The sequence below is a fragment of the Stagnimonas aquatica genome, from assembly GCF_003730135.1.
Lineage (GTDB): Bacteria > Pseudomonadota > Gammaproteobacteria > Nevskiales > Nevskiaceae > Stagnimonas > Stagnimonas aquatica.
In genome coordinates this window covers 54,959-112,629 of the sequence record NZ_RJVO01000007.1, presented here as the reverse complement: position 1 = coordinate 112,629, position 57,671 = coordinate 54,959, and the positions used below count along the sequence as shown (strand labels likewise).

General features: G+C 70.2%; 39 protein-coding genes and 2 tRNA genes (3 of these 41 only partly in view). 19 read left to right on the top strand and 22 right to left on the bottom strand.

Going from position 1 to position 57,671, the window contains the following annotated elements; all coding sequences use genetic code 11:
* Window positions 1-4: the final stretch of a transporter gene (locus tag ED208_RS14055; protein ID WP_158608570.1), read on the top strand. Its footprint begins 1,235 nt before the window's first position; 4 of the gene's 1,239 nt are visible here — the last part of the coding sequence; the start codon falls outside the window, past its left edge; its stop codon occupies window positions 2-4.
* Window positions 1-1,215 carry the 3' portion of a transporter gene (locus tag ED208_RS14050; RefSeq protein ID WP_123212554.1) on the top strand. It extends 18 nt beyond the left edge of the window, so only the last 1,215 of its 1,233 coding nucleotides appear in the window; the start codon falls outside the window, past its left edge; it ends in the stop codon at window positions 1,213-1,215. Before ED208_RS14055 ends, ED208_RS14050 begins: the two co-directional genes overlap by 22 nt.
* Window positions 1,212-2,657, top strand: coding sequence for a chitobiase/beta-hexosaminidase C-terminal domain-containing protein (locus tag ED208_RS14045; protein WP_123212553.1), 1,446 nt, complete (start codon window positions 1,212-1,214; stop codon window positions 2,655-2,657). Before ED208_RS14050 ends, ED208_RS14045 begins: the two co-directional genes overlap by 4 nt.
* Window positions 2,658-2,661: 4 nt before the next feature.
* Complete coding sequence (locus tag ED208_RS14040; protein ID WP_123212552.1) at window positions 2,662-3,399, top strand: 3-oxoacyl-ACP reductase; 738 nt, start codon at window positions 2,662-2,664, stop codon at window positions 3,397-3,399.
* Window positions 3,400-3,590: 191 nt separating this feature from the next.
* Window positions 3,591-4,811, top strand: coding sequence for an MFS transporter (locus ED208_RS14035; protein WP_158608569.1), 1,221 nt, complete (start codon window positions 3,591-3,593; stop codon window positions 4,809-4,811).
* A gap of 94 nt (window positions 4,812-4,905) precedes the next feature.
* Window positions 4,906-4,981: transfer RNA gene (locus tag ED208_RS14030), tRNA-Ala, on the top strand.
* A 99-nt stretch (window positions 4,982-5,080) separates the two neighbouring features.
* Window positions 5,081-5,156, top strand: a tRNA-Glu gene (locus ED208_RS14025).
* 238 nt (window positions 5,157-5,394) lie between these two features.
* Window positions 5,395-6,762 (top strand): TolC family outer membrane protein, encoded by a 1,368-nt coding sequence (locus ED208_RS14020; RefSeq protein ID WP_158608568.1) that lies wholly within the window; start codon window positions 5,395-5,397, stop codon window positions 6,760-6,762.
* A 22-nt stretch (window positions 6,763-6,784) separates the two neighbouring features.
* A complete protein-coding gene (locus ED208_RS14015) occupies window positions 6,785-9,106 on the top strand; it encodes an HlyD family efflux transporter periplasmic adaptor subunit (protein ID WP_123212549.1) in 2,322 nt (773 codons plus the stop codon).
* A gap of 222 nt (window positions 9,107-9,328) precedes the next feature.
* The gene (locus ED208_RS14010; RefSeq protein ID WP_123212548.1) at window positions 9,329-10,783 is read left to right on the top strand and encodes a hypothetical protein; all 1,455 of its coding nucleotides are present in this window, start codon (window positions 9,329-9,331) and stop codon (window positions 10,781-10,783) included.
* Window positions 10,780-11,706: a sulfotransferase gene (locus ED208_RS14005; protein ID WP_123212547.1), complete on the top strand. Its 927-nt coding sequence runs from the start codon at window positions 10,780-10,782 to the stop codon at window positions 11,704-11,706. Before ED208_RS14010 ends, ED208_RS14005 begins: the two co-directional genes overlap by 4 nt.
* Window positions 11,707-11,781: 75 nt before the next feature.
* Entirely contained in the window at window positions 11,782-13,470 is a 1,689-nt protein-coding gene (locus ED208_RS14000) for an alkaline phosphatase D family protein (RefSeq protein ID WP_123212546.1), read from the top strand.
* Between the two features lie 79 nt (window positions 13,471-13,549).
* Complete coding sequence (locus ED208_RS13995) at window positions 13,550-14,263, top strand: head GIN domain-containing protein (RefSeq protein ID WP_158608567.1); 714 nt, start codon at window positions 13,550-13,552, stop codon at window positions 14,261-14,263.
* Window positions 14,264-14,285: 22 nt separating this feature from the next.
* On the opposite strand, the gene ED208_RS13990 is transcribed toward ED208_RS13995, so the two are convergent.
* The 5 genes from ED208_RS13990 to ED208_RS13970 form a co-directional block, all read right to left on the bottom strand.
* Window positions 14,286-14,732, bottom strand: a complete 447-nt coding sequence (locus ED208_RS13990; protein ID WP_123212544.1) for a tellurite resistance TerB family protein — start codon at window positions 14,730-14,732, stop codon at window positions 14,286-14,288.
* A 248-nt stretch (window positions 14,733-14,980) separates the two neighbouring features.
* Window positions 14,981-15,739 (bottom strand): SDR family oxidoreductase, encoded by a 759-nt coding sequence (locus ED208_RS13985; protein ID WP_123212543.1) that lies wholly within the window; start codon window positions 15,737-15,739, stop codon window positions 14,981-14,983.
* A 33-nt stretch (window positions 15,740-15,772) separates the two neighbouring features.
* Complete coding sequence (locus tag ED208_RS13980) at window positions 15,773-16,669, bottom strand: CE1 family esterase (protein WP_158608566.1); 897 nt, start codon at window positions 16,667-16,669, stop codon at window positions 15,773-15,775.
* A gap of 13 nt (window positions 16,670-16,682) precedes the next feature.
* Window positions 16,683-18,998, bottom strand: a complete 2,316-nt coding sequence (locus ED208_RS13975) for a CaiB/BaiF CoA-transferase family protein (RefSeq protein WP_123212541.1) — start codon at window positions 18,996-18,998, stop codon at window positions 16,683-16,685.
* Between the two features lie 171 nt (window positions 18,999-19,169).
* Window positions 19,170-20,000, bottom strand: a complete 831-nt coding sequence (locus tag ED208_RS13970) for an alpha/beta fold hydrolase (RefSeq protein ID WP_123212540.1) — start codon at window positions 19,998-20,000, stop codon at window positions 19,170-19,172.
* A gap of 95 nt (window positions 20,001-20,095) precedes the next feature.
* Between ED208_RS13970 and ED208_RS13965 the strand changes: the two genes are divergently transcribed.
* Window positions 20,096-20,920: an SAM-dependent methyltransferase gene (locus ED208_RS13965; RefSeq protein WP_123212539.1), complete on the top strand. Its 825-nt coding sequence runs from the start codon at window positions 20,096-20,098 to the stop codon at window positions 20,918-20,920.
* A gap of 97 nt (window positions 20,921-21,017) precedes the next feature.
* Here the strand turns inward: ED208_RS13965 and ED208_RS13960 are convergent, their stop codons facing one another.
* From ED208_RS13960 to ED208_RS13935, 6 genes are all read right to left on the bottom strand, one after another.
* On the bottom strand, window positions 21,018-21,305 hold the full coding sequence (locus ED208_RS13960; protein ID WP_123212538.1) for an acyl carrier protein: 288 nt from the start codon (window positions 21,303-21,305) through the stop codon (window positions 21,018-21,020).
* Window positions 21,306-21,327: 22 nt separating this feature from the next.
* Complete coding sequence (locus tag ED208_RS17725) at window positions 21,328-22,110, bottom strand: CatB-related O-acetyltransferase (protein ID WP_123212537.1); 783 nt, start codon at window positions 22,108-22,110, stop codon at window positions 21,328-21,330.
* Between the two features lie 14 nt (window positions 22,111-22,124).
* Complete coding sequence (locus ED208_RS13950; protein WP_123212536.1) at window positions 22,125-23,726, bottom strand: alkaline phosphatase family protein; 1,602 nt, start codon at window positions 23,724-23,726, stop codon at window positions 22,125-22,127.
* Window positions 23,727-24,539: 813 nt separating this feature from the next.
* Window positions 24,540-29,408, bottom strand: coding sequence for a type I polyketide synthase (locus tag ED208_RS13945; protein ID WP_123212535.1), 4,869 nt, complete (start codon window positions 29,406-29,408; stop codon window positions 24,540-24,542).
* 82 nt (window positions 29,409-29,490) lie between these two features.
* A complete protein-coding gene (locus ED208_RS13940) occupies window positions 29,491-37,782 on the bottom strand; it encodes a type I polyketide synthase (RefSeq protein WP_123212534.1) in 8,292 nt (2,763 codons plus the stop codon).
* Between the two features lie 36 nt (window positions 37,783-37,818).
* Complete coding sequence (locus ED208_RS13935; protein ID WP_123212533.1) at window positions 37,819-38,634, bottom strand: sulfatase-like hydrolase/transferase; 816 nt, start codon at window positions 38,632-38,634, stop codon at window positions 37,819-37,821.
* 578 nt (window positions 38,635-39,212) lie between these two features.
* On the opposite strand from ED208_RS13935, the gene ED208_RS13930 reads away from it, so the two are divergent.
* Window positions 39,213-40,418 (top strand): acetylornithine/succinyldiaminopimelate transaminase, encoded by a 1,206-nt coding sequence (locus tag ED208_RS13930; protein WP_123212532.1) that lies wholly within the window; start codon window positions 39,213-39,215, stop codon window positions 40,416-40,418.
* Between the two features lie 833 nt (window positions 40,419-41,251).
* On the opposite strand, the gene ED208_RS13925 is transcribed toward ED208_RS13930, so the two are convergent.
* The 6 genes from ED208_RS13925 to ED208_RS13900 all read right to left on the bottom strand — a co-directional run bounded on the left by ED208_RS13925 (window position 41,252) and on the right by ED208_RS13900 (window position 46,087).
* Window positions 41,252-41,581 (bottom strand): YnfA family protein, encoded by a 330-nt coding sequence (locus ED208_RS13925; RefSeq protein ID WP_123212531.1) that lies wholly within the window; start codon window positions 41,579-41,581, stop codon window positions 41,252-41,254.
* Window positions 41,581-42,345 (bottom strand): general secretion pathway protein GspB, encoded by a 765-nt coding sequence (locus ED208_RS13920; protein ID WP_123212530.1) that lies wholly within the window; start codon window positions 42,343-42,345, stop codon window positions 41,581-41,583. Before ED208_RS13920 ends, ED208_RS13925 begins: the two co-directional genes overlap by 1 nt.
* Window positions 42,342-44,096, bottom strand: coding sequence for an ExeA family protein (locus ED208_RS13915; protein WP_123212529.1), 1,755 nt, complete (start codon window positions 44,094-44,096; stop codon window positions 42,342-42,344). Before ED208_RS13915 ends, ED208_RS13920 begins: the two co-directional genes overlap by 4 nt.
* A 54-nt stretch (window positions 44,097-44,150) precedes the next feature.
* Window positions 44,151-44,609 carry a GNAT family N-acetyltransferase gene (locus ED208_RS13910; protein WP_123212528.1) on the bottom strand — a complete coding sequence of 153 codons (459 nt, stop codon included), beginning with the start codon at window positions 44,607-44,609 and terminating at the stop codon, window positions 44,151-44,153.
* A 74-nt stretch (window positions 44,610-44,683) separates the two neighbouring features.
* Entirely contained in the window at window positions 44,684-45,334 is a 651-nt protein-coding gene (locus tag ED208_RS13905; protein WP_123212527.1) for an outer membrane beta-barrel protein, read from the bottom strand.
* 111 nt (window positions 45,335-45,445) lie between these two features.
* The gene (locus ED208_RS13900; protein WP_123212526.1) at window positions 45,446-46,087 is read right to left on the bottom strand and encodes a response regulator; all 642 of its coding nucleotides are present in this window, start codon (window positions 46,085-46,087) and stop codon (window positions 45,446-45,448) included.
* 143 nt (window positions 46,088-46,230) lie between these two features.
* On the opposite strand from ED208_RS13900, the gene ED208_RS13895 reads away from it, so the two are divergent.
* Complete coding sequence (locus tag ED208_RS13895) at window positions 46,231-46,941, top strand: sensor histidine kinase (RefSeq protein ID WP_123212525.1); 711 nt, start codon at window positions 46,231-46,233, stop codon at window positions 46,939-46,941.
* 68 nt (window positions 46,942-47,009) lie between these two features.
* On the top strand, window positions 47,010-48,083 hold the full coding sequence (locus ED208_RS13890) for a hypothetical protein (protein ID WP_158608565.1): 1,074 nt from the start codon (window positions 47,010-47,012) through the stop codon (window positions 48,081-48,083).
* A gap of 48 nt (window positions 48,084-48,131) precedes the next feature.
* Here ED208_RS13890 and astB read toward each other — a convergent pair whose 3' ends face one another.
* The 4 genes from astB to ED208_RS13870 are packed head-to-tail and all read right to left on the bottom strand — an operon-like array spanning window position 48,132 to window position 53,349.
* Window positions 48,132-49,484: an N-succinylarginine dihydrolase gene (gene astB / locus ED208_RS13885; RefSeq protein ID WP_123212636.1), complete on the bottom strand. Its 1,353-nt coding sequence runs from the start codon at window positions 49,482-49,484 to the stop codon at window positions 48,132-48,134.
* 45 nt (window positions 49,485-49,529) lie between these two features.
* The gene (locus tag ED208_RS13880) at window positions 49,530-50,240 is read right to left on the bottom strand and encodes a sensor histidine kinase (protein WP_123212523.1); all 711 of its coding nucleotides are present in this window, start codon (window positions 50,238-50,240) and stop codon (window positions 49,530-49,532) included.
* A 25-nt stretch (window positions 50,241-50,265) separates the two neighbouring features.
* The gene (locus tag ED208_RS13875; protein ID WP_123212522.1) at window positions 50,266-52,674 is read right to left on the bottom strand and encodes a serine/threonine-protein kinase; all 2,409 of its coding nucleotides are present in this window, start codon (window positions 52,672-52,674) and stop codon (window positions 50,266-50,268) included.
* A 27-nt stretch (window positions 52,675-52,701) separates the two neighbouring features.
* A complete protein-coding gene (locus ED208_RS13870; RefSeq protein ID WP_123212521.1) occupies window positions 52,702-53,349 on the bottom strand; it encodes a response regulator in 648 nt (215 codons plus the stop codon).
* Between the two features lie 169 nt (window positions 53,350-53,518).
* Here ED208_RS13870 and ED208_RS13865 point away from each other — a divergent pair, with 169 nt between their 5' ends.
* Window positions 53,519-54,517, top strand: a complete 999-nt coding sequence (locus tag ED208_RS13865; RefSeq protein ID WP_123212520.1) for a hypothetical protein — start codon at window positions 53,519-53,521, stop codon at window positions 54,515-54,517.
* Between the two features lie 22 nt (window positions 54,518-54,539).
* Window positions 54,540-56,525: a hypothetical protein gene (locus ED208_RS13860; protein WP_123212519.1), complete on the top strand. Its 1,986-nt coding sequence runs from the start codon at window positions 54,540-54,542 to the stop codon at window positions 56,523-56,525.
* Window positions 56,526-56,776: 251 nt separating this feature from the next.
* Here the strand turns inward: ED208_RS13860 and astD are convergent, their stop codons facing one another.
* A protein-coding gene (astD, locus tag ED208_RS13855; protein ID WP_123212518.1) for a succinylglutamate-semialdehyde dehydrogenase crosses the window boundary here: on the bottom strand, window positions 56,777-57,671 show its 3' portion. It continues 578 nt past the right edge of the window; only the last 895 of its 1,473 coding nucleotides appear in the window; its start codon lies beyond the right edge, outside the window; its stop codon occupies window positions 56,777-56,779.

Sequence of the window (57,671 nt, the reverse complement as noted above, 5' to 3'; positions counted from 1 at the left end):
CTGAGTCTGGCCCTGGGCCTGACGCTGGTCGCCTACCCGGCGCTGGCGCAGGCCGGCGTGCTGTTCACGCCGCACCTCGACGAGTATTCGGTCAAGCCCAACGGCACCTACACCGAGGGCACGCTGATCCTGAGCCAGATCAACGAGGTGTTCGACCGCGATGGCGGACGGGTGGAGCTGGGGCGGCCGTTCGTGCCGGCCGGCGCCAGTACCGACACCGCGCTGGCGCTGTTCAAGGTGCTGTGGGTGGGCAACGTGTTTCGCGACACTGGCGTCCCCTACCTCAAGGATCACGACCAGTTCTGCCGCCTGATCGGTGGTTTTGGCTACCAGCAGAACACCTCGCAGGTGGCCGAACGCGGCCGCCAGTTCGGCGCCCAGGCCGGCAGCAATGGCCTCTCCGATCTGTTCGCGCTGTGCGGGCTCTACACCAGCGAGCACCGCTACGGACCGCTGAAGTTCAACGGCCTGCTGTCGGCGACGCTGAAGGAGCCGATCGGCCAGTACGATCCCGACGCGATGCTCAACGTCGGCACCAATTACCGAACGATCACCCCGCAACTCGCCTTCAACGCCAACCTCTACGGCCGGCTGAGCATCGACGGCACGCTGGCCTACCAGATCAATGGCGACAACGACAAGCCGGCCTTCGGCGGCACCTCGCCGACCCGCATCGCCGACTGGATCAATGCCGAGGTCAACTTCACCTGGAAGTTCAGCGAGCGCTGGTATGCCGATCTCGGCTACTCCTGGCACAAGTCGGTGGGGCCCAATTACTACGACCAGGTGAGCATCAACTTCAAGGATCAGCCGCTGGCGCCGGAGACCCTGTGCGCCGCGCTGGGTATTGGCAGCACGCTCTGCAACTCGCCGCTGCTGGACTCCTTCTACCTGCAGCCGCGTAGCGGCCCCTACCAGGACAACGGCGTGCAGGCCAGTCTGGTCAGCGCCGGCATCTACTACGTCTACCGCACTTCGACGGTGCTGCAGGCGCGGGTGGTGCAGCCGATCTCCGGACGTGGCAGCCAGATCGACGTGGTCTACGACGTCTGCGCGGTGAGCAACTGCCCGGGCCCCGACCGCAACAACACCGGGGTCGGCGACAACGCCTTCGCCCAGGAAGTGGCGACCCTGTTCGGGGTCGGCGAGGCGGCGGCCACCTCGGCCTCGCCCTACCTCGAACTCCGCTTCGTCTACCTGTTCTGGGCGCCGTGAGCCGGTCCCGTTTCGTCGCCCTGCTGCTGTTGCCGCTGCTGGCGGCCTGCCTGCCGGCTCGCGAGACCCTGCTGCCGCGCCTGGGCATGACGGTGCCCGGCCTGCACGACTTCCCGGCCGACTTCCGGCCGCCGCTGTCGGCCGAGACCGGCCAGCCCATGCCGGGCTTCGGCAGCGACCAGGCCAGCGGCGTCTACCGCACGCCGGTGATCTTCGTGCACGGCAACACCGTCTCGGCCCGCTACTGGCTGCCGACCCGCGACTACTTCCTGCATCAGGGCTACAGCCGGGACGAGCTCTGGGCCTTCGGCTACGGCTGGGACAATGTCCGCTACTTCGACTCCAACGAGCTGTCGGTGCCGAGCCTGGAGCGCAGCGTCAACAGCGTCATCAACTACCTGTCGAAGAAGCGCGGCGTGCCGGTGCGGCAGGTCGACATCGTCGCCCATTCGCTGGGGGTGACGGTGGTGCGGCAATGGCTCAAGCAGACCAACAGCTACCACCGGGTGCGCAACTTCGTCGGCATCGCCGGCGCCAATCACGGCACCTGGACCGCCTCCAGCGACAGCCGTGGCCAGCAGCGGCTGACCGCCTGGGAGCTGGCGCCCGGCAGCCCCTGGCTGGCGCAGCTCAACCGTGGTGGCGAAACGCCGGGGCCGACGCGCTACTTCATGCTCTACGACGGCGGCGGCTGGGCCGACGTGTTCTATCCCAAGCCGAGTCAGGACAGCCCGGCCCTCGAGGGCGCGCGCAACCTCGCGTACAACCGCGAACACGGCGCCTGGTTCGACCACATGGACCTGCCGCGCCGGCCGGAAACCCTGCAACCGGTGCTGGCCTTCCTGTCCGAGGTCCACGAGCCGCTGCCGCGCGCCAGTCCGCCGCAGCTGCTGCGCGAGGGTGAGCAGCTGCGCAGCGACCAGCCGGATGCGCGGCTCTACTGTGCCGACGATGGCCTGGAGCCGGGCGCCGCCGTCGTGCCCGCGCAGGTCTGGCCGCTGAAGCCGGGCCGGGTGAGCAGTTGCTATGCCGCGCACGCCGGGTCTGGCCTCGCCAGTCCGCTGGCGCGCTACGCTGGCGCCGAGGGCTACCAGCCGGCCGGCGAGCTGAGCTTGAGCGCCAGTCCGGCTGGCGGCGTCTACGAGCAACCGCAGCAAGTGCGGCTGACCGCCAGCGACCCCGCCGCCTTCATCGTCTACACCACCAGCGGCACCTCGCCCGACAGCGGCTCGCCGCTGTATCGGCCGGAGCATCCGCTCTACGTCGCCGCGCCGTTGCGGCTGCAAGCCGTGGCGATCACGCCCGATGGCCGCCGCTCGCCGCCGCTGGTGCTCGACTACGACATCAGCCTGGAGAAGGTCGAGGCCGCGCATACCCTGGAGCGGCAGCTCGACCCTGAAGTGCCGGAGCCGTACGCGGGCCGGCGCAAGAAGGGGCGTTGAGGCGATGCGCTTACCGACGGCCGTGGTCAGCGGCGGCACTGGCGCCATCGGCGGAGAAATCTGCCGGCAGCTGCGGACCGCAGGTTTCGACGTGCTGGCCATCGGGCACCCCGCCGAAGCCGCGCGCCTGCCCGAGTTGCAGGCGCGGCTTGGGCCGGAGATCGCCATCCGTTTCTGCGACCTCGCCGACCCCGAGGCCTGTGCCGCGCTGCTGGCCGGTCTGCCGACGCCATTCGAGATTGTCGACGTGCTGGTGAACGCCGCCGGCATCACCCGCGATGCCCGCTTCGTGAAAATGAGCCTGAGACAATGGCGCGAGGTGATGGCCGCCAATCTCGACGCCGCCTTCCACTTAAGCCAGCCGCTGTTCACCGCCATGTGCGCGCGCGGCTACGGCCGTATCGTCAACATCTCCTCGGTGAACGGCCAGAAAGGCCAGTTCGGCCAGGCCAACTATTCGGCGGCGAAAGCGGCGCTGCACGGTTTCACCATGGCCCTGGCGCAGGAAGGGGCGGCACAGGGTGTGACCGTCAACACCGTCTCACCGGGCTATATCGAGACGCCGATGACCGCCGCCATCAAGCCCGAGGCGCTGGCCAAGATCCGCGCGCAGATCCCGCTCGGTCGACTGGGGCTGCCGGCGGAGATCGCAAGGGTGGTGTGCTTTCTCTGCGACGCCCAGTCGGCCTACATCACCGGCGCCAACATCCCGGTGAATGGCGGCTTGTATATGTCGGCGTGAAAGCCCGTGAATAAATCGACTGCGCTGTCCTGCTGCGCCCCTGGCCCAAGCCGGGGCGGTAACGCCAGCGCCGGCGCAAGTGCCATGCGGTGCTCGCAGTCCTCAGGCACGTCGGTGCGCTGCGGTTGCTGTGCGGCTGTTCCTTGCAGCAGGCCGTGCTCGCTGGGATTTCTTCACGGGCTTTGGGCTCAGTGAACCCGGCCACGCGCAAGGCGCAGCTGCTGGCGGTGCTGGCGGCGGCGCTGGGCTATTTCGTCGATCTCTACGACATCGTGCTGTTCGGCGTCGTTAGGGTCGCCTCGCTGCGTGAGCTGGGTCTGGACGGCGCGGCCAATACCGACTGGGGCATCGCCCTGCTCAACCTGCAGATGAGCGGCATGCTTATCGGCGGGGTGTTCTGGGGTTGGTTCGGCGACCGCTACGGCCGCCGGCAGGCGCTGATCGCCACCATCGCGCTGTACTCGCTGGCCAATATCGCCAATGCCTACGTCAGCAGTGTCGAGCAGTACGCGCTGCTGCGGCTGCTGGCCGGCATCGGCCTGGCCGGCGAGCTGGGCGCCGGCATCACCCTGATCTCCGAATCCCTGCCACGCCGGCTGCGTGGCTATGGCACCACGCTGATCTCCTTCCTGGGCCTGGTCGGCGCCCTGGCTGCCTCCTACGCCGGCCAGTGGCTGCCCTGGCGCACCGCCTACCTGCTGGGCGGCGGCGCCGGCCTGCTGGTGCTGCTGCTGCGCCTGCAGGTGCTCTCCGAGTCGCCGCTGTTCCTGCGCGAGCGGGGCCTGCCGGGCGTCCGGGGCGGCGAGGGTTTGCGGCGCCTGCTTGGGAGCCGCAGGTTGCGGCGGCGCTTCCTGGCGGTGACCTGGATCGGCGTGCCGATCTGGTACGCCTCGGCACTGTTCGTGAACTTCGCGCCGGAGTACGGCAAGGCCCTGGGCCACGCGCAGCCCTTGCTGGTCGGCGAGGCGCTGCGCTGGCAGGCGCTGGGTCTGGCCCTGGGCAGCGGCTGCTCCGGCCTGGTCAGCGAATGGCTGCGCTCGCGGCGGCGGGTGCTGGCGGTGGCGCTGCTGGCACTGCTGGCGCTGAGCCTGGGCCTGATGCGCAGCGACGGTCCCGAGCGGTACTGCCAGCTGCTGTTCCTGATCGGACTCGCCCAGGGCTACTGGACGGTCTTCGTGACCCTGGCAGCCGAGCAGTTCGGCACCAACCTGCGCGCCACGGTGACCACCATCGTGCCCAACCTGGTGCGCGCCGCCACGGTGCCGGTGACGCTGGGGGTGAAGCTGCTCTGGCCCTTGCTTGGCCTGGTCAGCGCCACGCTGGTAATCGGTGGCCTGGTTTTCGCTCTGGCGCTGCTGGCCTTGCGGCGGTTGCCGGAGAGCTATGGCCGCGACCTCGACTACCGGGATTAGTGCCGCGCCGGGTGGTCTTTGCGCTGTGGCAGGCAGCGTGAAAAATAGTGGTTGCGTTTCGGTATCGGCCGCGTATAATTCGCGGCCTCCGCAAGGGGCTATAGCTCAGCTGGGAGAGCGCTTGCATGGCATGCAAGAGGTCGTCGGTTCGATCCCGACTAGCTCCACCAAATTTTTTTGGTTTCCCGTTTTTTGGCTTCGCAAGGCTGCATTGAGCGACCATGAAACGGGCGAGATCAGTCCAGCACTGATGACATGCAGTACGCCTCGTTCCCATCGTCTAGAGGCCTAGGACACGTCCCTTTCACGGATGTAACCGGGGTTCGAATCCCCGTGGGAACGCCACTGCATACTGCCGCCGCCCGAAGCCCGCCAGTGCGGGCTTTTCTGTTTCTGGCGCCCGGCCCCGGCGGCACCGGCCTGCACGCCAAGACAAGACTCATCTCGCACTTGCGCGCGCAAGCGGCGACAATCGCAGGATTGCCGTTGTAGCGCCGCGCATGGACGGCGCGCACCGGCGCCGGAATACCAGGGAGCAGGTATGCGGAGGAGAAATGATTCAGGCCGGCACACAACGGCCCTGGTGGCCTGCGGGCTGCTGCTGTTGGCCGTGGTCGCCGCCCCCAGGGCTGGCGCGCAGGCGGCCGAGACCGTGGCCGGGCCGGCCAATCTGCTGCAGGTGATCAACGACGCGCTGCTCGCCAGCCCGCAACTGCAATCGGCGCGTGCCGAGTACGCGGCGGCCAAGCAGCTGCTGCCCGAGACCCGCGCGCGGCTGTATCCGCAGCTCTCGCTGTTCGGCACCGCCGACTGGGTGCGCGACTCGGTGGAAGGCGACTACTACGGTCTGGTCAACTTCGACCGCAGCGACACCTATCCGCGCTTTGCCTACGGCGCCACCCTGCGGCAGTCGCTGTACAGCGGCCCCTTGCGCAGCGCGCTCGACCAGTCCGAGCAGCGGGTGGCGCGCGCCAAGGCCGAGGCCGAGCGCAAGCAGGAAGCCCTGCTGCTCAACGTCGCCGACGCCTACTTCGCACTGCTGGCGGTGAAGGACCGCGAGCGCATCGCCGGCATCAAGCTGCGCACCCTGCGCCAGCAGGCCGAGCAGGTGGCCGGCCGCGCCGCCGCCGGTCTCGCGCTCGATGCCGAGCTGAAGACCGCCCAGGCCGGCGCCGAGCTGGCCTCGGCCGAGCAGCTGAGCGCGCAGACCCAGGTGGAAGCAGCCTTCGCGCTGCTGGAATCGCTGACCGGCAAGGCCTACCGGGAGCTGCTGCCGCTGGCCGCCAATGCCAGCCTCAAGCGGCCGCAACCCGACGAGATGTCGGTCTGGACCGAGCGCGCTGCGCAGCAGAACCTCGGCGTCGCCGTGCGTGTGCTGGAGCTGGAAATCGCCAAGCTCGAAGCCGAGCGCCTGCGCCGTGGCCGCTGGCCGCAGCTGGATCTGGTTGGCAGCGTCTACGAGATCGACAACGGCGGCGGCATCAGCGGCGAGCGCGACGAGAGCGACCAGCGCATCGGCCTGGCCGCGACCCTGCCGCTGTACACCGGTGGTCGCCTCAGCGCCGAGATCGAACGCGGCGTACAGCAGGTCAAACGCGCCGAGGCCGACCTCGCCAGTGCCCGCGCCCAGGCCGAGCGCGAGGCCAAGGTCGCCTGGCTCAATCTCAGCGCCGGTACGCAGCGCCTGCTGGCCCTGCAAAAGGCGGTCAGTGCCGCCCGCGCCGCCGAGGAGGCCAACCGCGCCGGCTTCGAGGTGGGCACCCGCACCAATGCCGAGGTGCTCGACGCCATCGAGCAGCTCGCCGAGGCGGAAACCAATCTCAGCGGCGCCCGCTACAAGTTCATCATCGACAGCCTGCACCTGAAGAGCGCCGCCGGCGCGCTTCTCAACGCCGATCTCGCCCAGGTCAACCGCCTGCTGCGTGCCGAGCCGGCTGCCGCCACGCCCTGAGCATCCCGCCGCCGACTCCGGTATGAGCGCTCATCCCCGCCGTCGCTTCGCGCCCGGCAGCCTGCGCCCGCAGCCACGGCGCCCGGGCTGGCTCGCGTTTGCGCCCGGTCGCGAGCAGGCGCCGCTGGCGCTGACGCCGCCAGAGCGCGAACTCGCCGAGCTGTTCGACGGCCAGCGCTCCGGCGCCGAGATACTCGACGCCGCCCGCGCGCGCGGGCTGGACATCGACGCCGAGAGCCTGGAGCGCTACGCCGCCGAACTGGCGATGGCTGGCCTGCTGGAGCCGGGCCGCGACGAGCCCCTGCCGTCGCCGCCGATCAGCGATGTGCGCGGCAGTGCCTACGGCAGCCAGGCGATCCCGCCCTCGACCATGCCCGGCTCGCTGGCCGGGCCGGGCCTGATGGGCAGCCTGCTGCGCCTGGTCACCGACCGCTCGACGCTGCGCTACAAGCCCTACCGGGCGGTGTCGGCGCAGCCCTGGACCCGCCTCGGCGCGCCGCTGATCGCGCCGCTGTCCAGCCCGCCGGCGTTGCTGGTCTCGGTCGTGCTGTTCCTGCTGCTGCTGTATGGACTGTGGCGGCACCGGCTGGCGGTACTATCCGACCTCGCCCACCTGAGCGGCCCCGGCATGCTGGCGCTGAACATGCTGCTGGGCTGGACTCTGGTGCACCTGGCGACGGTCTCGGCGCGCGCCGCCGCGATCAGCCGCTACGCCGGCCTGGAGCCGAAGCTGGGTCTGATCCGTGGCCTGTTCGGTCAGCCGATGCTCTATGTCGACAGCCGTGGCCCGGCCGAAGCCGGCGACCGCGCCACCCGCACCCGCATCGTCGGCGCCGGCCTGTCCGCGCCCATGGTGCTGGTGACGCTGGCGGCGCTGACCTGGTTCCTGAGCCGTGGCAGCGCCACCGCGCTCAGCCCCTACAGTCTGGGGATCGGCTTCATCGCTCTGTTCGGTCTGCTGCTGCGCGCCAATCCGCTGCTGCGGCTCGACGGCTACTTCCTGCTCGCGCAATGGCTGGGCATTCCCAATCTGCGCGAACAGGCCTTCACCGCCAGCAAGCAGCGGCGCGGCACCGGCTGGTCGCCGGCGCAGCGCAGCCTGCCCAAGCCGCTGCTCTACCTGTTCCGCTTTCTCGCCACCGGCAACCTGCTGCTGTTGCTGGGCCTGATGCTGATTCCGCTGCAAGCTCTGACCGCGCGCTACGGCGCGCTCGGTCTCGTTCCGTTGATGGTGGTCTTGGGGGTAATCGTGACGCAGTCCTTCCGCAATGCGCGCTCCGGCGCCAGCAACCTCAATCTCGGCCAGTTGCAGCCGCCGCCCTGGTGGCAGCGCTCACGGCGCTTCTGGGCGATCTGCATCGCCCTGCTGGTGCTGGCCTGCCTGCCGTACCGCTATCACCCCAGTGGCGACTTCCTGGTGCTGCCGGGCGACCGCGCCGATGTGCGCGCGCTCACCGCCGGCGATGTCCGCGAGGTGCTGGTGCAGGAGGGCGAGACGGTGAAGGCTGGCCAGGTGCTGGCCCGCATTGCCGCCGACGAGCCGCGCGCCCAGGTCGCCTCCAACGAAGCGCGGCTGGCGCAGTTGCGCGCCGATCTGTCGCTGGCGGGGAAGGGCGGCAAGCTGGAAGAGGTCGAGGTCGCCCGCAGCGCGCTCGATACCGCCAGCAAGCGCGCCGAGGTATCGGCCGCGCAGGCGCAGCGGGTGCAGGAGGCCTTCCGCCGCAAATCGGTGACCGCCCAGGAATACGACCGCGCGCGCGGCCAGGCCGATGTCGACCGCAAGGCGCTGGAGGAAGCGCGCCGGCGCCTGGAGCTGGTGAAGAGCCCGGCGGTCTCCGACCGCATCGCCGCCATCGAGGCGCAGATCCGTGACGTGCAGGCGCAACTGGTCTACCACCGCCAGCAGCTCGCCTACACCGAGGTGAAGGCACCGATTGCCGGCGTGGTGGTGTCCGGCTCGCTGCAATTCGCGCGCGGCCAGTTTCTCAACCGGGGCGACCTGCTGGCGGTGATCGAGGACAGCCAGCAGCGCCTGGCCGAGGTACGCATCTCCGAATCCGCCATCGGCGAGATCGCCCCGGGCAAAGAGGCAAGGGCGCGGGTCTGGGCGTTTCCGGCGTCGAGCTTCGTCGGCGAGGTGCGGCGCATCGCGCCGGCCGCCGAGGACGGCCCCTACGGCAAGGTAGTGCGGGTGCAGGTGGCGCTGGACGATCCCGAACGCCGCCTGCTGCCGGGCATGACCGGCAACGCCAAGCTGCAGGGCGACTGGCACCCGGCCATCGTGGTGTTCAGCCGCGCGCTGCTGCGCTTCCTGTTCGTCGAGCTGTGGTCGTGGATTCCGTAAGGGGGGCCGTCTGGTGTTGATGGCCGCGCGGGATCGCCATTCAGCGCTCTCCAGTTCCCTCCCCCCTGGTGGGGGAGGGCTAGGGAGAGGGGGTGCTTCTCTTCTTTGCAGGCTTGACTCGGATTGCGAGCCTAGGCGCTCCAGCCCACCGCCCCCTCTCCCGACGCTACGCGCCACCCTCCCCCGCGAGGGGGGAGGGGAAGAAGTTGTGGGCCTGCGCGCATGAGCGGCCTGCGCTTCGATGACTTCCGCCTCACCTGCCGCAACGGCTTCGGCGACGGCTGGAACCACTATGCCCACAGCATGGCGGTGTTCCGGGGCCGGGTGTACGTCGGCACCATGCGCGGCAGCTTCGCGGCGCTGAAGATCGGCGCCCCGGCGCCGGACCTCAAACCCTGGCCCATCGACAGTCCCGCCGACCTCTACAGCATCGACCGCCGCGCCGAGATCTGGGAGTACACGCCGGAAACCGAGACCTGGCTGCGGGTCTATCGCTCGCCGGAGGTGGTCGGCGTCAACGGCCGCGCCGGCATCCCCAGCTACATCGGCTATCGCGGCATGACCGTGTTCCAGGGCGCCAGCGATAGCGCGCCCTGCCTCTACGTCTCCACCTGGTCGCCGCATCTGGCGCACTCGCCGGACGTGCTGCGCAGCGAGGACGGCCGTCATTTCGCGCCGGTGGTGCGCCCGCCGTTCGGCCCGTCGGTGCGCGCCTGCCGCACCATCCAGCCCTTCGATGGCCGCGTGCACCTGAGCCCCACCGCCTCCGGCACCGCCAAGGGTTTCGTGCAGGACATCGGCTCCGAGGCGGTGATCTACGCCAGCGACGATCTCGCCCAAGGCGGCTGGACGCCGAGCAATCCCGAGGGCTTCGGCAACCCCGACAACGCCACCATCTTCGAGATGGCGGTCTACGACGGCCATCTCTACGGCGGCACGGTCAACGCCGCCACCGGCGGCGAGCTGTGGAAGACCCGTGGCGGTCAGCCGCCCTACACCTGGACCAAGGTCTTCGACCGTGGCGCCGGCCGTGGCCTGCACAACGAAGTGATCGGCGCCATGTGCGAGTTCAAGGGCGCGCTCTATGTCGGCTGCGGGATCATCAACGGCGGCTACCACCGTGCGCACCGCATCGGCCCGGCCGCCGCCGAGCTGCTGCGGGTCTGGCCGGACGACAGCTACGAGGTGATCGTCGGCGAGTCGCGGATCACCGAGCAGGGCGCGAAGGTGCCGCTGTCCGGCTACTCGGCCGGCTTCGACAACCTGTTCAACGGCTACATCTGGCGCATGGCCGTGCATGAGGACCACCTCTACGCCGGGACCATGTCCTGGGCCAGCCTCTTGCCCTATCTGCCGCTGCACCGCTGGCCGGCGACGGTGGCCGGATTGGTGCGCCACTGGGGTCTGGAGCGGCTCAGCGAGCGGGGCGGCTGCCAGCTCTGGCGCAGCGCCGACGGTGTGCACTGGCAGCCGGTGACGCGCGACGGCTTCGGCAACAAGTTCAACTGGGGCATCCGCACTTTCGGCTCGACGCCGCAGGGTCTGTTCGTCGGCACCGCCAATCCCTTCGGCCCCCGGGTGGCGGTGCAGCGCAACGGCGCCTGGGAATACCGCGACAACCCGCGCGGCGGCTGCGAGGTCTGGCTGGGCCAGAATCCGCCGGGAGCGGCGACATGAGCACGCCCGCGCCGCCGCCCCCACCCGCGCCTCTGTTCATCCTGGCCGCGCCGTTCTCCGGCGCGAGCTGGCTGGCCGGCGTGCTGGGCCGGCATCCGGGCCTGTACGCGCTGCCGCAGGTGTTTCCCGGCATGGCCGAGGAGGTCGGCGAACTGCTGGAGCTTTTCGCGCTCAGCCAGCTCAGTCATGGCGATGGCCTGCGCCGCAGCGTCGCTCAGCTTGCTTTCGGCGGCCAGGGCGCGGTGCAGATCGCCGCTGCCGACGCCTGGCTACAGGCGCGGCGCGGCTGGAGCACGACGGAGTTGATCGACTGGCTGGCTGCACAGGTGGCGCCGCGCCGCCTAGTCATCCCTGATGCGGAAATGCCGCTGCGTCCGCATGAGCTGCAGGGCTTTCGCGACCGCCTGCCGCAGGCGCGCTGGCTGCATCTGGTCCGTCATCCCTGGAGCCAGGGCTGCCTGCACGCCGCCTGGCTGCGCGAGCAGCTGTTCGTGCCGGTGGACTTCCGCGACCACGCGCAGACGCCACCGCTGCCCGAGCCGCAACTGCCCTGGCTGCGCAGCAACCAGAACCTGTTGCAGGCGGCTGCCGACTGGCCAGAGTCGCAGTGGCGGCGACTGCACAGCGAGGCTTTCGACACCGACTTCGCCGGCAGCCTGGGCGGACTCTGCGACTGGCTGGAACTGCCGCTGGCGCGCGCCGATCTCGAGGCCATGGCGCGGCCGGCCGAGTGGCTGTATGCGCAGACGCCGGAGGGCTCGGTACGCGGCGGGCTGGAGGCCGAGGTCTGGGCCGACTTTGCGCCCGAACTGGAGGCGCTGGCGGCGCAGCCCCGCCTCGATGCGCCGCTGCCCTGGCGGCGCGACCGCCAGGGCTTTGCGCCCGAGGTGCTCGCGCTGGCAAAACGCCTGGGCTATTGCTGAGTTCTCGCGGCGCTGGTGCGGAGTTTGCGCGAGGCACCCGCAGGAACTGCAACAGAGTTTCGTCAGACTTACCCGATGACCCAACAGCGCCGACGTGAATTGCTCAAGGCCGCCGCCGCTCTCGCCCTGGGCGGTGGTCTCTCCGCCTGTGGCGAGTCCAGTCCCGCCGAGACCGGCGTGGGCGGCGAGGGTGGGGCCGAACTGGAGGTGATCCCGCGCGCGCAACCGCAGGCGCTCAGTCTGCCGGCGCTGGGCAGCGGCGATGCGGCGGCGGTGTTTCCCGCCTCGCTGGCCAGCGGCGATCCCAGCTCCAGCGGCGCGGTGCTGTGGACGCGGCTGAATCCGCAGCAGTTGCAGCCCGGTGTCGATCTGCTCTGGCAGATCGCCGAGGACGAGGCCTTTACCCGGCCGGTGGTGGCGGGCAGCCATTCGCTCGCGGCACTCGATCCGCGCCACGACGGCTGCATCAAGCTCGACACCGACGGGCTGTTGCAGTCCAACCGTTACTACTACTACCGCTTCGCCTACGCCGGCACCTCCAGCCGGGTCGGGCGCCTGCGCACCCTGCCGCGCGAGGACGAGGCAGTGGAGCGCCTGAAGCTGCTGGTCACCTGCTGCCAGGACTACACCTTCGCCTACTTCCACGCCTTCGCCGAAATGGCCACCGTGGAGGCCGACTACCTGCTGCACCTGGGCGACTTCATCTACGAGAGCGCGATCGCGCCGCTGCGGCGGCTGCCACTGCCCTCCGGCGCCAGCTATGCCAGCAGCCGCGAGGATCTGCTCACCATCTACCGCGCCCATCGCAGCGACGCCGACCTGCGCGCGGCGCTGGAACGCCACACCCTGCTCGCGACCTTCGACGACCACGAGTTCGCCAACGATCTCTACTTCGACGGCAGCCGGCCGCGCGGCCCCGACCATCCGCTGGACGAAGACCCGGTGGCGATGAGCGCCTATGTCCGCGAGGCGCTCGATGTCTGGTACCGCTACCTGCCGGTGCGGGTGCGCTACCGGCCCAAGGCGGCGTTCCCGGAGGTGATGCAGATCGAACGCAGCTTCCGCTTCGGCCGCCTCGCCGAACTCGCGCTCACCGAGTTGCGCATGCAGCGCAGCCCGCATCCCTGCGGCGAAGGTAACTTTGGCCAGCGGCAACTGGTGCCGGAGAGCGGCTGCGAGGCGCGCCAGGACTCCGGTCGCACGCTGCTGGGCGGCGCGCAGAAGCGCTGGCTGCTCGACACGCTCAAAGGCAGCGACGCGCAGTGGCGGGTGCTGGGCCTGCCGATTCCGTTCTCGCCGATCCGCGCGCTCACGCAGCCACCGCTGCTCTACGAGGTCGATCACTGGGACGGCACCACCGCCGAGCGCGCCGAGCTGCTGTCGGCCTTGAACGGCCTGCCGAATCTGGTGGTGCTGGCCGGCGATATGCACGCCTTCGCCGCCGCCACCCTTCGTGACGGCTATCCCGACGGGCCGGCGGTGGGCGTCGAGTTCACCAGCAGTTGCGCCGCCGCCACGCCCATTGCCAGTCCGATCAATCTGCCGGCGACCTTGTTCCTGCAAAGCCCGAGCATCGTGCAGAACAATCCGCACTTCGCGCTCTGGGACGGCACCCGCAACGGCTGGCTGGAGGTGGAGTTCACGCCCGCCGCCTGCACGGTGACGATGCGCGCGATGCTGGCGCAGTTGCCGTTCGCCAATGCCTCCACCGAGCTGGCGCGCTTCGCGGTTGCCGCCGGCAGCACCGAGTTGCGGCGGCTCTGAACGCGGGCAAACGCACGGCGGCGCAAACCTTTCCTGGCCTTGCGCCATCGGAGGCTGGAACCCGCCACCGGCCGTCGCCATGAAAAAAGTCCTGCTTGCCTTCGCCGCCACCATGACCCTGCTCAGCGTGCTCGCCTGGGCCGGCGCCAGCCAGGTCGAGTTCCACCGCCTGGCCGGCGAGTTGGTTGTGCATGTCGATCACCGCCCGGTGCAGGTCGGCTCCGGCAAACCGGCCAGCGTCGAGCGCACGCTGCCGGCCTTCGAGCGCATCGCGCTGCGCTCGGCGGAGAACGTCGAGGTGCGAGTCGGTGGCAAGCACAGCGTGAAAGTGAGCGGCGACGACAATCTGCTGGAGCTGGTCGAAACCCGCGTCGAGGGCGACACCCTGGTGATCGAATCGCGCGGCTCCTACCGCACCAAGACGCCGTTGGTGGTCGAGGTGCAACTGCCCCGCCTGCGTCACTTCGCGCTCGACGGCAGCGCCGACGCCCGCCTCAGCGGCATCCGTGGCGAGCGCCTGGGCGTGGAGCTGAACGGCAGCGGCGACATCGAGGCCAGCGGCGAGGTGGATGAGCTGGAGGTCGAGGTCAACGGCTCTGGCGACGCCGACCTCGGCAGCCTGCGGGCCAAGCACGTCGAGGCCGAGCTCAATGGCAGTGGCGACATCGACGTCGCTGCCAGCGAGGAACTGCGCGCCGAGATCAACGGCAGCGGCGACATCCGCTATCGCGGCTCGCCGGCCAAGCTGCGCAGCGAGGTCAATGGCAGCGGCGATGTCGAGGCGGTGCGCTGAGCACCGCCCTCCCGGCCTGCGGCTACTGCGCTTCCAGCAAGCGCAGCTTCTCGCCGATGAACACCTCGTGCGGCACGTACAGGAGTTCGGCCATGCGCCGCAGTAGCGCTTCCTCATAGGCGTCGAGGCGGCCGTCGGCATAGGCCACCTGCCAGAGCGCCTGCATCAGCCCGGCTTTCTGTTCGTGGCTGAACGCATCGTTGATCCGCTTCACGGTGTCGTAGAGCGAGGTGGCGGCATCGACCCGGCGACCGGCTTCGGCGATCAGGCCGTCGAGTTCGGCGCCGCTCAGCGCATAGGCCTGCGCCAGGTGCTCGCGCACCACGGCCAGTTCGGCGTCCTGCACCTTCAGATCCGAGCGGGCGATCTCGATCAGCAGTTGCGCGACCACCAGGGCGGCGGATTGCGCGGTATGGGCGGATGCGGCACCGCTGGCTGGGCCGAACAGGCGGCTGAGGATGGATTTCATGCCGGGATTTTAATGGGCTTCCCGTGGCTACCGCCGCAGATGCGAGAAGCGATGCGCGCGAGCAAGAGTACTTTTGGTTTAACTACGGGTATCCCCGCTGCCTCCCCTACGAAGTAGGGGAGGTGGCTCGAAGAGCCGGAGGGGTCTGTGCCGTCGACGGGAACCCCTCTGTCGCTACGCGACATCTCCCCTACTTCGTAGGAGAGACAGCGTCGGGTGAGGGTGTAGGAACTTCAATCGAAATTGCCCTAGCGCGCGCCGTAACCACCATCCACCGGCAGCAGATGGCCGTGGATGTAGCGCGCTTCGTCCGAGCACAGCCAGACCACCGCCTGCGCGACTTCCTCGGCGGTGCCGGCGCGGCCGGCGGGATGCAGGGCGAGCGCGGCGGTCACTTGCTCAGGGCTGCGTTCGATGAAGCGCGCGCCCATGCCGGCGTCGATCAGGCCTGGGCACACGGCGTTGATGCGCAGGCCCTGGGCCGCGTAGCTGAGCGCGGCGCTGCGGGTGAGGCCGGCCAGCGCGTGCTTGCTGGCGGTGTAGGCGGCGCTGGTGCTGCCGCCCAGGCCGAACACCGAGGCGTTGTTGACGATGCAGCCGCCGCCCTGTTCGAGCATCCAGCGGATCTCGTACTTCATCAGCAGGAAGTTGCCGGTGACGTTGGTGCGGATCACCCGCTCCCAGTCGGCCTCCTCGGTGTCGGCCAGCGCGGTGCGCAGGGCGCTGGCGCCGGCGTTGTTGAAGGCCGCGTCGAGCCGGCCCCAGCGGCCGCGCAGTTCGGCGAGCAGGGCCTGCACCTGCGCCGAGTCGCCGATGTCGGTGACCAGGTGCAGGGCCTCGCCGCCGGCCGCGCGCACTGCTTCGGCACTGGCCTCTGCGCGCGCGCCGTCGAGGTCGCAGAGGGCGACGCGATAGCCACGGCGGGCGAACTGCAGACAGGCGGCCAGCCCGATGCCGCCGCCGCCGCCGGTGACCAGCGCAACGGGTTTGGATGAGGAAGAGGTCATCGCGGCAGCTTAGGGCCTGTAGTCGCGAACCGGTTAGTGCCTCTGGAAGAACAGCACGATCTGCCGCGAGGCATTGAAGCGACTGGTGTTCTGGCCGAGCAGGCCGGGCAGCAGGGTGCGGCCGCCGGCCCACTGGTGACCGACGCCGCCGAGGCCGCACCAGCTCAGCTCGATGCCGCCCGGGCAGCCCTGCACCGTGGCGCAGGAGGTATCGCCGTCCTGCCAGGTCTGCTTCTGCTCCTTGCCGCAGCCGGCGCGCTGGCCGAGCTGGCTGACGATGCTCAGCAGCCCCGGCCGGTAGTTGCCCTCGAACTCGCCGCCGTCGAAGGGGATGCGCGGATCGGCGCGGCCCTGGATCAGGTAGGCGGAGATCGGCTGCGGCGATTTGCAGCCCTCGAACATCGGCCCGCCGGAGACCGGCGCGATGGCCTTGAACAGGCCCGGCGCCTCGCAGGCGACGCGGTAGAGCATCATCGCGCCGTTGGAAAAGCCGGTGCCGTAGACGCGCTTGCGGTCGATGCCGTCGCGCTGGGCGATGTCGTCCACCACCGCCTTCAGGAAGCCGACATCGTCGATGTTCTTCTTCATCGGCGTGGCGCAGCAGCTGCCGGCGTTCCAGGCCTTCATCACCCCGTCCGGATAGGCGACCACGAAGCCGGCGGCGAGCGCGGGGTCGTCGAGGCCGCTGATGTCCTGCATGTTCTTGCCGCTGCCCCAGCCGCCGTGCAGTGCGACGATCAGCGGGCGCGGCTGGCTGGCCTTGCCCGGCGGCAGGACCAGGCGGTAGCTGCGCTCGCCCAGTTCGCGTTCGAGGACGGTTCCGGCGGTGGTCTCGGCGGCGCCGGCGCTGGGCAGCGCGCCACGGTCGAAACAGGCGCTGGCGAGCAGGGCGCCGAGTAGCAGCAGGCTGTGCAGCCGTAGACGGGTCATGGTGGGTTTCTCCTTAGTCGCGGGCATAGGCGGTGCCCAGTTGTGCCGGGTTCAGCGAGGGCAGCGCGGCCTCTTGGCCGGCCGCACGGTAGTAGTGGGCATTGGCCTCGCCCAGGTCGGGGCCGCGCGAGCGTACCGCGCCGCCGCCGCGTGCCAGGCGGAACGGCAGGCCGGGCAGGCGCAGGCCCGCGTCCAGCTCCGCGAACCAGCCGCGCGCCTGCAATTGCGGGTCGCTGGCGAGGTCGGCGACGCTGGCCACCGGCGCGGCGGCGATGCCGTCGGCATTCAGCAGGGCCGCCGACTCGCCGGCATTGCGGCCCCGGCTCCAGTCGGCGATCCGCGCATCGAGTTCGGCATGGTTCTGACGACGCCGTTCGGCACTGGCGTAGCGCGGATCGCTGGCCAGCCCGGCGCCGCCCAGCCGCCGTGCCAGCGCCTGCCACTCGGCCTCGCTGCGCACGCTCAGCGTCAGCCATTGATCCTCGCCGGCGGCCGGATAGCAGCCCTGCGGCGCCCATTGCGGATGGTGGTTGCCCAGCGGCGGCGGCTGGCCGTGGCGCGCCGCCTCGGCAAACAGCGGCGCCACGAACCAGGCGGTGGTCTCGCATTCGGAAACGTCGATCCACTGACCCTGGCCATCGAGCGTGCGGCAGTAGAGCCCGAGCGCGGCGGCGCAGGCGCCCATCAGGCCGTTCATCACGTCCATCTCGCGCACCCGGTAGGCCGGGCCGCCCTCGGCATAGGCGGTGAGCGATTGCAGGCCGCTGGCCGCCTCCAGGGTGCCGCCGTAACCGGCGTAGCTCGCATAGGGGCCGCTGGCGCCGAAGGCCGACAGCGCCACCGTCACCAGCCTGGGATTCAGCGCGCGCAGGCGCTCCGGCCCATAGCCCTTGCGCGCCATCACGCCGGGGCGGGAGTTCTCGATCAGCAGATCGGCGTCGCGGACCAGGGCATCAAGTACCGCGCGGTGCGCTTCCAGCTTCAGATCCAGGGTCAGCGAGCGCTTGCCCCGGTGCAGCTGCCAGAAGCGCGGGTGGGCGTTGATCTTGTCGGGATAGCCGCCGCGCATGCCGTCGAGGCGGCGCGGATATTCGATCTTGATGACCTCGGCGCCGTAGTCGGCATAGAGCCGCGCCGCATGCGGGCCGGCCCAGTCGTGGCTGAAGTCCAGCACCCGCAGGCCGGCAAACGGTGCGGCCTGTGAATCAAAGTCCCCCCTCTCCCCAACCCCTCCCCCGCGAGGGGGGAGGGGCTCTGTGGTAGAGCGCGTGCTCCACGACTCGGCTCCGCGCGATCGTTCTGACCAGGCGCAGCGCTCGGGCCGGAACGGCGCGCTCGGCAGTCGGCGGCTCTGGCCGTCGGCGCCGACGCGCTCGTGGAAGTAGCCGCGCGCCGCGTGCTGCGGATCGGCCAGCGCCTCGGGCAGGCTGCGCAGCGGCGCCCAGGCCAGGCCTTGCTGCTGGCCCCAGTGGAACAGTTGCTCGCGGCTGCGTGTCGCCAGCCAGGGCTTGAGCAGGGCCTCGGTCTCGGCGCGGTGGGCGATGCGGCCGCCCATGTCGGCGAGCTTCTCGCTCAGCAGCGCCGGAGCCTCGAACTGCGCGGCAGCCTTCAGCCAGTGGCGGATCGGCCCGCCCAGCGCCGCGATCTCGCCGTCGGCGCAGGGGTAGGTACGCCAGGGCACCATCGCGTGCTGGTCGCCGTTGCGACGGGCGATCTTGCCGTTGGCGAGATATTCGGCGAGTGCGACCTCGATGTTTTCCATGGCCGACTCGCGCAGCGCGAGGTCGATGCAGTCGCCGCCGCCTTCGCGCGTGCGCCGCAGCAGCGCCGCCATCACCGCGAAGAAGGCATTCATGCCGCCGGTGAGTTCGACGATGCGCGGCCGGGCGTTGAGCGGCTCGCGCTCGCCGCTGCCGGTGCTGCGCATCAGGCCGCTGGCGGCGTAGAGCGTGAGATCGCTGGCCGGTGCCGCCGCCAGGGGCCCGGCCTGGCCGTGGGGCGTGATCTGCACCAGCACCAGGCCGGGGTTGAGCGCGCGCAGGCGCTCGGCGCTCCAGCCGGCGGCGGCCAGCACGCCGTGGCCAGCGCCGTCGAGCAGCACATCGGCCTGCGCCAGACGCTGCGCGAATTCCGCGCTCTCGTAGGCCAGTACCGCCTTGGCCTTGCCCTGGTGGTAGAAGGCGTCTTCGTCGGCATCCAACTCGAAGCCGGGGGCGCTCACCGGCACCCGCAGCAGCCGCGCGCCAAAGCCCTGCAACAACTGGCCGCAGGCGGCGGCGGCGAGATGGCCGCTGAGTTCCAGCACTTGCAGGTGGGAGAGATCGCTCATGGTGGGCTCAGACTTGAACGGCTCTTCTGGCCTGCGAACGCAGGGAGTCCCTGAGGGACAGGGACGAGCTTTTGAGGAGGTGTGCTTGGTGGCGCGGAACGCCCCCACCCTAGCCCTCCCCCGCGAGCGGGGGAGGGAACACAAGGCTTGTGAGGGCGTCCGTGCATGGGGCTAGCGCGCCAGCAGCGCGCGCACCGCCTCGGCGGTGGCTTGCGGATGGGTGATGGGGAAGAAGTGCCCGACGCCAGCGAGCGTCTGTAGTCGTGCCTGCGGCAGCGCGGCGGCCAGGGCGGCGGCGGATTTCAGCGCCCGGCTCGGCTGGGCGTAGAGCAGCAGCGTCGGCATTTCGACCGCGCCGTAACGCGCCGGCTCGGCGCCGGGCTGGGGAAAGTCCTGGCGCAACGTGGTCCGCTCCAGCAGTTCGACGAACTGCCGCGCCGCGCGCCGCGCGCCACGGCCCTCGCCGAACGGCGTGTAGTCGTCGCGCAGGCCTTCGCCGGGATTCGCCAGCATCAGCCGCGCCGCAGCCTCGATGAAGCGCAGGCCCACTTCCGGCTCCTGCCGCCAGTCGCCGCCGGCGCGACGGGCGACATCCTGCTCGTAGGCCGAGAGCGGTTCGACTTCGTGCAGATACATGCTGGCTTGCAGACGTTGGATGCGGCTGTCGAGCAGGGCGAGCTGGCGCACCCGCTGCGGGGCCTGCACCGCCAGTTCCAGCGCCACCGCGCCGCCCAGGCTGTGGCCGATCAGCGCCGCCTGCGGGATCGCCAGCTCGTCCATCAGCGCCAGCAGGTCGGCGGCGTGGTCGGTGACGCTGTAGCCGCTGGCCGGGCGCTCGCTATAGCCGTGGCCGCGCAGGTCGTAGAGCGTGACGCGGTGGTCGGCGGCGAGGTTCAGCGCCAGATTGCCGAACCAGAAGGCGCGGTTGGCGCCCAGACCATGAACCAGGATCACCTCGGGTCCACTGCCGAGCTGTTGGTGCGCGAGTCGCGGAAGACTCATGGCCGAAGCGCCGGGTGGACTCGCCGCGTTCCGCGCTGCCGCCTACACTGCGCCCTAGCCGAGGAGAGACGGCGAACAACGACAGGGAGTCGAGCATGCTTTCCGCCCACACCCAGGATGTGGTGACCCACTACACCCGCCGCCACGGCGAGCGCGGTGATCTGTTCGGCAATCAGCCGTTTGCCAACTACGGCTACTGGACCCGCGACGATCTGACGCTGGAGCAGGCGAGCGAGGCACTCACCGAGCTGGTGGCGACCACCGCCGGTCTCGCGCCCGGTGATCGCGTGCTGGATGTCGGTTGCGGCTACGGCGCCGGCGCGGTGGTCTATGCACGGCGCAGCCGGCCGGAGTGGATCATCGGCATCGACGTCACTCCGGTGCGTATTGATGAAGGTCACCGCTACGTCGCCGAGCAGGGCTACGCCGACCGCATCAGCTTGCAGCTGGGCAATGCCACCGCCATGGATTTCGCCGACGCCAGCTTCGATAAGCTGGTGTCGGTGGAATGTGCTTTTCACTTCGACACCCGTGCGGACTTCCTGCGCGAGGCGGCGCGGGTGCTCAAGCCCGGCGGCAGTCTGGCGCTGACCGACATGATTCCGCGTCGCGGAGTCGACCCCGCCGTCTATCTGCGCGGCGAGCAGACCGTCAACAGCGGCGTGGTGCTCGACAATCATCCCAATGCCTACGACGCCGACGCCTATGCCGCGCACCTGCGCGCCGCCGGCTTCACCGACATCCGCATCGAGTCCATCGTCGACTGGACCCGTGTCCGCTTCGTGCAGGCGCTGCACCGTGTGGCGGCACAGCTGGATGGCGAAAAGAGGGAGGCGATCCTGCGCTCGGCGCGGCGTATCCAGCAGTTCATCGACCTCGGCGAGGACTACGTGCTGGTCGCGGCGCGCAAGGCGCGCTGATCCGTTTTCGTCATCCCCGCGCAAGCGGGGATCCAGTCCTCTGCCGTGAGAAAAACTGGATTCCCGCCTACGCGGGAATGACAGGGTCAAGGACATCTCAGCCCGCCGCCTGCACCGCCAGAAAATCCGCGATCTGGCCAATCGAGAGGTCGTCCACGTAGCGGCCCTCGCGCATCAGGAGTTTCTCGAACGGCGCCTTGGCGCGCAGTACCTCCTCCTGGATCGCCACCACCAGCTGGATGATGTCGATGGACTCGAAGGCGAGGTCGGCGAACAGCCGGGTGTCGCGCTGCATGGCGCCACGGTAGTCGTGGTCCCAGTCCTGGGTGAAGTCTTCCAGGAGCGTGATGAGCTTCTGGGTGTAGTCGTCGCTGCTGAGCGGCATGGGTGCTGTCCGTGAACAATCGTCAGAAGGAATACAGGGGCTCCACCACCGTCAGCGCGTAGTGGCCGTCCGGCTGCGGAGTGATGCGGCTGGTCTGGCTCTGGTAGGGCAGCAGCCGGCCCTCGGCGAGCAGCTGCTCCAGGGCGTCGAGCGCGCCCTGGATGTGGCGGAAGTCGATGGTCGCCTTGTGCGGCGCCAGGTCGTAGCGCCACCACTGCAGGCGCTGCAGGCGCTCGATGCTGCGGCTGTCGAAGCGGCCGCGCAGGATCTTGGCCGGCTGGCCGGCGACGATGCTGTAGGGCGGCACGTCGCGGGTCACCACCGCGTGCGCAGCCACCACCGCGCCATCGCCGATGCGCACGCCACGCTTGATGAAGGCACCGGCGCCGATCCAGACATCGTGGCCGATCATCGTGGTCTGATGCGTAGGCCATTGCTTCTGCGTCGGCGGCTCCGGCGCCAGCCTTGCGAATTCCGGCTGGCGCAGAAAGGCCTTGAACTGCTGCGGCTCGGCGAACAGGAAGGGATGCGAGCTGAGCCATTCGGTCGGATGCTCGTAGGCGCCGGCCACTACCGCCTCGGCAATCGAGGTATAGCGGCCGACTGCGCAGTCGTAGAGGCTGCTGGTGTACTGGCCGTTGACGTAGGCGTAGGCGCCGAAGGCGCAGTCCTTGATCCGTCGCGGGTCGAACAGCCACACCGGCCGCTCGCAGACCAGCGGCGTCAGCAAGCCACGACCCTCGCCGACATAGAGGCCGTGTTCGACCAGTTCTGTGGCGCTGAGTTGGGTGGTCGCGGTGTTCATCTACAGAACTGCCGTCATTCCATGTAGCCGAGCATCTGCAGCTGCTCGATGATCTGCTTCTTCTCGCCGGCATCCATCTCCTGCCCGAGCTGTCGGCGCTCGGTGACGCGGGTGCGCGCGCCCTTCTTCGGCGGTCGGGCGGTGAGCTGCTCGGCGGTGAAGAAGCTCTCAGCAGCGGCGCCCTCGAAGTCGGCCGGCACCGGCAGGCCGGCGCTATAGAGCAGGGTGGGCGCGACATCGACGATCTGCCGCAGCCCGACCATGCCGGCGGCCGGAATGCCGGGGCCGACCGCCATGAAGATGCCGTCCGGGTGGTGGGTGCCGATGGCCTGCGGGCGCTGCGCCACCGCCGGCGTGAGGTTGCGGATCGAGACGAAGCCGTGATCGCGCAGCACCAGGGTGAGGTCGCAGGCGCGGTTCATGTGCTGGCCCGGGAACCAGTCCTCGCGCTTGAGCACGTCGACGATCACCGGCTCGCCACTGTCGGGATCGCGCAGGGCCAGCAGGTCGGCGATCAGGCGTTCGCGGAAACTCTCGTAGTCCTTCGGCTGGATGCCCGGATCGCCGGGCTTGGCGGCGACGCGGATGTGGATGCCGTTGGAGGACGGCGTGCGGCAGTAGGCGGTGGTCTGCGCCCAGTCGAGGTTGGCGAAATCGCTGGCCTCGCGGCGGATCGCCTGCTCGCTACCGTCGTTCTCCGCCCACTTCAGATAGCCCTTCTCGGCCAGGTAGGCGTTGATGCGCAGCACGAAGGTCGAGGCGGTGAAGCCGTGGTCGCTGGCGAAGAACACCTGCGCCTCCGGCCCGGCCAGCGTCACCAGCTTCTCGATGTAGCCGTCGAGGTTGCGGAAATATTCCAGGCAGACCGCGCGCATCTCGCGGTCGTGCTCCGTCGGCTCGGCCTTCAGCAGGGCCGCGTCCAGCCAGGGCCAGGCCTGGTGCTGGATCTTGTCGGTGCCGTCGAACATCACCGCCATCACGTCGGGCCGGTCGTTCTTGAGGATGAACTCGGCGACCTTGAACCACTGCTCCTCGCGCGGCAGGTGATAGCGCACCCACTTGGCGGTCTCGTCGGCGGAGAGCGATTCCATCGCCTGCTTCTCCTTGTCGAAATCCCAGGCGAGTTCCTTGGGGTCGAAGCCCGGGATCTGCTGCTTGATGCGCTCGAACAGCTCGCGCGGATGCGTGTTGCGGCGCAGGTGCTTGGCCGGGATGAAGCCGGGCACGATCGAGCCCTTCAGGTCTTCCGGCGCCGGCGCGGTGAGCGGGAAGTTGAGCGCCGCCACCGACTTGCCCTTGCGCGAGAGGATGGCCCAGATGATTTCGCTGTCGATGTCGCGGGCGTCGTAGAGCGTCCAGTAGACCTCGCCGCCGTGGTCCTCGGCGCGGATGAAGTCGAACACGCCGTGCTCGCCTGGGCCCTTGCCGGTCATGATCGAGGTCCAGGCCGGCGGCGTCAGCGGATTCGGCGTGGAGCGCAGCTTGGCGCGCACGCCGCGTTCCATCAGCGACTTCATGAACGGCATGGTCAGGCCTTCGCCCGGTAGCTCGCGGGTCATCTGGTCGAGGACGGTGTAGGTGCAGCCGTCGAGGCCGATGAAGAGGGTGGTGGTCATGTTGTGGTCACTTGGCTGAAGGGGGTTTTGGGAAAGCTGTCGCTTGGGGGCGGTGCTTTCGTGCTGTTTTGTTTGTGGGTCGCGCCTTCGTGCTGCTCTGCTTGGCTGTGTGGTTCGCGCGTTCGCGCTCTGCTTTGTGTGTGCTGTTTGAGGTCCTTTTTTCGCCTATTGGCGACTCACTTTTCTTTGCTCCTGCAAAGAAAAGTAAGCAAAAGAAAGCAGGCCCCTGCGTAGCGCCCCTGCGGGGTACCCTGCGATGCTCGGTCTCCGGGGGACGCCGGCGAACTCGGCGCCCTATAGGCGCCTCAGACATGCGCCGGCTTCCATACCCCCGGAGCCCTGCGCTTCTCGGCGCTACGAAGGGGGAGGGAACGTCAAAAGCCACATCAACAGCACCCCGGCTCGTCGGCTTCGCCGACCTCGCGCGAGCGAAGCGCGCGCCTGCTGTAGATGTTGCGGCGGGCGGAGACCGCCGTGCTGTGGACGTTCCGGTCCCCTTCGTAGCGCCGAGAAGCGGAGGACCAAAGGGGGATAACAGCGAGCGCCTGTTTGAGGCGCCTATAGGGCGCCGAGTTCGCGAGCGGCCCCTTTGGGCCGAGCATCGCAGGCTTGCCCCCGCAGCGGGCGCTACGCAGGGGTGTGCTTTCTTTTGCTTACTTTTCTTTGCACAAGCAAAGAAAAGTGAGTCGCCAATAGGCGAAAAAAAGACCTCAAACCCTGCAAAGCCAAAAGAGCGCGAACGCGCGAACCGCAGCCCCAGCCCCAGCCGAGCCGCTCGAGCCCCCCGCAAACCCACCATGGCTCTACCCATGCTCAATCCGACACCGCCACCGCCGGCACCGCGTCGGTCGCCACGCACAAGGCCAGCACCGCCTCGTCGCCTTCGAAGTGCAGCGCCACGTCGTAGTCGCGCTCGCCCTGGCGCACCCGCGCCACGGTCGGACTGCCGCCACGGCGGTCGAGCTGGGCGGCGACCACCCGCCAGTCCTGCGGACGGCCTTGAAGACCGGTGCCGGCGGCCTTGGCGGCGGCTTCCTTGGCGCACCAGAGCGCGACCGCCTGACGCGCGCGCTCGGGGCCGCCGGCGGGCGCGCTCAGCCAGTGCTGCTCGCTGGCGGCGAAGGCGCCGTGGATCAGGTCTTCGGTGCGCAGCGGTTCGATGCGCTGATAGTCCAGGCCCAGGCTGACACCGGGATCGCTGGCCACCGCGCAGGCCCAGCGCCGGCTGTGCGCCAGCGAGATCGCCGGCGGCAGCCGGCCTTGCAGGGCGGCGCAGCGCACCACCGGGCGGCCGCTGTCCAAACTGGCGATCTCGATGTCGGCGGGCGCGAGTTCCAGGCCGTGACGCAGGCGTACCCAGTCGCGCACTGCGTCCTTGGCGGAGAGCCGGCCCATCAGCCATTCCTCGCGGCGCGGGCCCTGCGCCGGCAGCGCATACCAGCGGCCGCGTTCGGCGGCGCTCAGCACCTGGTGGGCGGTGACCCGCTTCCAGATTGCGCCGCCCTCGTCGAGTAGACCTTCCTCCAGCGGCGCCAGGCGGCGGATGCACAGCTCCGGCGGCAGGCGCTCGCGCAGCAGCGGCTCGCTCAAGGGCGCGGCGGCCGGGTTCTGGCGGAAGGCGTGCAGGCGCGCCGGCACCGCGAACACGCGGTCCTCCCAGCCCTCGGCGCGCATCCGCAGCTGCCCCTCGCGGTCTGCGATCTCCCAGCGCGCTTCCAGTTGCTGGGCCTCGCCGTCCAGGCGGATCAGCCCCTGGCACAGCAGGCTCTGGCCGGCCGCCGGCGGTGGACCGTAGAGGCGCAGGCTGCGCACCCGGTAGGGGAAGCAGTTCAGCACCTGCTCGGTGTACTTCTCGCGCAGCCAGAAGCCGGCGAGCTGGCCGGCGGCGTCGAGCAGGGCGGCGTCGAACTGGAAGGCGGGTGTCGGCCGGTCGCGGAAATAGTCGTGCACCGGCAGTGCGCGCAGCTCAGCGTCCATGCCCTCGGCGTCCCAGCCGGCGATGCGCGTGCAGCCTTGCAGGCGCGGGCCGTGGAACATGCCGTGACGGTAGATCGCCTCCGGCGTGTGCAGACGCGGCGGCTGTAGCGGTCGCGAGTTGGCGGCCAGAATCGGTGGCGACGGGTACTGCGCGGCGAGCAGCACCTCGCCCTCGAACACCAGCAGGCCGCCGGGCGCATTGCCCTCGTCGGGGGCATGGACGCGGCAGGCGATGCGCTGCGGGCCGCCGGGCTCGCCGGCGCGACCGGGCAGGCGCTCGGCCTGGATGCGCAGCCGCAGGCGGCCGGAATCCAGCGCCAGCCAGCGGCTGCCGCGCGCCTGGTCGATGCCGATCAGCTTCAGGCCCTCGCCCTCGCAGAGTGCGGCGGCGGCCTCGGCGATCAGCTCCATGCTGAAGGTGAAGGGCAGCACCGGCAGTGGCCGCAGGCCGGGGTCGCGCGGCGTCGGCGCGGTGCCGATGGCGTGGTCGTTGAGGAACACATCGCTGGCGAGATCGAGCAGGCGCTCGGCTTGCAGCCGCTCGCGTTCGCGCAGACGGATCTCGCCGAGCAGGGGATAGCGGCTGCCATCGGCGGTGACCGCCGCCGGCATCGGCATCGGCATCGGCGACGGTGCCGGCGGAACGGCGGGCTGCTCGCGCGGGACTGCCGTCGCTGGCAGCACCCCGGCGAGACCCAGCACCCGGGCTTGCGAGTCGAGAAACTCCTGCATCAGCGAGAAGTGCATGCGCAGCGCGGCGTCGCGGGCGTCTTCCTGACTGGGCGCCAGCTCTGCCTGCGCATCCGGCGTCGCGGCCGTGGTCGGCAGCGGCCGGCGGAATTCTTCCGGCAGCTTCAGCTCCGGCATCAGCAGCTTGAGCTGCATGCCGGTATTTTTCTGCGCCGGCGGTGGCGCGGCCAGATCGACTTCGGGAAGCGCGCGCTGCGCGAACAGCGCGGCGCCGTCGTAGGCGCAGCCGGCCGCGAACAATTGCGCCAGCGTCTGCTGCAATTGCAGGCAGCCGGATTTGCGGCGGCTGTCGCTGGCGAGTGCCAGCAGGCCGGGCCGACCGCGCAGCGTGTCTTCGACGAAGGCGGTGAGATTGGCGCTGGGGCCGACCTCCAGAAACACCCGGTAGCCGTCCTCGTAGAGCCGGTGCAGGGTCTCGGTGAAGCGCACCGGCCGCTGCCATTGCTCGGCGGTGAGTGCGACGATGCCCTCGGGCGTGCGCGGGAATTCACCGACGCTACAGGCGCTGTAGAGGCTGATGCCGGCACGCGGCTGCCATTGCAGGCTCGGGTAGTAGGCGCGCACCGCCTCGGCCATCGGCGCGAACAGCGGTGTGTGGTAGGCGCGGCCAAAGGGCAGGGCGGCGCAGATCGCGCCCTGCGGCGACAGCCGCACGCGGATCGCCTCGGCCTGCTCGGCGCTGCCGAACAGCACCAGCTGATTGGGGCAGTTGTCCATCGCCACCACCATCCCGCCCAGGTCGGCGAGCAGCGCGGCGCGGCTCTCGGCATCCAGCGCGCCGACGGTGAGCAGCGTGCCCTGGGCGATGCGGCCCTCGGCCTCCAGCGCGCGGTAGCGGGCGTTGACCTCGCGGATCGCGGTGACCACCTGCGCGCGGTTGTGGCGGTGGCTGTCGCACCAGGCCGAGAGCGCGGTGTTCTCGCCGGTGGAATGCCCGAGCATGGCCTGCGGCACCAGGCCTAGGTCGTCGTAGAAGGATTGCAGTCCGAGGCTGGCGGCGAACACGCTCTCGGCGGCGCTGTCGCCCTCGTAGAGCTGCGCTTCCAGCGCCTGGCGTGCGGCCTCGCTCAGCACGCTGGGCGGCGGGAACAAGGCCTGCGCCCGCGAGGGCGCGCCGCGCTCCACCGCCCCGGCCTCGATGATGTCGAACCACTCGCGCAATACCGGCCACTGCGTGCAGGCCTCGGCGAGCATGCCCGGGTACTGCGAGCCCTCGCCGGGGAACAGGAAGCAGAGCTTGCCCGGCGCCGCGCCGAGCCCGTAATGGATGCCGTTGCGGGTCTTGAACGGCTGGCTGCCGTCGCCGAGTTTTTCCAGCGCGCTATCGAGCTTGCGCAGCGCCTCGGCGCTGTCGACGGCGACCAGCGCCAGGCGATGGCTGCCCTGGGCGCGTGCGGCACTGGCCTGGGCGATGGCGGCCAGCTCGGCGTCCGGCGCGGCCAGATGCAGGCGCAGCATCGCGATGCGTTCGCGCAGCGCCGCCGCCGAGTCTGCGGCGACCAGCAGCAGCTCGCCGCCGCCGGGTCGGTGCAGCACCTGCGCCTGCACGCTACGTGGGGGGCGGTACTCCTCCAGAATCAAATGGCTGTTGATACCGCCGAAGCCGAAGGCATTGACGCCGGCGCGGCGCGGCTCCGGGCCGCCATGAATCCAGGGCCGCGCCTCGTTGAGGATGTAGAACGGCGTCTGCTCCAGCTTCAGCGCCGGGTCCGGCCGCTCGCAGAGCATCGGGGGCAGCACCCGGTGGTGCAGGGCCAGCGCAGACTTGATGAGCGCCGCCGAGCCGCTGGCGGGCATGCAGTGGCCGATCATCGACTTCACCGCCGAAATGCCGATGTGGGCGCCGGCGCCGCGATCACCGAAGACCTCGGACAGGGCCTGCACCTCGGTGGCATCGCCCAGCGCGGTGCCGGTGCCGTGTGCCTCGATGAAGCCGAGGCTGGCGGGGTTGATGCCGCTGCTCTCGTAGGCGCGACGCAGCGCCAGCACCTCGCCTTCCAGACGTGGCGCCAGCAGGCCCTTGGCGCGGCCGTCGCTGGCCGAGCCGATGCCCTGGATCAGCGCGTAGATGCGGTCCCCATCGCGCTCGGCGTCGGCGCGGCGCTTGAGCACCAGCAGGCCCAGGCCCTCGCCGAGCAGGGTGCCGTCGGCGCCTTCCTGGAACGGTCGCAACTGACCGCGCGCCAGCGCGTTGATGCGGCAGAACTGGATGAAGATCTGCGGCGGCGTGTGGGCGTGGATGCCGCCGGTGATCATCAGATCGCAATGGCCGTGGCGGAGCTGGGTGATCGCCTGTTCCAGCGCGATCAGCGAGGAGGCGCAGGCGGCATCGACGATGCAGCTCGGCCCCATCAGGTTGAAGCGGTTGCAGATCAGGCCGGCGATGACATTGGGCGTGAGCACGCCGATATGCTCGGCCTGGAACGGCGGCAACTGGGATTTGAAGGCGTCCTTCAGGCGCGCCAGGTCGGCGCCGCTGAAGTCCGGTCGCAGGCCCTGCACCATCGCCATCGCCTGGTCGAGGAACAGGTTTCGGCTCATGGTGCTGGCCAGCGCGCGGTTGCCGTAGGTGCCACGGCCGAGGATCACGCCGGCGCGCTCGCGGTTGAAGTCACGGTGCAGATAGCCGGCATCGGCGAGCGCTTCGCCGGCGTAGTGCAGGGCCAGCAGATGGTCGGGATCGCTGCCGGCGGCGACCATCGGCGTCACCCCGTAGCGCATCGGATCGACCTGTGCGAGATCGCGCAGAAAGCCGCCACGGGTGGTGTAGATGCGGTCCTCGGCCTGCGCCTGGGCGTCGCCGGCCTCCTGGTGGTAGTGGCCCACCCATTCCGGCTCGGCCTCGGCCACCGCATCGACCTTGTCGAGGATGTTCTGCCAGTACTGGCGGATGCCGCGCGCGCGCGGGTAGCAGCCGGCCATGCCGACGATGGCGATGTCGAGCCGCGCGCTCATGCCCGCGACTGCCGCGAACTCCCTCCCCCGCAAGCGGGGGAGGGCTGGGATGGGGGCGGTGTCTGGCCTGCCGCTCGCCCGCTCACGGCTGTTCCCCGCCGGCCTGCGCGTGCCGCCGCCGCGTGCCGCCGTCCTCGGCCTGCCAGGCGATGTCTTCCACCAGCGCTGCCAGCAGCGGCTGCCCCGGGCCGCGTTGCAGACGGGCGACGCGCAGCGGCTGGCGCTCCAGGGCGTCGCGCAGGCTGCTGGTGTCCAGCAGCGGCGCTATGAGTGCCTCGCTGCCCGGACGCAGCAGGGCGCCGACCCGGACCAGCAGCTCGCGGCTGCCGGCGTCCAGCAGCTCCAGACTCACCGCCTGCACGCCGGGTTCGGAGTGGCTGGCGGCACGCGCGCGCAGCAGCACCGGCTGGCCGGGCTGTGGCGCGCGCAGCAGGCGGGCGTCGCCCAGCTCCGCCAGCGTCCACTGCGGCCAGGCGGCGCAGACGAACTGCGCCAGCAGTTCCAGCGCGCTGGCCAGCGGCGGCAGTCCGGGCTCTGCGGGGAAGGGCAGTTGCAGGCTGACCTGGCCGCCTTCGCCGAGTGCCGGCGGGCCGGGCAGCAGCGGCCAGCGGCTGGCGGTCTCGATGGCTGGGCCGGCGGCTTCCAGCTCCGGCGGCAGCGCGTCCAGCCCCCAGGTGCCGCGACCGGCGACCACTTCCACTGCGTCGTGGGCGCCGTGCCGCAACTCGTCGAGGAAGTAGCGCCGGCCTTCGGCGAGCGGGATCGGCTCCATGCCGCGCGCGCGCAACTGCGTCTTCACCGCCTCGCTGGCCATGCCGGCATCCCAGGGGCCCCAGTTGAAGGCGAGCACCCGGGTCGCCGGCCACTGTCGGTGCAGCTGCCAGGCCAGGCGGTTGAGGCTTTCGTTGGCGGCGGCGTAGTCGCCCTGGCCGAGGTTGCCGTAGCGGCCGGCCACCGAGGTGAAGAAGGCCAGGAGCTTGAGGCTCTCCGGCCGCAGCTTGTCGCGCAGGGTGAGGGCCGGTGCCAGCTTGGTGCCGAGCACGCGGGCGAAGGAGTCGGCACGCTTGTCGGCGAGCCGCTTGTCCTCGATCACGCCCGCAGCGTGCAGCACCGCGTCGATGCGGCCGTGCTGCGCGTACAGGCGTTCGATCAGCGCGCCGAAGGCGGTCTCGTCGCGGGCGTCGCAGGCGCAGTAGTCGAGCGTCGCGCCGGTGGCGGCGAGGCGGGCGAGATTGGCGCGGATCTCGCGCTCGGTGAGTAGCTGTTGCAAGGCGCGGTCGATGTCGGCCGGGCGTGGCTGCTCGCCGCGCGCCAGGGCGCTGCGCAGCAGGTGGGACTTCAGGGCGGCCGCGTCGGCGTGCGCCGCCAGCTCGGGCGCTTCCGGCCCGGGCAGCGGACTGCGGCCGACCAGCACCAGCCGCATGCCCGGCCGTGCCATCGCCTCCAGCAACTCGGCGGTGATGCCGCGCGCGCCGCCGGTGGCGAGCACCAGCCAGTCGCTGCCCGGCTCCAGCCGCGCCGCCGTGCCTGCGAGCAGCGGCGCGCTCTGGGTGAGGCCGCGCACGCGGGTCTCGCCCAGATAGCCGGCTTCCGGATCGTGGTTGTCGGCGAACAGCTCGGCGACCAGGCGTTCGGCGATGAAGGACTCGGTCTGTTCGCCGAAGTCCACCGCGCGCAGCACCGCCTGCGGAAACTCGTAGCGCAGGCAGTTGAGCAGGCCGTTGCCGGCACCGGCCACGGCGGCGGCCGTACCCGCGCGGTCGCGGCCGAAGCTGCCGCCCAGTCGGCTGGCGACCAGCACCCGTGCGGCGGCGAGATCGCCGTCGGCCTCTTGCAGGCTGTGGAACAGGTGCAGCACCTGCTGCTCCGCCGCCTGCGCAGTGAGGCGCGGTGGGCCGGGGTTCAGGCCGTGCAGGTGGATCAGCGCCCGCAGCGGCCCATGGCTCTGACGCGCGGCGGCGATGGCGGCGCGCAGCGCGGCGGGTTCCAGACTGTCGATGGTGACCGCGTGCAGGCCGCGTGCCGCGAGGCGGTCACGCAGGCCGTTGGCGAGCGCGCCGCCGCCGAGGATCAGGGCGAGCCCGACCAGGGCAACGCTGCGCTCGTCCAGCGGCGCCGGGCGCGAGCGGATCAGGTAGCGCGGCAGCGGCTGCCCGCTGGGTGGCGCGGTGTTGGTGCTGGTGCCGATGACCTTGGTGGCCGGGGCGCCGGCCGGTGTCGCCACCATGCTCGCCGTATCCACAGTAGGCGCGGGCTTGCCCGCGACCACCGCAGCCGACGCCGCCGGCAGCGCCGCCAGAATCAGGCGCAGCGACTTGGCCTTGCTGAGCTTTTCCATCGGCAGGCTGGCAGCCCCCGCATGCGCCTTGCGGAAAGCGCCGAGGATTTCCACGCGCTTGATCGAGTCGATGCCGAGATCGGCTTCCAGATCGGCATCCAGGCCGAGCATCTCGGGGGGATAACCGGTGCGCTCGGCGACCAGCGACAGCAGCAGCGCCTGCGCATCCGCCGTCGCCATCGGCGCTGTCGCCGCACCCGCCTTAGGAGCGGGCTCGCCCGCGACCGCCGTGCTCAGCGCTGCCGGCGCGCCCGAGATCGCTGGCAACGCCGCCAGGATCGCGCGCAGCGACTTGGTCTTGCTGAGCTTTTCCATCGGCAGGCTGGCGGCCCCCGCATGGGCCTTGCGGAAGGCGCCGAGAATTTCGACGCGCTTGATCGAGTCGATGCCAAGGTCGGCTTCCAGATCGGCATCCAGGCCGAGCATCTCGGGGGGATAACCGGTGCGCTCGGCGACCAGCGACAGCAGCAGCGCCTGCGCATCCGCCGTCGCCATCGGCGCTGTCGCCGCACCCGCCGTAGGAGCGGGCTCGCCCGCGACCGCCGTGCTCAGCGCTGCCGGCGCGCCCGAGATCGCTGGCAACGCCGCCAGGATCGCGCGCAGCGACTTGGTCTTGCTGAGCTTTTCCATCGGCAGGCTGGCGGCGCCCGCATGTGCCTTGCGGAAGGCGCCGAGAATTTCCACGCGCTTGATCGAGTCGATGCCGAGGTCGGCTTCCAGATCGGCGTCGAGGCCGAGCATCTCGGGGGGATAGCCGGTGCGCTCGGCGACCAGCGACAGCAGCAGCGCCTGTGCATCCACCGTCACCGACGGTGCCGCCACCACGCTCGCCGCATCCGGCGTAGGGGCGGACTTGCCCGCGACCGGCGCGGGCGCGGGTTCGACGGCTGGCGGCGGTGGCTGGAGGCGGCTGGTCGCGGGCAGGCCCGCTCCTACCGGCAGCGCTGGCAGTGACGCGGTGGCCGACACTCCGGCGCCCAGAGCCTGCTGCATCACCCGCTCCTGCAAGCTCAGGAACTGGCGCATGGTCTGCTGATAGGCGAGCAGGGCCTCGCTGCTGAGCGTGCCATTCGCGGCTGGCAGCGCTGCGCTGACAGGCGGCGTGATCGCTGGTGCGGCAGACGCGGGCGCCACCGTCGGCAGCGCCGCGCGTGCTGCCTCGCGGCTGGCGAGGGTCAGCGCCGGCTGGCTGCCGGTGCGGATCAGCGGGTCGTGGATCGGCCGCGCGCAGCCGCCGCTGACCATCCAGAGATGCGCCGGGCTGGGCAGCGGCTGCGCCAGTGCGGCGCGCTGCGCGTTGCTCAGCGCCTTCAGGCCGCGACCGCTGTAGAGCGCGCTCGGCCGCCAGTCGGCACCGGCGACGAAGACCTCGGCCAGGCCCAGCAGCAGACCGCGCAGGCCGCCGCCGTTGCCGTCCAGCGAGACGGCCTGCGCGCCAGCGCGACCGACCAGGGTCTGCCGCGCCATGTTGGCGCAGATGCCGCGCGGCCCCAGCTCCACGAACAACTGGCAGCCGGCCGCCTGCATGGCCTCGATTTCGGCGACGAACTCGACGCTGGACAGGAGATGCGCGTCGAGTTGCGCCTGCATCGCCGCCGGCTCGGAAGGGTAGGGCTGCGCGCTGCTGTTGGAGTACACCGGGAAGCGCGCGGCGCGGAACGGCGTGGCCAGGATCGCCGCCGCCAGCGCGGTCTTCGCCGGCGCCACCAGTGCGGTGTGGAAGGCGCCGGACACCGCCAGCGGCATCGCCCGCAGGCCCTGTTCGTTGAGCGCGGCGACGGCGGCGTCCAGTGCCGGCTTCGGCCCGGAGATCACGCACTGCTCGGGGGCGTTGTGATTGGCCACCACCACGCCGGGGTAGTCGGCGAGCCGGGCGACCACTTGCTCGCGACGCGCCTGCACCGCCGCCATGCCGCCGGGCGTGCCGGCGCTGGCGGCGGCCGCCATTGCCGCGCCGCGCGCGGCCGACAGGCGCAGAAAATCATCCGGCGCGATCACCCCGGCGGCCATCAGCGCGCTGTATTCGCCGTAGCTGTGGCCGGCACTGGCAACCGCGCGCAGGCCGAGGCGCTCGGCCAGGCGCAGATAGCCCAGCGACAGCGCACCGATAGCCGGCTGCGCCACCCGGGTGTCGGTGAGCGCGCGGGCCTGCGCGGTCTCGCTGGCCTCGTCAAAGGCGGCGGGCGGCATCATCAGCGGCACGAGGCCCTGCGGCAGTTCGCGCTGCAAGCTGCGCTCGGCGAATTCCAGCGCCTGCCGCACTTCCTCGAAGTACAGCGCCGCCTCGCGGCCCATGTTGAGCTGCTGCGCGCCCTGGCCCGGGAACAGGAAGGCGATGGCCGGCGCCTCGGCCGGCGTTGCCCCTTGCAGGCGGGCGCTGCCGGGTAGCGGCTTGCCGTCCTTCAGATGCCCCAGCACCAGGCCGAGATCGCGGGCCAGCGCCGCGCGGTCGGCGGCGACGACGGCCAGCGACACCGGCAGCCGGCCCCGCGCCTCGGCTTGCAGGGCCAGGCTCAGCGCCAGCTCGGCGAGTGGCACGCGGCTGTCAGCGCCGAGCTGCGCTTGCAGTTGGCTCAGCTCGTAGGCGAGCGCCTCGGCATCCCCGGCGCGGAACAGGAACAGCTCTGCCGGCCAGCGGCTGGCGCCAGCGGCACCACCGCTGCGCGGATGCTCTTCCAGCACCACATGAAAATTGGTGCCACCGAAACCAAAGGCGGAGGCGGCGCCCCGGCGCGGATGCGCGGGGCTGGCCAGCCAGGGGCGCGGCTCCTTGAGCAGGTACACCGGCGCCGCCGCGTCGGCGAGCGGCGCTATGGGTTGTTCGACGCCGTAGTGCGGCGGCAGGCTGCGGTGGTAGAGCGACAGCGCCACCTTGACCAGACCGGCGGTGCCGGCGGCGGCCTTGGTGTGGCCGAGCAGGGTCTTCACCGAGCCCAGCGCCACGCTCTTCGGGGCGGCGCCGCTGCGGCTCAGCGCCTTGCAGATGGTCTGCGCCTCGGCGAGATCGCCGACCGGAGTGCCGGTGCCGTGTGCTTCCACCAGGCCCAGGGTCGCCGGCGCGAAGCCGGCCTTGGCGTAGGCGCGGTCGAGTGCGCGTACCTGGCCCTCGCTGCGCGGCGCGGTCAGACCCAGGGCCTTGCCGTCGCTGGAGCCGGCGACCGCCTTGATCACCGCGTAGATGCGGTCGCCGTCACGCTCGGCGTCGGCCAGGCGCTTGAGCGCCACCATCGCCACGCCCTCGGAGATCACGATGCCGTCGGCGGCCTGGTCGAAGGTGCGCGCCTTGCCCTGCGGCGACAGCGCCGAGGTCTTGGCGAAGGCGGTATAGGCATAGGCCGACTGGGTGGTGTCGAAGCCGCCGGCCAGCACCAGCGAGCTGCTGCCGGTTTCGAGTTCCTGCACCGCCATGGCGATGGCCGCCAGCGAGGAGGCGCAGGCGGCATCGACCGTGCAATTGATGCCGCCGAAGTCCAGGCGATTGGCGACCCGGCCGGCGGCGACATTGAGCAGGGTGCCGGCGAAGGATTCCTCGGTCCATTCCGGCAGCCGGTCCCAGGCCTCGGGCGTCAGGCTCTCGACATAGCGCGGCAGCTCCGCGCGCAGCGCGTACTGGGCGCCGAGATCGCCGGAGCCGCCGCTGGCGCCGAGCACGATGGAGGTGGTCTCGCGGTCGTAGCCGCCCTGCGCGAGACCGGCGTCGGCGAGCGCGCGGCTGGCGGCCTCCAGGGTGAGGATCTGCGCCGGGTCGATGGACTTCATCGACTTCGGCGGAATGCCGAAGCGGGTCGGGTCGAAGCGGATCTCGTCGAGAAAGCCGCCCCAGCGCGAGTAGATCTTGTCGCGCGCCTTGGGGTTTTCGTCGAAGTACAGGCGCCAGTCCCAGCGCGACTCCGGCACCTCGCGGATCACGCTCTTCTGGTCGAGCAGATTGCGCCAGTACTGCTCGGCATCATCGGCGCCCGGCAGTACCAGACCGATGCCGACGATGGCGATGTCGCTGGGCTGCGGCTGGGGCCGCGCCGCGCGCGCCGGGATGGCGGCGGCGAGCGTCTGCTGCGATTCGCCAGAGACGGCCGCGTGCAGCTCGGCGATGCTCAGGCTGCGATCCCGCAGGGTCGCCACCTGGCCGATCATGTACATGCCCTCGCGCTGTTGGACCTCGGCGGTCACCGGCGAGAGCTGGCCGTCGCGGTTGCGGTCCAGGCCCTTGGAGGCGATGCGCAGGCGACCGAGGTTCAAGTCTTCCAGCGCGTCGCGCACTTCCTCCACGCTCTTGCCCTCGCGCAGCAGGCGCCGGCGGCTGTCCTGGAAGTCGCGGGCGAAGTCGGTGGCGACGCAGCGCGTCGCGTGGCCGGGGCCGGATTCCAGATTGACCGTGCGCGTGCAGCGCAGCGCCTGCTCCTGAAAGCCGGGCACCACCGCGCCGCTGGCGACGATCTCCTCGGTGAACAGGTAGGCGGTGCCCATCAGCACGCCGATCCGCATGCCGCGCGCCACCAGCGGCGCGGCCATCGCCGCCACCATCGCCGAGGACAGCGCGTCGTGGATGCCGCCGGCGAACAGGACCTGGATGTCCTTCTCGGCGCCAGCCGGGACTTCCGCCAGCAGCACGTCGATCATCTGCCCCCAGAGCGCGAAGCTGGACAGCGGCCCGACGTGGCCGCCGCATTCGCGACCCTCGAACACGAAGCGGCGCGCGCCCTGTTCGAGATACAGCGTTAGCAGCGCCGGCGCCGGTGCGTGGATGTAGGTGGCGATGCCGCGCGACTCGAATTCGGCGGCCTGGTCGGGGCGGCCGCCGGCGATCAGGGCAAACGGCGGCGGGCAGTCCCAGATCGCCGCGCACTGCTCCTGGCGCAGCGCCTCGGGGATGAAGCCGAGCAGGCCCACGCCCCAGGCGCGGCCCTGGGCCTGTTCGCGGGTCGCCTCCAGCAGGCTGCCGAGCTGTGGGCCACGCATCAGGGCCAGGGCGAGAAACGGCAGCGCGCCGCCTTGGGCCACGGCGGCGGCGAAACCGGCATGGTCGGAGACGCGGGTCATCGGACCCTGGACGATGGGGTAGCGGCAGCCGTGGGCGAGCGCCAGCGGCGCGCCCTCGGCGAGCGCGCCCTGCGCGGCGGCCTGCTCGATCTGGCGCAGGCTGGCGCGCTGCACGGCGGCGATCAGCGCCGCCAGGCTGCCGTGAGCGGCGGCGGCCGCAGCGGCCAGACCGATGCCCTGGCCCAGCGGCAGCAGTTGGCGCTGGCTGTCCTGCCAGCCGGCGAGGTGGGCGATGGCCTGCGTCCCCTCGGGCAGCGACTCCGCTTCCAGCCGGCGCTGCAAGTCTTCGGCCGTCTTGATGGCCGGCGAGGCCGGGCGCGCGTAGGCGCGGAACGACTGGCCGCCAAGCTCGCCGTAGAGGCGGCATTCGGCGCCGTTGAGGCGCGCGAGTTCGGTCTTGAGCGTGGCCGGCAGCGGGCTTTCCGGCAGCAGCAGGGCGAGATCGTCGAGCACCACGCCGGCGGCGCCGGCGACCCGGCAGGCGGCGGCGCTGTGCTCGCCGATGCCGCCCAGCGCGTAGACCGGCAACGCGGTCTTGCCGTGCAGCTTCTGTAGCAGCAGGAAGCTGCCGTCCTCGCCGACCCAGCCGCCGGCTTCGTGGCCGCGCGCGATCAGGCCGTCGATGCCGGCGGGCAGCCCGGTGAGCTGTTCGGCGGCGGTGATCTCGGCCAAGAGGCGCAGATCGGCGCGACCGGCGATGGCCGGCAGCAGCGCATCCAGCGCCGGAGCGCCGCCGCAGACGATCAGGTTCAAGGGGCGGGTCCCTAGGCGCGACAGCAACTCCGGCAGCAGCGGCTGCTGTTCGGCGCCCAGGCGCAGGCCGAGCGCGCCCTCGGTTTGTTCCAGCAGGCCTTGCAGCGCGGGCAGGCAGTCCTCGCTGGCGGTGCCGACCAGGTCCAGCACGCCCAGCGCGCCGGCGCGGCTGGCGGCGACTGCCAGATCCGGCGTGCCCAGTCCGGCGGGCGAATACACCAGGATCTCGAAACTCTTGCTCATGACTCGGCTCCCTGCTGAGCGGGCGCGCGGGCGCGGCTAGCGCTTGCGTCCTTCCAGAAACGGCACTTCCATCACCTTCTCGTGGACGATCGGTCCATGGCCGAAGTAGCCACCTTCGCCGAAGCACTCGCCGTGGTCGGCGGTGATGATGAAGTGGGTGCCTACCGGCGCCTTCTCGATCAGGCCTTCCAGCACGGTGTCGACGTGCTCCACGGTGCGCACCTGCTGGCTGTGTAGCTCGCGCATCTGCTCGTCGTCGAAGAAGCGGTCGCTGGTCTCGCGGCCCAGCTCGTCGTCCATGCGCTTGAACACTCCGTGCACGCCGGAGATGTGCGGCAGGCTCTTGGGGTCGAGCATGTAGGGGTAGTGGGTCTCGCCGAGATTGAGGAAGTAGAAGCTGGGCTCGTCGGCGTCGAACTCGATCTCCTTGATCATCCCGGCGAAGTCGTTGTGGTTCGCCATCAGCTTGTAGTCGTCGAAGTGACGGTTGAGGTGCGAGAGCGGATTCAGCACCGGCAGCGAGACCTTGGCGCAGGTGCGATAGCCCTGCTGCTGCAGCACATAGGGCAGCGACAGCTGCGGCACGAAGCTCTTGAACGACAGATCGTCGATGCCGAGCCGGTCCACCCACTGCGCGAATTCCTTCTTGTAGACCTCGCTGGCGAACACGCCCTGCGGGCTTTGGTGCGGCACCATGCCCATCAGATAGGTGTAGTGCGAGGGCGAGGTCCAGGAGGCGTAGGAGTAGCGTCGTTCTCCGACGCCGATCGCGTCCATGTTGGAGCGCTTGGCGCGGGCATAGCTGTCGTAGCGGCAGCTATCCATGACGATGAAGACCAGGTTGTTGCTCATTCCATTTTCAACAGTGGCTTGGTGCAGCTGTCAGGATCGGCGTGCTGTCGTGCGCGCAAAACCCGCCTGGGCCGATGACGGCCGGATACGGTTTGTCAGCGTGGTGGCGGACCATCCACATTCCTTGTGTACGCAGCGAACGCGGCTGCGGCGAATCTCCTCCAAACTTTCGCTTTGAGCCCCGAGGTCGTCCGGGATGTTTGGTATATCCTTATATTCGCCGCTTAAGCCCTTGTTTGGAATAGTTTTCGATGAACTATTTGTCAGGTGCTGGGCGGTTTTTTACATGAATCGGGCGTCGGCTTTTTGCCATTCGCAGGCGTTTTAGGGCGCGCAACCCCAATCCGCTCGCCCAGCCGGCAGTTTTCCTCGCCGCCGCCATTCCTCCCGCCGTCGGTTCTTGGCCGCCGCCAGTGCCGTTTCCGGCCGGCCGGCTCCGCTATAATTCGCTACGCGAAGTCGCCGATAAGCAGCTGTTTTTACTGATTTCGCCCCTGTCTTCGCCGCCTCTGCCGACGGCGAGGTCATCCACCCCAGCCCGCGTGCCGTACGCGGGTTTTTGCGTTGCGGAGTCGCCCATGGAAGTCAGCCGTCAGACCTTCAACGAGGTCATGGTCCCCAACTATCAGCCCGCCGAGATCATCCCGGTGCGCGGGCTGGCCTCGCGACTCTGGGACCAGCAGGGGCGTGACTACCTCGATCTCGCCGGCGGCATCGCCGTCACCGTGCTGGGGCATGCCCATCCGGCGATGATCCAGGCGCTCACCGAACAGGCCGGCAAGCTCTGGCATCTGTCCAACGTGATGACCAACGAGCCGGCGCTGCGGCTGGCCAAGAAGCTCACCGAGGCGACCTTCGCCGAGCGGGTGTTCTTCTGCAATTCCGGCGCCGAGGCCAACGAGGCGGCGTTCAAGCTGGCGCGCCGCTACGGCAACAACATCGGCCCACACAAGAACAAGATCCTCTCGTTCTTCAACGCCTTTCACGGCCGCACGCTGTTCACCGTCAGCGTCGGCGGCCAGGCCAAGTACACCCAGGGCTTCGAGCCGATCCCGGGCGGCATCCGCCACCTGCCGTTCAACGATCTCAAGGCGCTGGAAGCGGCGATGAGCGACGAGGTCTGCGCCATCGTGCTGGAGCCGGTGCAGGGCGAGGGCGGCATTCTGCCGGCTTCGCAGGAATTCATCGAGGGCGCCCGCGCGCTGGCGACGAAGTACAACGCCCTCCTGGTGTTCGACGAGGTGCAGTCCGGCAACGGCCGCAGCGGCCAGCTCTATGCCTACCAGCACTACGGCGTGACCCCGGACCTGCTGACCACCGCCAAGGGTCTGGGCGGCGGTATTCCGATCGGCGCCATGCTGGCTATCGCCAAGGTCGCCGAGACCCTGGCCTTCGGCACCCACGGCAGCACCTATGGCGGCAACCCCTTGGCTTGCGCGGTGGCCGAGGCGGTGTTCGACGCCATCAATACTGCGGAGATTCGCGCCAATGTTGCTGCCCGCAGTGCTCAGTTGCGCGAAGGCCTGTTGGCCATCGGTCAGCGCCACGGGGTGTTCGAGGGAGTGCGTGGCCTGGGCTTGCTGCTGGGCGCGCCGGTGACCGCCGCCTGGAAGGGCAAGGCCAAGGAGATCGTCAACGCCGGACTCAAGCACGGGGTCTGGACGCTGGTGGCGGGGCCGGATGTGTTGCGTCTGGCGCCGGCTTTGAACATCACCGAGGCGGAGGTTGCCGAGGGGCTGAAGCGGCTCGACGCGGCTTGCGCGGAGTTGACGGCCTCGGTTTAGCTGGATTGAGGTTGGGGTGCCTGAGTTGGTAACGAAACGCCGCGCTGATTAGCGCGGCGTTTTTTTGTTTCTCTGTCTTTCTTCGCCTGCTGCTGGGTTGTGGTTCGCGCGTTCGCGCTCTGCTGAGTCTGCTGTTGGTGCGAGCTTTTTTTCGCCTATTGGCGACTCACTTTTCTTTGCTCCTGCAAAGAAAAGTAAGCAAAAGAAAGCAGGCCCCTGCGTAGCGCCCCCTTCGGGGGGTCCCTGCGATGCTCGTGGCCGGGGGGACGCGCCCGAACTCGGCGCCCTATAGGCGCCTCAGACATGCGGGCGCTTCCATACTCCCCGACCACTGCGCTTCTCGGCGCCACGAAGGGGGAGGGCAAGTCAAAAGCCACATCACCAGCCACAGCCACATCAAAAGCACTCCGGCTCGTCGGCTTCGCCAACCTCGCGCGAGCGAAGCGCGCGTCTGCTGTTGTTGGTGATGTTGCGGTGGCGGCGGGCGGAGACCGCCGTGCTGTGGACGTTCCGGTCCCCTTCGTAGCGCCGAGAAGCGCAGGTCTCCGGGGGTATGGAAGCCGGCGCCTGTTTGAGGCGCCTATAGGGCGCCGAGTTCGCCGGCGTCCCCCGGAGACCGAGCATCGCAGGGAACCCCCGCAGGGGGCGCTGCGCAGGGGCCTGCTTTCTTTTGCTTACTTTTCTTTGCAGGAGCAAAGAAAAGTGAGTCGCCAATAGGCGAAAAAAAGACCTCAAACAGCACGAACAAAGCAGAGCGCGAGCGCGCGAATCACTGAAACCGCCACCCTCGATGGCGAGCCAACAACACCAGCTCGCCGTCGCGCGGAAAGCCCCTAACTCCTGGGCGCCAACAGAATGATCCCCATGCCCAGCAAACAGACCGCAATCCCCAGCCAGTCGGTCAGCAAGGGTCGCACCCCGTCCACCAGCCAGAGCCAGACCAGCGCCACCGCCACATAGACGCCCCCGTAGGCCGCATACACCCGGCCGGCAGCGGTTGGATGCAAGGTCAGCAGCCAGACGAACAGCGCCAGACTGAGCGCCGCCGGCAGCAGCAGCCAGGCGCTGCGACCCTGGCGCAGCCACAGCCAGGGCAGGTAGCAGCCGACGATCTCGGCCAGCGCGGTCAGCGTGAACAGCCCGAGCGTGCGGGCCAGGTCCATCAGCGCGGCATCTCCTGCAACACCCGGGTGCCGCGATGCTCCAGCACCACGCCCTCGGGCACGATCTCGACCACCTTCGGACCTTCGACCAGGGTGTCGGTCTCGCGGTACTTCTTGCCGTTGATCAGCACGAAGCGACGCAGCGGATTGGCGTCGTAGACATGCACCTGCACGCTCAGCGCCGGGAACTCGCTGCGGAAGCTGGGCGGCATGTCCTTCAGCGGCATCGGCTCCGGCGCACGCACGGCCGGAGGAGGCGTGGGAGTCGCGACCACCGGAGCGGCCGCAACGGCGGGCGACACCTCGGCGCGCTCGGTCGCCGGCGGCGGCACGCTGTCAGTCGCCGTCTCGGGGCTGTCGTCGAGCACCTCGTCGAGGGTGGCGGCGTCCGGCCCGACCTCGGCATCGACGGGCACCGCCAGGCGTTCGGGATCAATCCGCAGGGCCGTTGGCGCCTCGGCAAGCAACTCGGCGGGGCTGTCGGCCGGTTGCGCCGCAGCCGCAGCCGCCGGTGCCGCGTCTGCGGTCGCCGGCACCGGCACAGGCTTATGGCGGCTGGTGCCGAGCAGCCACCAGGTGAGGCCCGCGACCAGAAACACCGCCACCACCGCCAGCGCGGTGCGGATCATCAAGGCGGCTTCGCTGCGGCCGCGCGCACGGCGTGGATCGGGCGGCGGACGGCTGAGCGCCTCGTCGATGGCCGGCGCCTGGCCCGCGTGGCGCTCGCGCTCGGACTTCTGCAGGGCGTCGAGGATGAAGCTCATGGGCGGGTCCGAAGCTGGGGGCTGCCGCGACGGTCGGACAGCGCCTGCAGGGTGCGGGCGCCGGCGATGCCGTCCGGCCGGATGCCGTGAATGGTCTGGAAGCTCTGCACCGCCTCGCGCAGTTCGGCGTCCCAGCGGCCGTCCAGCGGGTCGCCGAGACTGCGCTTGAGCCGCTCGGCCAGGCGCTGGCGCAGCCACTGGATCGGTTCGCCACGAATCTCCGGTCCGATGCTGATCTCGTCGGTTTCGCGCTTCCACAGCAGCAGATATTCGCCGGTCCACAGCGGATCCAGTTCGCTGAGCGCGAAGCTGCCGCTGCCCTGGCTGCCGAGCAGCACGGCGCGCTCGCTGCTCAACTCGCGCAGCAGCACGTAACGCAGCTCGCCACCCACCGAGAGGGTCAGCACCGCCGGCGCGTTCATCGCGCTCAGGTCGCTCCACTCGCCATTGCCCTTCAGGCATTCCAGGCGGTAGCGGTGCAGAGCGCGGCAGGCCTTCTCGTTGCCGACACGGAATTCCTTGTCCCAGAGCTTGCCCAGGCGCGGCATCAGGCTGCTGAGCGGCGCGCTGGCGGCCTGGACCCGCTCCAGCACGCCCGCCGCTGCCGCCGGCTTCGGCTTGGTCACCGGCGCAGCGACGGGAAGACTCGCGGGCGCGGGCGAGATCGCTGTCGGCTGGCTGACGCTGGGCGGAGTTTCCGGGGCGGGCGCTGGCGCGGTCACCACCACCGGCGGCTCGGCCGCTGGCACGGCGCCGGCCTCGGCCGCGACCTCGGGCGCCGGCTCGACGCCCGGTGTTGGACTCGGCCAGTACTGGCGCAGCAGCAGGCCCGCCACCAGCAGGCCAACCGCCGCCAGCCCGATCTCCAGGCTGCGCAGCGAGGGCCGTGGCAAACGCGGCAGTCTGGGTAGACGCCAGTCGCGCTGGCGGCGCGGCGGAGCTACCGGCTTGCCCAGTGCCTCCTCGGCGGCCTTGTGGACGATCTCCGGCGTTACCTGCCGCAGGCCCTGCGAATAGGCGCCGAGCAGGGCGCGGTCGCAGATGACGTTGACCAGGCGCGGCACGCCGCCGGCGTGCTTGTGCACCGCCTTCATCGCCGCCGGCGAGAACAGGTCGCGGGCGCCGCCGGCGATCTGCAGGCGGTGGGCGATGTACTCGCCGGTCTCCAGCGCGTCCAGCGGCGTCAGGTGGTAGCGGGCGGTGATGCGCTGGGCGAGCTGGCGCAGGTCCTGGCGGGCCAGCAGCTCGGCCAGCTCCGGCTGGCCGATCAGCATGATCCGCAGCAGCTTTTCCTTGGTGGTTTCCAGGTTGGTGAGCAGGCGCACCTGCTCGAGCACCTCGGGCGCCAGCTGCTGGGCCTCGTCGATGATCAGCACCGTGCGCCGGCCGCCGGCGTGCTGCTCCAGCAGGTAGGCGTTGAGCGCGTCCACCAGCGTCTTCAGGCTCGGGCGCTCGCCGTAGCGCACGCCGAGTTCGTCGCAGATACTCTGCACGAACTCCTGCTCCGACTGACGCGGGTTGTGGATCATCGCCACATCCACGTTCTGGAGCTTTTGCGCCAGCAGGGTGCGGATGATGGTGGTCTTGCCGGTGCCGACCTCGCCGGTCAGTTGCACGAAGCCGCCGTACTGGCCGGTGCCGTACAGCAGGTGCCCGAGCGCCTCCTGGTGGCGCGGGCTCATGTAGAGGTACGCGGGGTCCGGGGCGATGGAGAACGGGACTTCCCGCAGGTTGAAGAAGCTGGTGTACACGGCAGCAGGCGGAGTGGTGAAGCTGGATTCTAGCCGCAGCCGGCCTCTACCGACTCAGTGCGGCGCTGGCAAGCGCATCTTCACGTGCAGGATGCCGTCCTCCAGCTCCGGCTCGGAGACGGGGACGAAGCCGAAGCTGGCGTAGAACTCTTCCAGCCGCTGCTGGGCCCAGATCAGGATCGCGCCCTGGGGAAAGCGCTCGCGGCTGCCACGGATGCTCTCCGCCATCAGCCTTCGGCCGGCGCCGCTGCCGCGCACCGACAGCGGCACCACCACCCGGCCGATCGAGCATTCCGGGTATTTCTCGCCCGGCGGCAGCAGCCGCGAGTAGCCGATCAGCGCGCCGTCGGCGTCCCACATCAACAGATGCTCGGAGTTCTGGTCGTGGTCGTCGAGGTCGAGAAACACGCAGTTCTGCTCCACCACGAACACCTCGCTGCGCAGTTTGAGCAGGGCGTAAAGCTCGCTGTTGCGGAGTTCGGGAAAGCGCTTCCAGGCGTAGTGTTCGGTCATCGCGGCGGCCACAACAAAAAACGGCGCGGGGTGAGCCGCGCCGTCGGGAGAACGGTGAGCGATTGTAAGGGCGGCTACTGGCCGAAACGGTATTCCAGCCCGGCCTGCGCGACGCCGATGGAGCCGCGCTCGTTCTGGTAGAACCAGTCGCCGCCCAGGCTCAGGCCCCAGTGGCCGCCGAGCGCCAGCTTCAGCGCGGCGCCGGTCATCACACCCAGACCCTGGTCGTCGATCTTCTCGCTGCCGCTGGTACCGGTGACCTCCGACTCCTGCCGCCAGGCGATGCCGCCCAGGCGCGTGGTCAGCGAGAGCTTGCCGGTGATCGGCAGGTCCTGGCGGACGCCGAGGCCGATGAACAGGCCGCCGGCGGGCTTGAGTTCGGCGAGGTCGCCTGGCAGCGCCGCCGGACGGGTGCTGCTGCCGCTGAGGCGGACATCGTAGTTGCCCAGGCTGCCGCCCGAGGCTTCAAGGCTGAACAGCGGGCTGAGCTGATAGCCCAGGCTGCCGATCAACGCGGTATCGCGCTTGTCGATGCGGGTGCTGACGGCGTGGCCGCGCGCCGCCAGCTGGCTGTCGAGCTTGGCGCTCTGCGCGTCCGACAGGCTGAGGCCGCCACGCAGGCCCAGTGTCCAGCCGCCGACCGGCGCCGCCTGCGCCAGAGCCGACAAGCTCAGTGCCACCAGGGGGAACAGGCTACGCAGTGCGGTAAATCCGTTTAGTCGCATGGTCAGGCCTCAAGAAGAAGTGGGTGAAATGTCGCCAGCAGCGTAGTGGCGGTTGCCGGTCCGGCCTATCCCCCGTTCCCGGTATTCCTCACCGGGCGATGCGGGTGGCCTTCACACCAGACCGAGTCGGTTGGCCGCGAGTACCGCTTCGGCCCGACTGGCTACGGCCAGTTTCCGGTAGACGCCCTTGATATGAGTATGCGCGGTGTGCGGACTGATCGCCATGGCCCTGGCCGCCTGCGGCACCGAGTAGCCCTTGGAGACCAGCAACAGCACCTCGCGCTCGCGCTCGGTGAGCGAGTCGTTGGCGGCCGCGCTGGGGATGGGGGCCGCGAACTGCGAGAGCAGGCGGCGGGCGATGCTCGGCGACAGCGGCGGCTGGCCGTCGAGCATCGCCTTCAGCATCGCCGCCAGCTGCTCGCGCGACTGGTCTTTCAGGATGTAGCCCCGGGCGCCCAGCTTGAGCGCCGAAAACAGGTGCTCGTCGTCGTCGAAGATGGTCGTGACCACGCAGCTGGCCTGCGGCTGGGCCAGGCGCAGGCGCTGCAGCACCCCCAGGCCGGGGGCGTCGGGCAGGCCGAGATCGAGCAGCGCCAGATCGACCGGCGCCTGGATCGCCGCCAGCGCCTCGGCGGCGTTGGCCGCCAGGCGGATGTCAGCGGTGGGGAAGGCTTCCCGGGCAGCGGCAGCCAGCCATTCGCGGCTGCTGGCCAGGTCTTCGACGATCAGGATGTGGGCAGGCACGGCGTCCATGGGCGGGAAGGCTAACCCATCGTGGCGGCCTCATGTCCGGCCGGCGGGCTTGATCGCCGTGTCGGCTTCGGCAAGTCTGCACTCCCTTTGGGCAGCGAACGGCGAGCAGCACACATGGCTCCACCCGCAACACCGCCTCCGGCATGAACGGCTCTATCCCCGGACTGCTGATCGGCCTGATCCTGGCTGCCGGCCTGGGCTGGTGGCTGGGGCGGCGCAGCGCGCGCCGCGTCCCGCCGCCAGTGACGCCGGCAGCCAGCGCCAGCGCCGACCTTGGCGCCGCGCGGGAAAGGGAGCGCATCTACAAGGATCTGCACGACGATCTGGGCGCCAAGCTGCTGCAACTGGTGCACGGCGCCGCGACCGCGCCGCAGGCCGACCTCGCCCGCGCCGCCTTGCAGGACCTGCGCGACGTGGTGTCGCGCTCGCGGCGGCCGCCTGCGGCGCTGGGGCAGCTGCTGGCCGAGATCGAAGCCGAGACCCGTCAGCGGCTCGCGGCCGCCGGCGCCGAGCTGGTCTGGGAGCAGGACGCGGCGCTGCCCGAGGTCGCGCTGGACCAGAGCCAGACCCTGCACCTGATCCGCATCTGCCGCGAGGCGGTGAGCAATGCCCTGCGCCACGGCGAGGCCGGCTGGCTGCGGGTGCGGGCGTTCCGCGCCGGCGTCGAGCTGATGCTGGAAATTACCGACGACGGCCAGTTCGAGGCCGCGCGGATCGGGGCGGGGGCCGGCACCAGCGGCATGCGCGAGCGCGCCGCCGACCTCGGCGGCGACATCCGCTGGAACGAGGGCACGCTCGGCGGCACCAAGGTGATCCTGCGGGCGCGGGTGTTCGCGCCACCGGCGCTCCCCTGATCCGGCGATAGGCGTCGCTCCGGGGCGCCCCCTAGGGTGTCGGCGCCCCTCGAAGCCGGAGTTCGTCCATGTCCCTGTCCCGCCTGCTGCTGCTTGCCCTGCTCGCGCCGCTGGGAGCCGCCCATGCCCAGGATGCCGCCGTCGAGGCCGCCGCCAGTGCCGAGACGACGGTCGCGGTCGAGGCCGCGCCGACGGCTGCGGCCCCCGCCGCCGTGCTGACCGCGTCGCTGTCGGTGCCGGTCAACGTCGGCTATCCCGAGGACATGGCCAGCTACGCCAAGGTCGTGGTGGTGCCAACCGCCTATGTGAAGCTGCTGGTCGATGGCAGCGTCTTCGTCGCCAAGCAGGGCGGCGGCCTGGGTTCGCTGGGCGGCGCCAGCGGCAACTCGGTGAAGGCCAAGGGCAGCTACAAGGTGGCCGGCATCGACAAGGCCTATGCCCAGGGTCTGGCCCGGCAGGCCTATGACGATTTCGTCGCGCGGCTGCGCGACGCCGGTTACACGGTGCTGACCTATGACGACGTGAAATCCCGCGACTACGTCGCCTCCGCCGCGCGCGATACCGGCGGCGGCGACTGGGGCATGCCGACCGAGAAAGTGGTCGGCAGCCGCGACACCTACGTGGTGGCCGCACCCAGCGACGAGATGGCGTTCAAGGTCGGCTTCACCGGCGTGTTCGCCGAGTTCATCAAGTACGGCCGGCCGAAGTTCACCGACGCGGCGATCGTGATCCCGACCTACACCATCAACGCCCCGCTGGCGGCGGGCGAGACCGACAGCGGCTTCAACCGCATCGAGGCCTCGGTGAGCGTGTCCCCGGGCATGAACCTTCAGCATGCCAGCGCGATGTGGATGGGCGCCCCGAAGGTGCGCATGGGCGGCCGGAACCTGCCAGGGGTGGTCACCAAGGCGCCGGTGGTCAACATCAGCGACAAGGCCGGGACGCTGAGCAGCGTCGATACCTCGCCGACCGGTGCCAACGCGCTCAGCAAGGCGCTGTCGCTGATGGGCGGCGGCGGCTCGATCTCGTCCAGCTCCTCCGAATACACCTACACCATCGACCAGGCCGCCTACAGCGCGGCCGCCCTCAACGGCTTCGCCAGCTTCAACGCCGAGGTCGCCAAGGCGCTCGCGGGCCAGTAGTCGGGAGCGGCGGCGCCGACGCCCCGGCCACCGCCGGGGCCTTGTCGTTCAGGCGCGCTGGAAGTCGTAGATCGAGCCCAGCGCGAGAATCTGCGTGAGCCGGTCGAGCGCCGTGCGGCATTCGTCGAGCAGAGCCGGGTCGGCCAGATCGGCCAGCACCAGGCGGTCGCGGTAGTGCTGGCGCACCCAGGTTTCCAGCGCGTCGGCGCGTTCGGGCGTGATCCAGCTCCGGGCATTCACCGCGCCGCGCTGGGCCTCGTCCAGAACCACCCGCAGACGCAGGCAGGCCGGCCCGCCGCCGTTGTGCATGGACTGGCGCAGGTCGAACACGCGGACCGCCGTGATCGGGCAGGCCGGGTCGGCGATCAGCCGCTGGATGCAGGCCCAGACCCTGGGGTTTTCCTGGCATTCCTGCGCGACGATCAGCGTATGGCCCGGTGTGCCCGGCAGGCAGACCAGTTGCGAGTTGAACAGGTAGCTCGACACCGCGTCGGCGACGCTGACGTCCTTCGTCGCCACCTCGACGAACGCGGCCTCGGGCAGCCGGGCGCGGATCCAGTCGCGCTGCGCGCGGGCATCGACGAAGGCCTCTTCGTGGAAGAACAGCAGTTCGCGATTGCCGACCGCGATCACGTCGTTGTGGAACACGCCCTGGTCGATTACCTCCGGCCGCTGCTGCTGGTGGTGTACGCGCGCGGGATCGAGCCCGTGCAGTCGCGCCAGCGCTTCGCCGGCGGCGCGGGTCTGGCGTGCCGGGTACTTCTGCGGCTTCGGCTCGGTGTCGCCGGCGGCGCCGTAGACGAACAGCTCCAGCCCCGGTGCGCCGTAGTCGGCGCAGAGGCGGGTGTGGTTGGCGGCACCTTCGTCGCCCATGGCCGGCGTCGCCGGCAGCGGCGCGTGATGGGCGAAATGGGTGCCGGGCGGGAAGGTCGCCGTCAGCGCCCGCGCGGTGGTCGCCGGCTCCAGCGAGCGGTGCAGGTGGCAGGCGAGATTGGCCGGGGTGAAGTGGACCCTGCCGTCGGCGGTGTCGGCGCCGGGAGAAACCGTGGCGGCATTGGCGGTCCACATGCTGCTGGCGCTGCTCACCGCCGCCAGCAGGCCCGGCGCCTCACGGGCGGCCTTGGCCAGCACCTCGCCGTCGCGGCCGCTGAAGCCCAGGGCCTTGAGGGTGGGGATGTGCGGCCGCTCCTGCGGCGGCAGCACGCCCTGCGGCAGGCCGAGCGCGGCCAGCGCCCGCATCTTGGCCAGCCCTTGCAGCGCGGCCTCGCGCGGATTGCTGGGTTTTTCCGCGTTCTTCGCCGAGGCGACATTGCCCTGGGCCAGGCCGGCGTAGTTGTGGCTGGGGCCGACGAGGCCGTCGAAGTTGGCCTCCAGGGCCGCAGGGTATGGGGCGGTAGGCATGCGCGGCATTATTCCTCATTCCTGGGGTGCACCGACCGGCTGCGGTCAGTGCAGTGGAAACTGCAGGATCACCTTGGTGCCGCCGGTGGTGCCCGGCGCCCAGTCGATGCTGCCGTGCAGCGCTTCCGCCCGGTGCCGCATGCCGGCGGTGCCGCGACCGCTGGCCTGCGTCAGCTCGGCGGCGGCTAGTCCGGGGCCGTCATCGGTGACATCGAAGACCAGCGTGCGGGCGATGGCGCGCACGCGCATGCGGATGCGGGTCGCCTGACCATGGCGCAGGGCATTGGTCACCGCCTCGCGGGCGATGCGGAACAGGTGCAGCACCTGTGCTTCGTCGAGGTCGGGGTCGGGCGTGTCCGGTGCCTGCTGCCAGTCCAGGCGGCTGCCGGCAGCCTCCAGCCGCGCCTCGGTTTCCTCGCGGATCTGGCCGAGTGCCTGCAGCAGCGTGCAGGCGTCCTGATTGGTGCGGCTGACCACGTCGCGGAAGTCCTGCACCACCGAGCGCACCAGGTCGGCCTGCTCGGGCCGTTCCAGCGCATGCACCAGATTCAGCAGCTTGGCGCCGATGTCGTCGTGCAGGTCAGCGAGCAGGCGGCGGCGTTCCTCGGCGGCGGCCTTCAGGCGCTCGCTGGCGACGTCGGTCGCCAGGGCGCCGCGCAACCGCACCAGCTCGTCCTGGAGTCGGCGCTGCCGCCGCCAGAGCAGGGCGGCGACCAGGGCCAGGGCGGCGGTGATGATCAGAGCAAGCCAGGACATGCCCCGATGATGCCAGCTTGCGGTCTCAGTTTTTGGGTGTCGCCGCCGTCGGCAGGGCATCCGCTTCGGCCTGCAGACCGAGCGCCCGGTAGACCTTGCGCAGCTTCTCGCGGGTGTCGCGGCTGCGGTCGTGGTCGGCGCCGAGATGCTCGGTGAGCACCTTCAGGCTCGCCTCCAGCTCGGTACGCGCGCCGGCCGCATCGCCCAACTGGAAAAGACAGTCGCCGTAGTTGGCGCCGAAGGCGGCGGTGCGCCAGTCGTCGCTGCCGTAGCGGGCACGGGCATCGACCAGTACCTCGCGGTACTGGTCGCGTGCCTCGGCGAGGCGCTTCTGCTTCATCAGCAGTGTGGCGAGGTTGGCGCGCGGAATGATGCCGGCCTCGTTGAGGCTGGGATCGCTGCGTGCGGCGGCGATGGCGTCGCGGTAGTTGCGTTCCGCCTCGGCCTGCTGGCCGATGTCGGACTGCAGATTGGCCATCATCGCCATCGCCGCGATGCTGCGTTGGTGGTTGCTGCCGAAGCGTGCCCGGGAGCCGGCCAGCAGCTCGGTGCGCAGGGCGAGGCTCTCGTCGTTGAGTCCCGCCGCCTTGGTCTGGCTGGCGAGGTTCTGCAGGCTGATCAGCGTCTTCGGATGCGTGCCGCCGTAGATGCGCCGTTCGCGCGCCAGTACGTCGCGCATCAGCGGCAGCGAGCGGTCGATCTGGTCGAGGTCCGAAAGGGTCGTGGCGAGACTTCCCTGCACGTCCAGGGTCTCGGGATCGTCGGCACCCAGGCGGCGGGTCTGGATCGCCAGCAAGCGCTCCTGTTCGGGCAGGGCTTCCTTGGCCTTGCCGTTGATCTGCATCACCGCCGCATGGTCGGCGGCGGCCACCAGGGTCTGCGAGTCCTCGGCGCCGAAGCGGTCGGCGAGCGCGTCGCGTTCGGCCCGCAGCCGCGCCTCGCCATCGTCGCCGTTGCCCTGCTCCAGGGCGCTGATCGCCCGCTCGCGCTGGGCGGCGTAGTGCAGCCGCCACTCGGCCTCGTCGTGGGACGGCAGCGCGATCAGGGCGTCCAGCTCGCGGTCGGCGTCGGCGAAACGGGTCTTCTGCAGCAGCGCCTTGCCGTGAGCGAGCCGCGCCTGACGGGTGGCGAGCGCGTCTTCGCCTTCGGCGGCGGCCGACAGCTCGATGGCGCGCGACAGCAGCTCCAGCGCAACGTCGGTCTCCGCCAGGCTCAGGTAGGTCGCGCCGAGCGTGCGGTGCAGGCTGGCTGCCACCACCGGGTCCGTCTCGCTGCGTAGGTTGAGGCGTGCGGCGTCGAGCAGTTCGCGCACGCGCAGGTCGCGGCCGAGATCCTGATCGGGATCGGCGGCGGTGAGCATCTTTTCCAGAAAGGCGTTGCTGGCGTCGGCCTGCCGTCGCGCCGCCGCCTCGGCCAGGCCGTAGCGCAGCGAGACCAGGCTGCCGACGATCAGGGCCAGCAGTGCCACCGCCAGTGCCGCGCTCAGCGCGCGGTGCCGGCGCACGAACAGGCCCAGCAGGTAGCCGGCGGTCGGCGGCCGCGCCGCAATCGGCTGGTGATCGCGGACCCGCTCCAACTCGTCGGCGAGTTCGGCGGCGGAGCCGTAGCGCTGCGCCGCTTCCGCTGCCATCGCCTTCATCACCACGGTTTCGGTGTCGCCACGCGCGGCCGGCAGGTGTCTGGACAGGCGCTCGGCGCGCGACTGCCGCAGCACCGCGATGGCCTCCATCACCGTCGAGGTCGAGAGCCCCGGGTAGGGCAGCACGCCGCTCAGCAACTGGTAGGCGATCACGCCCAGGGCGTAGACATCGCTGCGCGGGTCGCCGGCCTGGCGGCTGCCGGCCAGTTGTTCGGCGCTCATGTAGGGCACGGTGCCCAGCACCTGGCCGTCGACGGTCAGGCCGGCGTCCTCGCGCACCATGTGGGCAACGCCGAAGTCGAGGATGTGCGGCCGGCCTTCGGCGTCAACTAGGATGTTGGCGGGCTTCAGGTCACGGTGCACCACGCCACGGCTGTGCGCGTAGTGCACGGCGCGGCCGATCTCGGCGAGCAGCGCCAGCTTCTGCTCCAGGCTCAGCGCGCGGCTGGCGGCGTAGTGCAGGAGGTCCTGGCCGTGGACGCGTTCCATCGCCAGATAAGGCAGCGGGCCGGCCTCGCTGTCGGCGACGCCGGCGGCATACAGACGGGCGATGGCCGGGTGTTCCAGCCGGGCCAGCAGCTCGGCCTCGCGGCGGAAGCGCTGCTGTGCTTCCGCCGGCAGGCTGGCGGTGCGCAGCACCTTGAGCGCGATCTCGCGCGGCGGCTCGCTTTCCTCGGCCAGATAGACCCGGCCGCTGGCGCCTTCGCCGAGCAGGCCGAGGATGCGGTAGGGGCCGATGCGGGCGGGGAGGGCGGTCTGGCCGGCGTCGGCCGCTGCATTGTTGTTCGGAGTCATGGCGGCCAGCGGATCAGGGCGGTCAGTCTACAGGTGCGGGTTGACCAGCCCCAGGCGGGTGGCTTCCAGGGCCGCCTCGGCGCGGCTGCTGACCTTGAGCTTGCGGTAGACGCTCTTGATGAATTCGTGGGCGGTGTGGTGGCTGACGCCGAGGCTGGCCGCCACTTCGGCGATCTTGTAGCCCTTGGCGATCAGCGACAGGGTTTCGGTCTCGCGCGGGGTCAGCCGCTTTTCCGCCGCCTCGGTCTGGCCAGCCTGCTCGCCGAACACCCGCAGCAGCCGGCGCGCGATGCTGGCCGACAGCGGCGGCTCGCCGGCGGTGATGCCGCGCAGGGCCTGCATGGTCTTTTCCCGGGGCTGGTCCTTGAGCAGATAGCCCTGCGCGCCGGCCCGCAGCGCCGCGAACAGGTGCTGGTCGTCGGCATAGATGGTGGTGACCACGACGTGGCAGGCCGGGTGGCGGTTGACCAGATCCCGGATCAGCTCGATGCCGGAGCCGTCGGGCAGGCCGAGATCGACCAGCGCGAGGTCGGGCGCTGCATTGCTGGCCTGGCGCAGGCCGGCCGCCAGGGTCGCGGCGTGATGGACCTGGATACCCGGGAAGCACTCCTCCAGCGTCTCCACCAGCCAGCGTGCCAGCGGCAGTTGATCTTCCAGTACCAGGCCAGTCCGCATCCGTCCGCTCTCCTGTGGGTTGGCCGCCACACTGGGCAGCGGTGGCACTGGCGTCAAGGCGAATCCGGGCCTTACCCCCTGTTCTGGTTATGTCTGCGGCGGAGCCCGCTGTTTAGTGTTCCTGCGGTCTGCAATCCGCCCCGTCCGGGGCCCCGTTCGAGAACCGCCGATGAAATTCGCTCCGCTGCTTGCCGCCAGCCTGTTGCTGCCGGTGCTGGCCCATTCCGCTCCCGACATTGGCGACGACAAGGCCTCGGCGTTCAAGGGTACGCAGAAGCTGGCCATCACCGAATTCGCGGTCGAGTTCTACACCCAGATCCATGCCGAAGGCCGTCAGGGCGGCGCCAATGCGCAGGTCACCTCGGTGCTCAACGGCGTTGGCGCCGAAGACTTCCAGGCAATCACCGACCAGGCCTATGCCGACACCGTCGCCAGCCTCAAGGCCGCCGGCTTCGAGGTGCTGGACCCGGCCGTGGTCAGCGCCGATCCGCTCTACCAGAAGCTCGCCGAGAAGTACGGCCAGACCTCGCCGTGGACGTTCACCGATTCCAGCGTGGTCAAGGGCAAGCCGATGATCAGCCAGGTCGTCGCACCGGCCGGCATGCCGGCCTATTTCTCGTCCAGCATCGTCACCAACCGTGGCGACTTCGGCCAGCGCACCGACGCGCAGAACCAGGGCCGTGGTGCCAAGGAGGGCGAGCTGGCGAAGTCGCTCGGCGCGACCCTGCTGCACGTGCACTATCTGGTCGGCTTCGGCCTGCCCTCGGCGAGCAAGAACAACGCACTGTTCGGCGGCAGCACCGCGCGCGCGGCCATCGAGCCGGGCAATGTGCTGTTCCCGCTCGACAGCGAGTGGCAGTTCGTGACCAGCGCTGGCGCGCGCACCTTCACCAGCAGCAGCCGTCCGCGCCACAGCGGCGCGCTGTATCTCGACAAGCCGCTGAGCAGCGCCACCAACATCTTCGCGCTGCAGGACGCCACCACCAGCGGCGACAAGAAGAGCGATGGCGCGATGAACGCGATGGGCGAGCTGTTCGGCGGCTTCGGCCAAAAGACCAAGCGCAGCGACGCCACCCCGTCCAGTGCCGAGGCCTATCGCCAGGATCTCGATGCCCTGCTGCGGCAGGCGACTGCCGCCTTCACCGGCGCGCTCGCAGCCGCCCGCTGAACCGCACACCAAGGAAGACCCCATGTACAGACCGACCCGCAAACCCCTCGTCCACTCCCTGCTGCTGCTCGCCAGCGCTGCGCTTGCCGCCTGTGGCAGCAACGGCGACTACGTCGAGCTGAGCCCGCCCGCGCCGAGCACGACGGTCAGCGGCGTCGCCGCCACTGGCGCAGCGATCAGCGGCGGCAATGTCGCCCTGCGCTGCGGCGGCGGCCTTGGCGCCAATGCGGTCAGCGGCGCCGACGGCCGCTGGAGCGCCAGCGTGCCCAGCGCCTCGCTGCCTTGCGCGGTGCGGATCTCCGGCGGCACCGTTGGCGGTGTCGCCAATGCCTCGGTGTTCTACTCCCTGGCCCGCGCCGGCAGCGGCACCGCCAGCACCGCCAATCTCACGCCGATCAGTGATCTGGCGCTGGCGGCGGCGGTGAACAGCGCCACCGGCAGCGTCTTGGAAGCCTGGTATGCCAGCGCCACCGACGCCCAGCGCCAGCAGGTCGCCGACGGTCTGGCGGCGGCCATCGCCAACCTGCGCACCGCCTTCACCGACGCCGGCTACACGCTGCCGGCGGGTGATTTCGATCCCTTCACTGCGGCTATCGTCGCGGGCGGTGCCACCGACGCCTACGACCAGTTGCTGGAGGCCTACCGTCAGGCGCTGGACGACGCCGGCCGCAGCTATGAGACCGGTCGCAGCAGCTATACCGGCGGCGGTGGCGTGACCGCGCCGATGGACCCGGAAGAGCCCGAGCCGCCGGTCGGGACGCCGCTGCCGGACGACAAGCTGGGCGTGTCCTTCACCGACGCCAGCGCCGCGCATCTGTGGCTGCAGCCGGATGGGCAGGGCGGCGTGTCCGTGCTCGACGGAGAGGGCGACGGCAAGATCGCCGTCAATATGGGCGACCGCACCGACGGCGGGCCGGACGGCAGCGTGCAGTTCAACACCATCCCCAACAAGCTCGGCACCTTCGCCTGTGGCGACGCGGTGGGCACCAGCAAGCTGCACATGCAGGTGACCTTCAACGGCATCACCAATCCGCGAAAGACCTATGTGTCCTTCGGCGACGCCGCCGATCCGGATCAGCGGCCGCTGCTGGAAGGCTACAGCTGCTCGCTGACGCTGACCCATGTCGGCGCCTTCGAGAGTCGCTACATCTACAACGACGACTACGTCGAGGGCACGTTCACCGCGAAGCTGCGCCAGCGTTCGCAGGAATGCACCGGCGAAGGCGGCACCTGCCAGCCGTTCAAGGATCTCGTCATCAGCACCGGCAAGTTCCGTATCAACAAGGCCGGCCGCTACACGCCACCGACGCCGCCGCCCGCAGCGAAGAGCGTGCTCGGCCCGATGCTGAAGCGGGTTGTCGCCGGCGACTATGTGTTGAAGTGCTCGACCTCGCAGGGGCAGCCGGCGCAGAGCTTCAACTTCAGCGTCGCGCAGGATGGCAGCAGCAGCTTCAACGGCGCGGCGCTGGTGGACGCGACGCATCCGGGCACGATCAAGAGCGATGGCGACCAGAGCAGCTTCACCACGCTCGCCTTCACGCCGGCCGCCTCGAACAGCGACTACGTGGTGATCGGCTTCAAGAAGGACGGCACGTTCTATCCCAACAGCGTGCGCAGCGGCGGCTCGGTGTACCAGTGCTACTTCAACACCGGCCACACCGCACCGGCGACCACCTCGGCGGCGATCGACAACATCCGCGTTGCCGCCGGCAACCTGGCCCGCACCGAGACGCTGAACTGCACGCAGGGCGGCGCCACCGCAGCCCGGACACTGACCATCGCCAGCGACGGCTCGGCGCAGCTCGGCGATCTGGCCTTCACCTCGGGGCAGCTGTACACCATCACCGATGGCCTGCTGTTCGCGACGGTGAAGAAGGCGACGCTGTCCTGGTCTCAGCCCAGCGCCTTCCGCAGCCTGGCCGTCGAGGTCAATGCCGATCTGAAGACGACGGGTGTACTCGCCGGTGTCGGCCTTGGGCCGAACGACGCGATCAGCTGCACGCCCTGATTGCGAAGCAGCGAAAGCCCCCGGTCGGTTGACCGGGGGCTTTTTGCTGGCTGCGATTCAGTGCTGGAAGATCCGGCCGAATTGTTCCAGTGACGAAGAACAGCGCCGCCTCGTAGTCGAAGCGCTCCGCCTTCTGCTGCAGGCGCAGGGCGGTGGGTCATGCTCCAGCACGTCGTCGACTTCCGCTGCGGCCATCGCCGGGTTCTGCTGGGTGACGGTATCGCTGCGCAGGTCGATCACGATGGGCGCGCTTACAGCTTCAGACCCGGCGACAGGCTGGTCGGTTTGGCGAGGCGATGCGCCTCGGTGCTCGACACCGGATAGCTGCAGTAGTCGGCGGCGTAGTAGGCGCTGGCGCGGTGGTTGCCGCTGTCGCCGACGCCGCCGAAGGGATAGCTGCCGCTGGCGCCGGTGGTCGGCTTGTTGCGGTTGACGATGCCGGCGCGGCTCTTGCGGAAAAAGCGCTGCCATTCGGCGTCGTCGTCGCTGAGCAGGCCGGCCGAGAGCCCGTAGCGGGTGGCGTTGGCGCGGGCGATGGCCTCGTCCAGCGTCGCGTAGCGGATCACCTTCAGCAGTGGGCCGAAGTCTTCCTCGTCGGGCACCTCGGCGGCGATGGCGGTGACATCCACCAGACCGGGCGAGACGAAGGCCGGGCCCAGCGGCAGCTTTTCCATCGCCAGCAGGCTGGTGGCGCCGAGCGCGACCAGGCGGTCGTGCGCGGCCTTGAGGCCATCGGCGGCCTTGGCTGAAATCAACGGCCCCATGAACGGCGGCGGCTCGTCCTCGGCGCGGCCAACCACGAGATTCCGGCCGGCTTCGGCGAGCTTGGCCAGCAGGGCATCGCCCTTCTCGCCAAGCGGCACGAACAGGCGTCGTGCGCAGGTGCAGCGCTGGCCCGAGGTGATCCAGGCCGACTGCACGATCTCGTGCACGGCGGCGTCGAGCTCGAAGTCGCTGCCGACGATCAGCGGATTGTTGCCGCCCATTTCCAGCGCCAGGATCACCCCCGGCCGTGCCGCGAACTGCTGGTTGAGGATCGCGCCCGTGCGCGAGCTGCCGGTGAAGTAGAGACCGTCGAGTTCCGGATGCTGGGCCACCGCCTCGCCGGTGGCGCGCTCCCCCTGCACCAGGTTGAGCACACCCGGC

Coding starts and splice junctions, on each gene's coding strand:
- ED208_RS14040 (WP_123212552.1), top strand. CDS start 2,662: ATGCGCTTACCGACGGCCGTGGTCAGCGGCGGCACTGGCGCCATCGGC.
- ED208_RS14015 (WP_123212549.1), top strand. CDS start 6,785: ATGAGCGCTCATCCCCGCCGTCGCTTCGCGCCCGGCAGCCTGCGCCCG.
- ED208_RS14010 (WP_123212548.1), top strand. CDS start 9,329: ATGAGCGGCCTGCGCTTCGATGACTTCCGCCTCACCTGCCGCAACGGC.
- ED208_RS14005 (WP_123212547.1), top strand. CDS start 10,780: ATGAGCACGCCCGCGCCGCCGCCCCCACCCGCGCCTCTGTTCATCCTG.
- ED208_RS14000 (WP_123212546.1), top strand. CDS start 11,782: ATGACCCAACAGCGCCGACGTGAATTGCTCAAGGCCGCCGCCGCTCTC.
- ED208_RS13995 (WP_158608567.1), top strand. CDS start 13,550: ATGAAAAAAGTCCTGCTTGCCTTCGCCGCCACCATGACCCTGCTCAGC.
- ED208_RS13990 (WP_123212544.1), bottom strand. CDS start 14,732: ATGAAATCCATCCTCAGCCGCCTGTTCGGCCCAGCCAGCGGTGCCGCA.
- ED208_RS13985 (WP_123212543.1), bottom strand. CDS start 15,739: ATGACCTCTTCCTCATCCAAACCCGTTGCGCTGGTCACCGGCGGCGGC.
- ED208_RS13980 (WP_158608566.1), bottom strand. CDS start 16,669: ATGACCCGTCTACGGCTGCACAGCCTGCTGCTACTCGGCGCCCTGCTC.
- ED208_RS13975 (WP_123212541.1), bottom strand. CDS start 18,998: ATGAGCGATCTCTCCCACCTGCAAGTGCTGGAACTCAGCGGCCATCTC.
- ED208_RS13970 (WP_123212540.1), bottom strand. CDS start 20,000: ATGAGTCTTCCGCGACTCGCGCACCAACAGCTCGGCAGTGGACCCGAG.
- ED208_RS13965 (WP_123212539.1), top strand. CDS start 20,096: ATGCTTTCCGCCCACACCCAGGATGTGGTGACCCACTACACCCGCCGC.
- ED208_RS13960 (WP_123212538.1), bottom strand. CDS start 21,305: ATGCCGCTCAGCAGCGACGACTACACCCAGAAGCTCATCACGCTCCTG.
- ED208_RS17725 (WP_123212537.1), bottom strand. CDS start 22,110: ATGAACACCGCGACCACCCAACTCAGCGCCACAGAACTGGTCGAACAC.
- ED208_RS13950 (WP_123212536.1), bottom strand. CDS start 23,726: ATGACCACCACCCTCTTCATCGGCCTCGACGGCTGCACCTACACCGTC.
- ED208_RS13945 (WP_123212535.1), bottom strand. CDS start 29,408: ATGAGCGCGCGGCTCGACATCGCCATCGTCGGCATGGCCGGCTGCTAC.
- ED208_RS13940 (WP_123212534.1), bottom strand. CDS start 37,782: ATGAGCAAGAGTTTCGAGATCCTGGTGTATTCGCCCGCCGGACTGGGC.
- ED208_RS13935 (WP_123212533.1), bottom strand. CDS start 38,634: ATGAGCAACAACCTGGTCTTCATCGTCATGGATAGCTGCCGCTACGAC.
- ED208_RS13930 (WP_123212532.1), top strand. CDS start 39,213: ATGGAAGTCAGCCGTCAGACCTTCAACGAGGTCATGGTCCCCAACTAT.
- ED208_RS13925 (WP_123212531.1), bottom strand. CDS start 41,581: ATGGACCTGGCCCGCACGCTCGGGCTGTTCACGCTGACCGCGCTGGCC.
- ED208_RS13920 (WP_123212530.1), bottom strand. CDS start 42,345: ATGAGCTTCATCCTCGACGCCCTGCAGAAGTCCGAGCGCGAGCGCCAC.
- ED208_RS13910 (WP_123212528.1), bottom strand. CDS start 44,609: ATGACCGAACACTACGCCTGGAAGCGCTTTCCCGAACTCCGCAACAGC.
- ED208_RS13905 (WP_123212527.1), bottom strand. CDS start 45,334: ATGCGACTAAACGGATTTACCGCACTGCGTAGCCTGTTCCCCCTGGTG.
- ED208_RS13900 (WP_123212526.1), bottom strand. CDS start 46,087: ATGGACGCCGTGCCTGCCCACATCCTGATCGTCGAAGACCTGGCCAGC.
- ED208_RS13895 (WP_123212525.1), top strand. CDS start 46,231: ATGAACGGCTCTATCCCCGGACTGCTGATCGGCCTGATCCTGGCTGCC.
- ED208_RS13890 (WP_158608565.1), top strand. CDS start 47,010: ATGTCCCTGTCCCGCCTGCTGCTGCTTGCCCTGCTCGCGCCGCTGGGA.
- astB (WP_123212636.1), bottom strand. CDS start 49,484: ATGCCTACCGCCCCATACCCTGCGGCCCTGGAGGCCAACTTCGACGGC.
- ED208_RS13880 (WP_123212523.1), bottom strand. CDS start 50,240: ATGTCCTGGCTTGCTCTGATCATCACCGCCGCCCTGGCCCTGGTCGCC.
- ED208_RS13875 (WP_123212522.1), bottom strand. CDS start 52,674: ATGACTCCGAACAACAATGCAGCGGCCGACGCCGGCCAGACCGCCCTC.
- ED208_RS13870 (WP_123212521.1), bottom strand. CDS start 53,349: ATGCGGACTGGCCTGGTACTGGAAGATCAACTGCCGCTGGCACGCTGG.
- ED208_RS13865 (WP_123212520.1), top strand. CDS start 53,519: ATGAAATTCGCTCCGCTGCTTGCCGCCAGCCTGTTGCTGCCGGTGCTG.
- ED208_RS13860 (WP_123212519.1), top strand. CDS start 54,540: ATGTACAGACCGACCCGCAAACCCCTCGTCCACTCCCTGCTGCTGCTC.